A 56,602-nucleotide genomic window follows, 5' to 3' on the forward strand; every position below is an offset into this window, starting at 1 on the left:
TCACGCGCAACCGGCGCGGGTTTGTGTTTGGACATGCCAAGGCGTCAGTGGGCGGGCAGCCTGTTGCTGAAGCTGAAATCGGCATCTATATTGAAAAATGAAAAAAACCCTTCACTACGATTTGTGAGGGGTTCTATTATTTCGTATCGTAATCCCGTTCGCTTTGTGAGTCATCTCGTTGCTGCCGCTTCTGTTTTTCATCATTCATGTTTTCCTTCAGCTCTTCATTCGGTATCGGATCGGTCAAGTCATTATGTTCGGGGTTTTCATTAGGGCGGTTCTGCTGTTTTCTCTCTTTCATGTTTTTATCACCTCACCATTTGTTTTCCTCTAATGTCTCCACTTGAAACATGTGAAATGGCTGTTTTGTTCCGCTGGGTATAATGTATTAGAATAGAACCAGAACAACTAAAAGATAAAGAGAGGTACATATATGTCTGTTCAAAGAGAAGATGTGAATATCAAGCTGATTGCTATTGATATGGACGGAACACTGCTGAATGACGAGCAGCTGATTTCAGACGAAAACCGCAACGCGATTCGTGAGGCGGAGGATAAAGGCGTTTACGTGGTCATCAGTACGGGCCGGACGCTGATGACGTGCCGGGAGCTGGCTGAGTCGCTGAAGCTGTCGTCTTTTTTAATCACGGCTAACGGCAGCGAAATCTGGGACTCGAATTTTAATTTAGTGGAACGCAAGCTGCTCCACACGGATCACATCAAAATGATGTGGGATTTGCGGAATAAGCACAACACTAATTTCTGGGCTTCAACTGTTAATAAAGTGTGGAGAGGCGAGTTCCCGGAAAACATCACTGATCATGAATGGCTTAAATTCGGATTTGACATAGAAGATGACGACATCCGAAACGAAGTGCTGGCCGAGCTCAGAAAAAATAAAGAGCTCGAAATCACAAACTCAAGCCCGACAAACATCGAGGTCAACGCGCTCGGCATCAACAAAGCCGCAGCCCTTGCGAAGGTTTCTGAAAAACTCGGCTTTACGATGGAAAATGTCATGGCGATGGGCGACAGCCTGAATGATATCGCGATGATCAAAGAAGCCGGGCTGGGCGTAGCGATGGGCAATGCCCAAGACGTCGTGAAGGAAACGGCTGATTGGATCACTGATACAAATATAGAAGATGGCGTCGCTAAAGCGATACGTCATTGGGTACTATAAGAAAAGAGTCCTGAGATAAGGACTCTTTTCTTTTTTTTATCAGGGAGATTTTCTTCTAGGACCATGGTAGGTTTTCTAACAAAGTTATTTCACAAACTGATATGATTGAATATAATGAAATAAAGTTCAAAAATTCGGAATAGTCGTTCCGAATTTCGGAACAATAAAATACATAGAGCAATCGTTTGCTTGGCAGGAGGGATTCTGTGTTTCAAGTTGATTTAAATTGTGATTTAGGGGAAAGCTTCGGAGCCTATACGATAGGTCTTGATCAAGATATTTTAGCGTTTGTTACTTCAGCGAATGTCGCATGCGGATTTCATGCAGGGGATCCAAGTGTCATGCGGAAAACAGTTGCCCTTGCTGCTGAAAAAGGCGTAAAAATCGGCGCTCACCCGGGACTCCCGGATTTGCTCGGCTTCGGCCGCCGAAATATAGCGATTTCTCCAGAGGAAGCATATGATCTTGTGGTTTATCAAATTGGCGCCTTGTCAGGGTTTTTAAAAGCGGAAGGACTTCACATGCAGCACGTCAAGCCGCACGGCGCTTTGTACAATATGGCCGCAGTCGATCAGAAGCTATCGGACGCCATTGCAAAAGCTGTCTACAAGGTCGATTCAGGACTGATTCTTTTCGGCCTTGCTGAGAGCGAGCTTGTAAAAGCGGGAGAACGGATCGGGCTTCAAACAGCAAGTGAAGTGTTCGCCGACAGAACATACCAAGCGGACGGGACGCTCACGCCGCGCTCCCAGCCGGACGCACTCATTGAAAGCGATGATGCCGCCGTCACTCAGGTGATCAAAATGGTGAAAGAAGGGACGGTCAAATCTCAGCAAGGACATGATGTGTCATTAAAAGCAGATACAGTTTGCATTCACGGAGACGGTGCCCATGCACTGACGTTTGCGCAAAAAATCCGAAAAGAGCTTAAAGCGGCCGGAATCGAAGTGACTGCTATTTCAGCGCAGGAGTAATCAGAAGGAGGAAAATAGATGGAGCAGCAGAAAAAAACAGCAGGAAAAAAAACGGGCAGCTGGTCATTGCTGATGGGGGCCGCCTTCTTAATGGCGACATCAGCAATCGGCCCGGGATTCCTGACACAAACCGCAACATTCACAAACACACTCGCAGCAAGCTTCGGTTTTGTTATTTTAATTTCTATTATTTTGGATATCTTCGCTCAAACCAACGTATGGCGCATCATTGCGGTCTCAGGAAAAAGGGGCCAGGAGATTGCGAATATGGTGCTTCCCGGACTGGGATATTTTATTGCAATTCTCGTCGTGCTTGGCGGACTTGCCTTTAATATCGGGAATATCGGAGGGGCTGGGCTCGGACTTCAAGTCTTGTTCGGCATTACACCAGAAACAGGCGCCTTAATCAGCGCCGTCATCGCCATTCTGATTTTTGTCATCAAGGAAGCAGGAAAAGCGATGGACCGTTTTACGCAAATCGCGGGTTTTGTCATGATTATTTTAACTGTCTTTGTTGCGGTCACCACAGCGCCGCCGGTCGGACAGGCTGTGGCTAACACGTTTGTCCCTGAACATATCAGTATATTTGCAATTGTCACATTAGTCGGCGGAACCGTCGGGGGATATATCACATTTGCCGGCGGACATCGTTTGCTTGATGCAGGGATTAAAGGCAAGGAATCCATCCCCCAGGTGACAAAAAGCTCAGTTATCGGCATTTTAATTACATCCATCATGCGGATCGCCCTTTTCTTAGCTGTGCTCGGCGTTGTTTCAAAAGGCCTGCACATTGACGAAAGCAACCCGGCGGCTTCTGTGTTCCAGCTGGCAGCGGGAAATGTCGGTTATAAAATTTTCGGATTGATCATGTGGTCAGCGGCCATTACGTCTGTTATCGGAGCCGCTTATACATCTGTTTCGTTTTTTAAAACCTTTTCTCCAAAAATTGAAAAGAATTCACGCGGCATTATTATCGGATTTATTGTCGTTTCTACATTAGCCTTCGTTACCATCGGACAACCGGCAAAAATTCTCGTGCTTGTCGGATCTCTGAACGGTTTGATTCTGCCGATTGCGCTTGGAACGCTGCTTATTGCTGCATATAAGAAAAACATTGTCGGTGATTATAAGCATCCGCTTTGGCTGACAGGCTCAGGTGCCCTGGTTGTCATCGTCATGGCGATTATGGGCGTCTACACGTTATTTACACAACTTCCTCAATTGTGGAGCTGATAAGAGTGGATCATTTAAACAAGATGGCGCCAAGAGATGTGCGCGCGTTTATACGAGAGGGGAAAATAAACGGGCCGACTGCCGGAATGTCCGGCGGCTATGCTCAAGCGAACCTTGTGATTTTGAAAAAAGATCTGGCATTTGACTTTCTGCTGTTTTGCCAGCGGAATCCAAAACCCTGTCCGGTGCTGGATGTGACGGAATCCGGTTCGCCTGTGCCGTCGATTGCAGCGCCAGATGCGGATATCAGAACGGATTTTCCAAAATACCGTGTATACAGGCACGGTGTTTTGACAGATGAGGTATCTGATATTACGCCATACTGGGAGGACGATTTTGTCGGCTTTCTGATCGGATGCAGTTTCTCTTTTGAACAAGCGCTGATCAATCATGGAATACCCGTCAGACATATCGACGAGGGGACGAACGTTCCAATGTACAAAACGAATATAGATTGTGTTCCGGCGGGGCCGTTTCATGGACAGATGGTTGTCAGTATGAGACCGGTTCCTGAACGGCTCGCTGTACGCGCCGCACAGGTGACCTCGCGTTTTCCGGCTGTGCACGGAGGACCGATTCATATCGGCAATCCAAAAGCGATCGGCATACAGGATTTGAGCAATCCAGATTTCGGAGATGCCGTTTCTGTTCGTGAAGGCGAGGTTCCTCTATTTTGGGCATGCGGGGTAACTCCGCAAGCTGTGGCTATGAATGTAAAACCTGAAATGGTCATCACACATGCGCCGGGGCATATGCTCATCACAGATATTCGAGACGAGTCGCTTGCGGTGCTGTAACCTCTCGTCCTCCTGATGAACGAGAAATAAACGAGGTGAGAAAGATGACTGAACGATTACAAATCGAACAGCTCGGTGATTCTGCAATGATGATCCGATTTGGAGAAGAAATAAGCGAGCAAGTAAACGGTCTTGTCCATGCCGCTGCCGCTTATATAGAAGAACAGCCGTTTCCGGGATTCATTGAATGTATCCCGGCTTTTACGAGTCTTACCGTATTTTATGATATGTATGAAGTGTATAAGCATTTGCCTCAAGGCATCAGCTCGCCTTTTGAGAAGGTGAAACGCGATGTTCATGAGCGGCTCGGAGAATTAACGGCTGATTATGAAAGCAGCCGCCGCATCGTTGAAATTCCCGTCTGCTATGGCGGTGAATTCGGGCCTGATTTAGAAGAGGTGGCGAAGATCAATCATCTCACACCCGAAGAGGTCATTGAGATTCATACAGGCGGCGAATATGTGGTGTATATGCTGGGCTTTGCACCGGGGTTTCCTTTCTTAGGCGGGATGTCCAAACGCATTGCAGCTCCAAGGAAATCATCGCCAAGACCATCGATTCCCGCCGGTTCAGTCGGAATTGCGGGACTGCAAACAGGCGTTTATCCGATTTCGACACCGGGCGGCTGGCAGCTGATTGGCAAAACGCCGCTGGCTCTATTCCGGCCGCAGGAAAACCCGCCAACGTTATTAAGAGCAGGAGATATTGTTACATTTGTCCGCATCTCAGAGGATGACTATCACGCCTATAAGGAGGAGTCCAATTGAGCATGAAAGTGTTAAAGCCCGGACTGCTCACAACGGTTCAGGATATAGGCAGAACGGGGTATCAAAAATACGGCGTGCTGGCAAGCGGCGCCATGGACACGGTATCGCTTCGAATCGCAAATCTGCTGATCGGAAACAGCGAAAAAGAAGCCGGCCTTGAAATTACGCTGATGGGTCCCGGCCCGTCGCTTTATGTGTCAGAACCAATGCTGATTGCCGTAACAGGAGCGGACTTTACCCTGCGTGTGAATGATGAGGAAGCGCCTCTTTGGAAACCTGTGCTCGTTAAGGGAAACAGCACGGTCACCTTCGGCCCCTGCAAACTCGGCAGCCGCGCTTATTTGGCGACAGCCGGCGGCTTCAATGTACCTGCTGTGATGGAAAGCAAAAGCACGTATGTCAGAGCGGGCATCGGCGGATTTCACGGAAGAGCGCTTCAGAAGGAAGATGAACTGCCGATCGGAGAGATGTCATCTCTTTCGAAAACCATCGTCTCCCGCTTGAGCCAACACCTTGGCCAGCGAGGATTTGCGGCGCCGAACTGGTCAGTCAGCCGATACAGATTTCTGCCGTTAAAAAAGAATCCGGTGATCCGAGTGCTGGAAGGAAAACAATTCTCTTTTTTCACAGAAGAATCGAAAACGCGGTTTTATGAAGAAACGTTTCGTGTCACTCCGCAGTCCGATCGTATGGGCTACAGGCTCAAAGGGGAACCGCTTGAATTGAAGGCGCCGCTTGAGATGGTGTCAGAGGCGGTTACATTTGGGACAGTTCAGGTGCCGCCTGACGGCAATCCGATTATCCTGCTTGCAGACCGGCAGACGACGGGAGGTTATCCGAGGATCGCTCACATCATTTCAGCTGATCTTCCGATTGCCTCGCAAATCATGCCGGGTGAGCACGTCCAATTTGAGCCTGTATCCCTTCAGGAAGCGGAAGCGCTTTTCATTGAACGGGAAGCGCATCTAAAAGAACTGAAAACAAGAATGAAAATGGAATGGCTGACATAACAAAGGGGATGGAATGATGCAGAATAAAAACAAAACCGTAGTGAAATCTATGGCGCTGCTCAATTTGTTTTTGCATGAACCAAGCCTTACTTTAAGCGAACTCGTTTCCCTGTCAGGAATGCCGAAAACCTCTGTTCACCGTATGGTCAGCTCACTGGAAGAAATGGGGTTCCTCAATCGAGACCCATCCGGCGTTTATACGCTTGGACTGGTATTTTTGGAATTCGGACAGCTTGTCGCGGACAGACTCGATATCAGAAAAATAGCCAAGCCTGTGATGGAAGAGCTTTGCCGTGAAGTAGATGAAGCCGTTCATTTGATCATGAGGGACGGAAATGAAGCGATCTACGTGGAGAAGATTGAAGGGACACAAACCGTTCGCCTCTACACTGCAATCGGCCGGCGTTCTCCTCTGTACGCCGGGGCATGTGCCCGGAGCATTTTGTCCTTTCTGCCCCGTGAAGAAATTGAAGCGTACATCAAACAGACAGAGCTCATTCCGATCGGTTCAGGGACCATTACAGATCCGTCAAAGCTTCTTGAGGCCATTGAGGCCTCGGTGCAAAACGGCTATACCGTCAGCTATTCAGAACTCGAAAACTATACGGCCGCTATTGGCGCGCCGATTTTTAACCATCATCACCAGGTGGCGGCCGGCATCAGTATTGCAGGGTTTGAAGCGAGATTTACAGAAGACAGGCTGCCGTACTTAACGGAAAAGGTGAAACAAGCCGCTTTGCAGATTTCCAGAAAAATAGGGTATCCATAAGTAGCCGATCTTTTCTCTGCTGCGTACATTAACGTATCGACGTTCATGAGTGGAGGAAAGATCATGGTGCTTCAGTATACAGCGCTCGGAGATTCTTTAACGACGGGGAGAGGCTCTGGGCTGTTTTCTGCAGGATTTGTCCAGCGCTTCAGAGACATGATGGAAGCCGATCTGAAATCAAAAACAGCCGTATCGGTTTTCGCCAAATCCGGTCTTGATACAGAGGAAATCCTCGGGCTCCTGTCATATCCCTATGTGCAAAAACAAATTCAAGCCGCTGATATGATTACGATCACAGGGTGCGGAAATGATCTCATTGAATCTGTATTATCCTATCAATCTTCTCAGGATGAAACGATTTTCAGCCGTGCGTCCGCGCATTGTCATGAGAATTTTGAAAAGATGATTGCCCAAATCGCCAATATCAAAGGGTCAGATCCATCACCTTACGCCATCCGTGTTTTTAATTTATACAACCCGTTTCCCAGCATTGGCATTGCTGATCAATGGATTGCTTCATTTAATTCGCATTTGAAAACGCTGGCAACAGCACCTCATGTTAAAATCGCTGACGTTTACAGTGTCTTTAAAGGGAAAGAGCAGGAATACCTGTCTTTCGACGGTGTCCATCCGAATAGCAGCGGCTATCAGGCAATGGCCGAAGTGCTCCGAGGAATAGGTTATCGAGAATGATCAGTTTCATAGAAAACGCGCCTGATCACTGGCGCGTTTTTTTATATGAATTCAAATATTAAAAGAAACTTAAATTTCCCCGTCTCATGTTCTATATACAAAAAAAGTGCGCTAGAATAATGGAGGGCAAAGGCAAATATAGGCATAACGCTCAATATTTCGTATATAAGGAAGGATGGTCCTTTTGTTTCGCATTTTTAAAATGTCTTTTGCGGTTATCATTATCATACTGGCGCTTATCGCTTTTAACTATACGGAACACACCTCTGTTATCCAATCTGTCATGCTCGTTTTCCTGGGCGCTGTCATGTTTATTCAGGGGCTTGAAGAACGCAAAAAAGAAAACGACAGCTCAGGAGCATTTAACATCTATACTGCCGTTTTCGTTTGGTCTGTTTCTCTCATCGGTTTTACGCTTTATATGATATAAATCTATGATACATCCAGAAAATGCTCAACCGTCGGGAACGGCGTATAGAACCGATGCAGCAAGGCTTTCCACTCTTTGTACTCGGAAGACCCGCGAAAGCCTTCAGTGTGGTCCTCAAGCGTTTCCCACTCTACGAGCAGCAGGTACTTATGTGTTTCTTCCATACATTTTGATAAAGAATGTGTGATATAGCCCTTCATTCCGGCAATGATCGGCGCCGCCAGCCGGAACGCGTCCTCAAATTCTTGTTCAAGCCCCTCTTTAATATGAAGCATAGCTGCTTCTCTGACCATGTGATCCCTTCTTTCCTCTTTTCAAATAGTTTACAGGAAACGAAAGGAGATTTCTGCAAAAACGATGAACCTTTTCCTTCATTTTCAAAAAAATCTTGCACGTACTAATTCATTTAAGAGAAAATAACAAGTGGAAGGCAGGGGAAAGTCATGTGTAAAAAGTGTATTCTACTATTATTTCTATGTATCGGGCTGATCGGATTAATCGGATGCTCCAAAACAGATTCACCAGAGGACCGAATGGAAGCATTCGTAAAACAGTGGAACGATCAGCAATTCGATGACATGTATCAAAGCCTGACCAAAGATGTAAAAAAAGAAATCTCCAAAAAGGATTTCGTCAGCAGATATAAAACCATCTATGAGCAGGCAGGCGTAAAAAATCTGAAAGTCACTGCGGGAAAAGTGGACGAGGATGATAAAGACAATAAAACGATGAAGCACATCCCATACAAAGTCAGCATGGACACAAATGCGGGCAAAGTCAGCTTTAAAAATACCGCTGTGCTGAAAAAAGAAAAAACAGATGATGAGGAGTCATGGAATATAGATTGGGACCCATCGTTTATTTTCAAGCAGCTGGCTGATGACAAAACCGTTCAAATCGCCAGCATTGAACCGAAACGCGGCCAAATCTACGATAAAAACGGGAAAGGCTTAGCCGTCAACACAGATGTTCCGGAAATCGGAATTATTCCCGGAGAACTTGGCGATAAAAAAGAGAAAGTCATAAAAGAGCTCGCGAAAAAACTGGATGTAACTGAAGATGACATCAACCAGAAGCTGAAACAAAGCTGGGTCAAAGATGATTCATTCGTGCCGGTCAAAAAAGTAAAACCGGACGAAGAAAAGTTAGTGTCTGAAGTGACGTCATTAAAAGGCGTCACAAGAACAAATGTCAGCTCGCGCTATTATCCGTATGGCGAAAAAACAGCTCATCTGACAGGCTACGTTCGCGCGATTACGGCGGAAGAACTGAAGAAAAAGAAAGACGGAACATACAGCGATACGTCAAACATCGGAATCGCAGGTCTTGAAAATGTGTATGAAGATAAGCTCAGAGGCACAACAGGATGGAAAATCTACGTTCCGCAAACCGGCGAAGTCATCGCTGAAACGAAAGCGAAAGACGGTGAGGATTTACATCTCACAATTGATATCAAAACGCAAACAAAGCTTTATGACGAGCTGAAGGATGACAGCGGGGCGGCAGTCGCACTGCAGCCGCAGACAGGTGAAACACTGGCTCTTGTCAGCGCGCCTTCTTACGATCCAAACGGATTTATCTTCGGATGGAGCGATAAAGAATGGAAAAAACTAAACGAAGACAAAAACAATCCGTTTTCGGCGAAATTCAACAAAACATATGCACCAGGATCCACGATTAAACCGATCGCTGCTGCTATCGGCCTGAAAAACGGCACGCTTAAAGCCGCAGAGAAGAAAACTATCAAAGGGAAACAGTGGCAGAAAGATTCAAGCTGGGGCGGCTATTCTGTTACACGAGTGTCTGACAGCTTAGAGCAAGTGGATTTGGAACATGCCCTGATCACGTCAGACAATATTTACTTTGCGCAAAACGCGCTTGATATGGGAGCGGACACCTTTACAAAAGGCATGAAAACATTTGGGTTTGCAGAGGATATTCCATTTGAATTCCCAGTCCAGCAATCGTCAATCGCAAACGACAAGCTTGACTCAGACATTTTGCTTGCGGATACAGGCTACGGACAGGGACAAATGCAGATGTCTCCGCTTCACCTAGCGGCAGCTTACACGCCATTTGTCGATAATGGAGACCTCGTGAAACCGACGCTTATCAAGAAAGACTCACAAACCGCTGATGTCTGGCACAAACAAGTGCTCACAAAAGAAGGAGCCGCCGATATTACAAAAGGGTTGAAAGGCGTAGTCGAAGATGAGCGCGGGTCAGCGTATCAGCCTGTCGTAAAAGGAATCACTGTGGCTGGAAAAACGGGAACAGCCGAGCTGAAAAAATCAAAGGATGATAAAGACGGCACCGAAAATGGCTGGTTCGTCGGCTATGACTATAAAAACAAAGACCTGCTTGTCGCGATGATGATTCAAAATGTTCAAGATCACGGCGGCAGCCACTACGTAGTCGAAAAAGCAAAAAAGCAATTTCAATCGAAATAAAACCTTTTTAACGGGAGTGAAAGGAAAAAGGGCGTCTGAGGCCGAATGATCTAGTAAGGGGCAAAAACCCGGTTTATAAAGAAAAGAGGGATTTTGCATGCAGCGTATTCATTTGGCGGAGGATCTTCAATTTTCAAGAGTGATACACGGGCTTTGGCGTCTGAATGAATGGAACTATTCAGACGCTGAGCTGCTCAGTCTCATTGAGTGGTGTGTCGATCAAGGCATTACCACCTTTGATCATGCGGATATTTACGGGGGCTACACGTGCGAAAAAGGGTTTGGAAATGCTCTTGCTCTTTCACCCGGATTAAGGGAAAACATAGAGCTGGTCACAAAATGCGGCATCGTTCTTGAATCACCTGAACGCCCTGCTCACAGATCGCACCATTATAATACAAGCAAAACACACATTCTCGCGTCTGTTGAACAGTCGCTTTTGAATCTCAGAACGGATTATATCGATGTGCTGCTGATTCACAGACCGGACCCGCTCATGGACCCGGAAGGAGTGGCTGAGGCGTTTCATGCGCTGAAAAGCTCCGGGAAGGTCAGATATTTCGGTGTGTCGAACTTTAAAGGCCATCAATATCGGATGCTGGAATCGTATCTGCCTGAAAAGCTTGTCACCAATCAGATTGAGCTTTCCGCATATGAATTAGAAAATATTCAGGACGGCACATTGAACCTGTGTCAGGAAAAACGGATTTCTCCGATGGCCTGGTCGCCGCTTGCAGGCGGTAAAGTATTCGCCGGAAACACGGAAAAAGATCGGCGCATTCGCACGGCGCTTGAAACTGTTCAGGCTGAAATCGGTGCCGCCTCATTGGACGAGGTGATGTACGCATGGCTGTTCACGCATCCGGCCGGCATCATGCCGATTGTCGGAAGCGGAAAACGCGAGCGTATTTCCGCCGCGGTAAACGCCTTGGCGTATAAGCTTGATCAGGATCAGTGGTTCCGTATTTATACAGCCGTACAAGGCCACGATATACCATAAAGAAAAAGCATCAGCATAACGGCTGATGCTTTTTCAATATTGTCACACAGCTTAGTGCCAAATTCCCATTTATAAGTGATTGAATCCTGTTTGAAAGCGTTTTATATTAATATAGAAACCCTCTTTTTTTCCTCTTCCTATATCTCCATGCGACTTCATCCGCACATCACGAATGTCTGGAGGCCTTTTTATGTATATGACTGCAAGAGAACAAAAGCTTTTAAAGCATTTATTACTACTGAACCGATATGTAACCGTAACGGAGCTGGCTGAGCTGATGGAAGTGAGCACCAGAACCATTCACAGGGAGCTGAAATCAATCAAGCCGCTGATGGAGACTGTGGGGCTCAAGCTCGATAAACAGCCCGGCAAAGGCTTGAAGGCGGTAGGAAGTCCCGAAGATAAACAAAAGCTGCTCACCGAGCTGTCACATGAACAGCATGAATACAGCGCCGACGAACGAAAACTGCTGATTCTCTGTTCGCTATTAGAGTCCCAAGAACCGGTGAAGCTGTACACGCTCGCTCATGATCTGCAGGTCACCAATGCTACGGTCAGCTACGATTTAGATGAGCTGGAGAAATGGATTTCTCCGTTCGGGTTAACACTGATCCGAAAAAGAGGCTTTGGCATCCAGCTGATGGGGCCGGAGAACGCGAAACGAAAAATTGTCGGCAATCTGATTGTGAACCGCCTCGATATCCAAATGTTTTTGGAAGCGGTTGAATTAAACATTAAAGGAAAAGCTGATTCCACCGAGAAGATGTTCGGGGTTGTCAGCAAAGGCGAGCTGTTAAAAATGGAGCGGATTTTATTCCAGCTGAAAGAAAAAATCGCATTTTCTCTATCTGACAGCTCCTATATAGCGCTTGTCGTTCATCTGACGTTTGCGATCGAACGCATTAAACTGGGCGAGACGATCAGCATGGAAGAGAGCGAGCATGATGAACTCAAGAGTGCAAAAGAATACAGCTCCGCTCTGGAAATCGCGGGCGAGCTTGAACGTGCTTTCGGCGTAACGATCCCGGAAGCGGAGGTCGGCTATATTACGATCCATCTGCGAAGCGCCAACCGCAAATACAAAACAGAATACAGAGCGCAGGAAATAGAGCTTGAAACAGCCTTGCAAACAAAACGGCTGATCGCTTTTATTTCAGAAAAAATCAGAATGGATCTGACGAAAAACTACTCTTTATATGAAGGTTTGATTGCCCATTTGGAGCCGGCCATCAGCCGCATGAAAGAAAACATCGACATCTATAATCCAATGAAGGAACAGATCAAGCGCGATTATTTTCTGCTGTATATGGCGATAGAAGAGGGCGTGGAAAAATTTTTCCCGGACATGTCCTTTTCTGATGATGAAATCGCCTTTATCGTTCTTCACTTCGGTTCAGCGCTTGAAATCAAAAAAGAAGAAGCAAAAGTGAAAGCGCTTGTTGTCTGCTCAAGTGGAATCGGTTCTTCGAAAATGCTTGCTTCGAGATTGAAGAAAGAGCTGCCTGAAATTGAATCGTTTGATATGTCATCACTGATCGAACTGAAGGACCGCGACACTCATGCCTATGATATGATTGTGTCCACTGTGCCGATCCCTTATCAAAACATCGACTATATTATGGTCAGCCCGCTTTTAAATGAGGAAGACGCAAACCAGGTAAAGCAGTATATCAAGCGGAAAATCCCGCTCATTCTTGAGAAAAAAAGAAGCCCGAAGGAAGAGACGCGGCAAGCCCACATCCCTGACATGCTGGCAGCGGCGGAAAGCGTGGGACGATACATGGCGGTGATTCAAGACGTCTTGCGCCATTTTTCACTCACTGAAATGAAAACAAAGCCGGATCACGGCATGCTGCTGTTTGAGCTTTTTCAACAGCTGAAAAAGGATGGCCTCATCCGAGATCCGAAAAAAGCGGCGGATTGCCTTGCAGAACGCGAAAAACAAGGGGGATTGGGCATACCGGGTACAAACATGGCGCTTTATCATCTCAAAAATGATCATATCGTCCTGCCTTTTTTCAAAATGTATGACCTCAGCACATCTTTTGAAGTTAATGGCATGGACGGAAATACCCTCGATATGACAAGAATTCTCGTCATGATGGCGCCGGCCACATTATCAGCTGAAGGCTCAGAGATTTTGAGTGCGATCAGCTCTGCCATTATTGAAAGCGGAGAAAGCATGGCGGGCTTTCAGGAGGAAGGGGAACGAGAACTGTATCAGCGTTTAAACCGCATCTTTTTCACATGGATGAAAGAAAAAAACATCCCGTAATCACCTATTTCACACGCCAAAAAAAGGCGTGTGTTTTTGTATGGATGCAGCACAAAATAAAAAAATGCGGGACTATTTTATCATTCTGTAATGGAATAATTCCAAAATGAAATAGTTTTACAAGTTATCTTTTTTGGGTTAAAATGGGTGAGGTAAGGAAGGTAATCTAACAAATTATTGAAGATTCAAGAGAATATAGGAGATGACAATATGGAAACATTACAGCATCTGATTCTGCATGACATGCCGAATAGCGAAGAAATAGAAGCTGTAAAAAGCGGAGCCCACACACTGACATATGCAGCATATCACAAACGGATCAATCAGCTGGCGAATGCTCTGCTTCAAAAAGGAATTCAAAAAGGCGACCGTGTGGCATTGCTTTGCAAAAATGGCCACCCCGCATCAACCATTATGTTTGCCGCACTTGAAATCGGGGCCGTTGTAGTGCCCGTCAGCTGGCAGCTGAAACCATACGAGATGACAGGCATTTTAAAAGCAAGTGAACCGAAAGCATTGTTTTACGGAACGGAATTTAAAGAGATAATGGATGAAGTGCTGCCTGAGCTGTCTTCTGTGCGTTTGATCATGGAAACAGGAACAGCGTATGAGACGTCTCCAGTGTTTGAAGCGCTTTTTGCAGGACCTGATCATTTACCAAAAGCAGAAACGGTTTCTCCGGATGATACAGCGCTTCTGATGTTTACGTCAGGGACAACAGGAAACCCGAAAAGATGCATGATCACCCATGGCGGTATATATAATTACGTATCAAAGTCAAATAGCTCAAGCGCACGAATGAAAAATCTGCGTTTTCTTGCGTGCCACCCGATTTATCATACAAGCGCGCTTATTTGTATCATGCTTGGAACGTTTGCGGGAACCACGTTTATTTTTACAAAGGATCAAGATCCCGTTCGTATGCTGAAGGTCATTGAAGAAGAAAAAATTCAAACCATTATGGCCCTTCCTGTGTTTTACACATATTTGCTTGAGGCGTGGGAAGAACATCAAACCGATCTGTCCTCGCTCATCATTTTGATGACAGGCGGAACAAAAGTGCCTAGCAGCCTGATTCAGCGGTATCTTGATATCGGCATCCAGCTCGCTCACGGTTACGGAAGCACAGAAGCTTGGGGAATCAGCACATGGGTTCCTGAAATGGGAATGGATAAAGCGGCATCTGCCGGTAAACCCGTTGCTGATGTTCAAGTCAAGGTAGAAGATCCTGAGACGAGAGAAGAGCTGCCGCAAGGTGAAATCGGAGAAATCGTGGTGCACAGCCCATTCTTATTTAAAGGCTATGAGGAAAACCCTGAAGCGACAGCAAAAGTGCTGCAAAACGGCTGGTTCAGAACCGGAGATTCAGGCTACGTGGATGAGGACGGCTTTATCTTCATCACCGGACGCTACAAGGATGTCATTATTTACGGAGGCGACAATGTCTATCCTGATCAGGTTGAAGAAGTCATCCAGCAGATCCCGGGCATCCTTGAAACAGCAGTGGTCGGGATACCAGACCCGCTGTACGGAGAAAAACCAAAAGCCTTTATCGTCACTAACGGCACTCAGGAAATAACAGAAGCGGATGTCATTGCATTCTGTAAAGAACGCTTGTCCGCTTACAAAATTCCTGAAATCGAATTCGTAAAGGAACTTCCGAAAAATAATCTCGGCAAAGTGAAAAAAGATGTCTTGCGCAAGCAAGCCGTACATTCATAAAAGAAAAGCCCGTCATTTATGTGACGGGCTTTTTTGCGGTTGCGCAGACTGAAAGCTCAGGTTTAATGTCTTTATATTGGATATCAATGTCTTTGAAGCCTGCCGCTTTCAGGTCAGCAAGCATCTGTTTTCCGAACGATTCAGTTTTCTCGGGACCGGCATCTGCTTCCCGGGGCTGCATCGTAATAGCTGCTTTGCCGCCGGATTTTAATGCTTGAAAAATCTGTTTGATGCCTTCTTGCTGGTCTTTCCAAATCGTGTAGTTGTTAACGGAAATGACTTTATCGTAATACGCGGCGGGGAGGGGGAACGTTTCAATGCTGCCCTGTATCAGGCGAACACGGTCTGTTTTTAATCTGTGTGCAGCCAGCTTCAGCATAGCCTCTGATACATCAATCCCATGGATATGCACACTCTTTTCGCGTTTCAGCATCTGCTTCATGCAGTATCCCGGTCCAAAACCGACTTCTAGAATGCGGTCTCCGCGTGTTAAGCCAAGCTGATCTATTGTCCACTGATTCAGTGTTTTATTTTCAGCAGCCATGATGTATCCGGCAAGTATGCCGAACATCCCCTTCGGTCTGCTGAATTTTTTAGAAAGCATGTTAATCATTCAGCAACCTCCTTTTCACATCATTTTCCTCCTTGCGTTTCATGTGAAACATTTTTCTGATAAAGCATTCCGAAGGTGCTCATCCATGTTTACCCAGAGTATGCACGAGGTACACAACAAATAGACATGAAAAACAAAGGAGGAGAATCATCATGGCAAACTATCCGAAAGAACTGCCGGCACAAACCCAAAATCGCCAGCCGGGAATCGAAAGCGAAATGAATCCAAGTCCGGTATATGAATACGAGCATTATAAAGGTGCGGATAAATTAAAAGGAAAAGTCGCACTCATTACAGGCGGTGACAGCGGAATCGGACGTGCGGTATCTGTCGCTTACGCAAAGGAAGGCGCTGACATCGCCATTGTATATAAGGATGAGCAGGGAGATGCTGAAGATACAAAAAAACGCGTTGAACAAGAAGGCGTGAAATGTCTCTTAATCCCCGGAGATGTAGGCGAAGAGGAGTTCTGTAATGAAGCGGTTGAAAAAACAGTCAATGAGCTCGGCCGTCTGGATATCCTTGTGAACAATGCCGGTGAGCAGCATCCGAAGGAAAGTATCAAAGATATTTCAAGCGAACAGCTTCACCGCACATTCAAAACAAACTTTTATTCACAATTTTATTTGACTAAAAAAGCAATTGATTATATGAAACCAGGCAGCGCGATCATCAATACGACTTCCATCAACCCTTATCGCGGTAATCCGACGCTGATTGATTATACGGCAACGAAAGGCGCGATCAATGCCTTTACAAGAACAATGGCGCAGGCGCTTGTCAAAGACGGTATTCGTGTAAATGCGGTAGCGCCGGGACCAATCTGGACACCGTTAATTCCGTCTACATTCTCAGAAGATACAGTCGCTCAATTTGGGCAAAATACGCCGATGGGCCGTCCGGGTCAGCCTGTTGAGCATGTCGGCTGCTATGTGCTGCTGGCATCAGATGAATCATCCTATATGACAGGACAAACGCTGCATGTAAATGGCGGAGACTTTGTGACGACGTAAGAGGGAGTGAGGAAATGAGCATCACGAAAGAAGAAGTAAACAGCTACTATCAAAAAGCCGGTATTGTCTTAACGGATGATGAAGTAGAACAAATTCAGCTCATGGACTACGGCTTGGGAAAAGAACGAAAATCCGGGCTCCAGCTCTTTGTCTATGTGAATACAGACCGTTATTGTTCAAAGGAACTGGTGCTGTTTCCGGGACAGACTTGCCCGGAGCATCGCCATCCGCCGGTTGACGGGCAGGAAGGCAAGCAGGAGACCTTCCGCTGCCGCTACGGAAAAGTGTATCTTTATGTTGAAGGAGAAAAAACGCAGCTTCCAAAGGTTCTTCCTCCTCAAGAGGATAGAGAATACTATACAGTCTGGCATGAGATCGAGCTTGAACCCGGCGGGCAATATACAATTCCGCCGAACACGAAGCATTGGTTCCAGGCCGGGGAGGAAGGCGCAGTCGTAACGGAAATGTCTTCGACTAGCACAGACAAACACGATATCTTTACCGACCCTAGAATTTAAGGATGAGGCTTAAAAAGCCCATCCTTTTTTATATTGAAAAAAACGGAAACACCGTTATAATGGGTAAAAAAGGAAAGAGGGCGAGGGAGATGTTCACCTGCAGTGTAAACGGGCACATTACCATCCGGTTATTAGAGCCAAAGGATGCGGATCGGCTGGCAGCGATTATTCATGAGAACCAACAGCGAATCAGTGAATGGCTATTCTGGGCTGAAAATCCAAGTGATGCCGAAACGTACAGGGAAACCCTCATTCCCGATTGGCGGCGTCAGTATGCTGACCTGAACGGAATCGAAGCGGGGATTCTGTATGACGGCAGCTTGTGCGGCATGATTGGCCTGCATAACCTTGACCAAGTGAATAAAAAAGCGGAAATTGGCTATTGGATTGACGGGGAATACGAAGGAAAAGGCATTATCACTGCCGCCTGCCGGGCACTCATCACATATGCTTTTCAGGACCTGGAATTGAATCGGGTTGCCATCTGCGCGGCTGTCGGAAATCACAAAAGCAGAGCGATCCCGGAGCGCCTCGGCTTTCAAGAGGAAAGAACAGCAAGGGAAGGCATATTCATTAAAGGCAAGTTCCACGACCTCGTCTATTACAGTTTGTTAAAGCGTGAATGGGAAGCAGAAAAATAAAGAGCGCATTTTCTTGTTTAAATCGTTCCCGGATGTGGAAAAGTAACAGCGGAGACGTTAAAAAGGAGTGATTCGAGATGAATCAGCAAGATATTAAACAAAAAGTGCTTGATGTTCTAGATCACCATAAAGTAGGTTCGCTCGCAACGGTTCAAAAGGGCAAACCCCATTCCCGCTACATGACTTTCTTCCATGACGGGCTGACGATTTATACACCGACAAGCAAAGAAACTCATAAAGCTGAAGAAATTGAGAATAACCCTAATGTGCACATTTTATTAGGTTATGATTGTGAAGGCTTTGGTGATGCGTATGTCGAAGTCACAGGAAAAGCAAAAATAAACAATTCATCAGAATTGAAAGACAAAATCTGGAGCTCTAAATTGGAGCGCTGGTTCGACGGCAAGGATGACCCGAATCTGGTGATTCTTGAAATCGAACCGGAAGATATCAGGCTAATGAATGCGGGAGAGAAAACACCAGTCTCACTCGAATTATAATAAAAGTTTGTATTTGCAGGGGCGATATGTTATCATGAATAGCTAAGCAAGAAAAATAAGCAAATAAAAAAGAAAGTAAACTTCTTTTTTCTGTTTTGAGAGAGAAGCTTTTACCGCTTCACAAGCAGCAAACCAGCTGCCCTTATTCTTTTCCTTCATAACAAATCGCCCCTAACGATGAGATGGAAAAAAGACTTTTTTGTTTTACAATTCACACCGGCGCGGCTTCGGAGCCGCAGTGACGATTGAGAGGTAGGGCTTTCGTTGTCTTGTGTTCAAGAAATTTCCATGGTGTTTACTTTCCAGAATGATTCTTCGGAACAATGCTACATGAATCGAACCCGCCCGAATCGGCGGATAATATAATCTTTATTTGCGTATAGAAAAGAATAAGACAAACCGCTCGGCGTAAGCCGGCGGTTTTTTATTGTGAAAAAAACAAATCACACATGAAACTTCTCGTTGTTTCCTTCAGTCTTATCACTAGGATGAAACTGGAGGAAAGAATACTGTGCATGTCATTACAACACAAGTCGTTTTTATTTTCTGTTTTTTGTTATTGATTCACTCAATAGAGACCCTTGCCTATGCCACAAGGCTTTCAGGGGCCCGGGTAGGATTTATCGCATCCGCGCTTTCCTTGTTTAATGTCATGGTAATCGTGTCAAGAATGTCGAACATGGTGCAGCAGCCCTTCACGGGGCGCTTAATTGACGATGCCGGAAAAAACGCGCTGGCGCTCGTAGGCGAGCAATTCCGGTTCCTGATCTTTGGCTCGACGGTTGGGACTATTGTGGGCATTATCCTGCTCCCGTCGTTTGTCGCCCTGTTTTCACGTGCGATCATCCACTTGGCGGGCGGGGGCGGCTCCGTTTTACAAGTTTTTCGGAAAGGATTTTCTAAGAATGGATTTAAAAATGCCTGCTCCTATTTGCGTCTGCCGTCTGCTTCGTATTTGAAGGGATTTCACATGCGCTTGATTCCAAAACGGCTGTTTGTCATCAACATGCTGATTACGTCCATTTATACAATTGGCGTGCTCTCCGCATTGTACGCAGGGCTGTTAGCACCCGAGCGAAGCACGACGGCGGTTATGGCATCAGGCTTAATCAACGGAATTGCGACGATGCTGCTGGCCATTTTTGTTGACCCGAAAGTGTCAGTTCTTGCCGATGATGTGGCAAAAGGAAAACGAAGCTACGTTTATTTGAAATGGACCTCTGTGACAATGGTGACGTCAAGGGTGGCGGGCACGCTTCTTGCCCAGCTTATGTTTATCCCTGGCGCATATTATATCGCGTGGCTGACAAAATGGTTTTGATAGCGAAAAGCTGACCTGGTAAAAGGTCAGCTTTTTATTTATTCGGCGATGTTGCCCATAGAGATGGCGATTCGGTTCCAGCTGTTAATCTGATTAATGATGAGGATGAGATCAACATATTCTTTTTCATTATAAAATTTACGCACCTCTTGATAAACATCATCAGGCATACGCTTGTTAGAAATAAAAGTGACATGCTCCGTCAGCAATAATGCTGCTTTTTCTTCAGGTGTATAAAAACTGCACTCTTCCCAAGCGTTTAATCCGTAAATGCGCTGTTCGGTTTCTCCCATTTTTCGGGCATCTTTCGTATGAATGTTAATGCAGTAGGCGCAGCCGTTCAATTGTGATGCTCTTATTTTCATTAGCTCTCTTGTTGTCCGGTTAATGCCTGATGTTTTCGTGTATGCCTCCATATTCATCATGATATGTAACCCATCAGGTGCTATTTGGTCGTAGGGAATCCTCTTCGTCATCATTCCATCTCCTTTCACTGCTGTATCATTATTACATGATGATTGGGTTAAAAAAGAAAACAGCCTGAAGCAGATCCAAGCTGTTTTTCTTAACAGTGCGGCGCACAACATGCCGCTTTATCATTTATTTAAAGTTTCTTAATCCGCGGTCGTACAAAAAGTTTCCAAATGGGACGAATGCGGCGACGAAACCGGCGGCTGACCATTTCAGCGACCATTTCACAGAGAACGTCACATAGGCCAACACAAGCAAATACAAAATAAACAATCCGCCGTGAACAGAACCGACAATTGTTACCGCAAGCGAAAGGCCTGCCCAATATTTGAGCGGCATGGCGACGAAAAGCAGGATTAAGAGTGACATTCCTTCAATAAAACCCATCGTGCGAAGTCTTCCGATCGGCGTTTGCAGCATAAATCGCCCTCCTTGTGGACACGTTTTCATCTATACTATAAACAATCCGGCGGGCATATATGACAAGTTTGAGAAAATGTTCGGAAAACATTCATATTTAAAAAATCTATCTTGGGCCTCAGTCTTGTCATTTACACAAATTCCCGAGATAATGTGAACAAAAATAAAAGAAGGATTTTGATATGAAACTTGACCAAATTGATTTGAATATCATTGCGGAACTGAAAAAAGACAGCCGTTTGTCCATGAGGGAGTTAGGAAGGAAAATTAAGCTGTCCCCGCCATCGGTCACCGAACGGGTGAGACAGCTGGAATCGTTTGGCATCATTAAGCAATATACGCTGGAGGTTGATCAGAAAAAACTTGGCCTTCCGGTTTCCTGTATTGTCGAGGCAACCGTCAAAAACGGGGATTACGATCGATTCAAAAGCTACATTCAAACGCTGCCGAATATTGAATTTTGCTACCGGATTGCGGGAGCGGCCTGCTATATACTGAAAATCAACGCGGAGAGCCTTGAAGCAGTAGAAGCTTTCATCAACAAAACAACGCCTTACGCCCAAACCGTCACTCACGTCATTTTCTCAGAAATTGACACGGAAAACGGGCGCGGTTAGAGAGTGCTTGTTCAAGTCTGTTATAATAAAAGGATGAGCGTGAAAGAAAGAGAAGTGATCAAGCATGTCAAAAACAGTTGTATTAGCTGAAAAACCTTCAGTCGGCCGCGATTTGGCCCGGGTGCTGAAGTGCCATAAAAAAGGGAACGGTTATCTCGAAGGAGATCAATATATTGTCACATGGGCTTTAGGCCATTTGGTGACACTTGCTGATCCGGAAGGCTACGGAAAAGAATTTCAATCATGGCGGCTTGAGGATCTGCCGATTATCCCCGAACCGCTAAAGCTTGTTGTTATCAAAAAAACCGGAAAGCAGTTCAATGCGGTGAAAGCGCAGCTTACCCGCAAAGATGTCAATCAGATCGTCATCGCCACTGATGCCGGCCGGGAAGGTGAGCTCGTCGCACGCTGGATCATTGAAAAAGCGAACGTCCGCAAACCGATCAAACGGCTGTGGATTTCATCTGTAACGGACAAAGCGATCAAGGAAGGTTTTCAAAAGCTGCGCAGCGGCAAAGAGTATGAAAATCTGTACCACTCAGCCGTTGCCAGAGCAGAAGCGGATTGGATTGTCGGCATTAACGCGACCCGTGCGCTCACCACAAAATTCAATGCCCAGCTTTCATGCGGACGTGTGCAGACGCCGACGCTAGCCATGATTGCCAAGCGCGAAGCGGACATCCAAGCCTTTAAGCCTGTACCGTATTACGGCATTCGCGCAGCAGTCGATGGAATGACGCTGACGTGGCAGGACAAAAAATCGAAGCAGACGAGAACATTCGATCAAGGCGTGACAAGCCGTTTGCTAAAAGAACTTGATGGAAAACAGGCGGTGGTCGCTGAACTGAAAAAAACAGCGAAAAAAAGCTTTGCTCCTGCGCTTTACGACTTGACGGAACTCCAGCGGGACGCCCACAAACGCTTCGGATTTTCCGCCAAAGAAACGCTCTCAGTTCTGCAGAAGCTGTATGAGCAGCACAAGCTTGTCACATATCCGCGGACAGACTCACGGTTTTTATCCAGTGACATTGTCCCAACCTTAAAAGACCGGCTGGAGGGCATGGAAGTGAAACCGTATGCCCAATATGTCACTCAAATTAAAAAGCGCGGCATCAAATCGCACAAAGGCTACGTCAATGATGCTAAGGTGTCAGACCACCATGCGATTATCCCGACTGAAGAGCCGCTTGTTCTCAGCAGTCTCAGCGATAAAGAACGCAAGCTGTATGACCTGATTGCCAAACGTTTCTTGGCTGTGCTGATGCCGGCTTTCGAATATGAAGAAACAAAGGTCATGGCAGAAATCGGCGGAGAAACCTTTACGGCGAAGGGAAAAACCGTACAGTTACAAGGCTGGAAAGCTGTTTATGATATGGCTGACGAGGATGACGAGCAGGAGGACGACAGAGATCAGACGCTGCCGGCTCTGCAAAAAGGCGCCTCGCTCACTGTTCGCACATTAACTGAAACAAGCGGCCAAACCAAACCGCCGGCCCGTTTTAATGAAGGGACGCTGCTGTCAGCTATGGAGAACCCAAGCGCCTTTATGCAGGGAGAAGAAAAAGGCCTTGTCAAAACGCTTGGCGAAACAGGCGGTCTCGGCACGGTTGCAACGCGTGCCGATATTATCGAAAAACTGTTCAACAGCTTTTTAATTGAGAAAAAAGACAAAGACATTTTTATCACCTCAAAAGGAAAACAGCTCCTGCAGCTCGTTCCTGAGGATTTGAAATCACCTGCCTTAACGGCAGAGTGGGAACAAAAGCTGTCCTCCATTGCGGCCGGAAAATTAAAATCCGCTGTCTTTATTAAAGACATGAAGGCTTATGCTAAGCAAACGGTAACAGAAATCAAAAACAGCAGCCAAACCTTCAGACATGATAACATCACGGGAACGGCATGTCCGGAGTGCGGCAAAATGATGCTGAAGGTAAACGGCAAGCGCGGCACCATGCTCGTGTGCCAAGACCGGGAATGCGGAAGCAGAAAAACGATCGCCAGAAAAACAAACGCGCGCTGCCCGAACTGCCATAAAAGAATGGAGCTTCGCGGCCAAGGAGAAGGCCAGACCTTCGCGTGTGTTTGCGGGCACCGTGAGAAGCTTTCTGTATTTGAAAAACGGAAAAACAAAGACAAAGGGCGCGCTACAAAGCGGGACGTCTCTTCTTATATGAAAAAACAAAATAAAGACGAATCGATTAACAATGCGCTGGCGGAACAGCTGAAGAAACTCGGTTTGGATCAATAAAAAGAAACCTGTGCGATTCGCACAGGTTTTTTATTGGACTTAGGTCCTGTTTTTTGAAAGTTCAAAAAGGGCAAAAAAAGCTAGTAATCTTCGTTTTTTTCTTTTATAGTTAATATAATTTGTAACATGGCAGTAATAATTTCGTCATATATTGGTGCGTCTGATTCGCTTCGGACGACAAAGGGGGACTTGCCTGTGCGGCATGTGTTGGTCGCTGCTATCTTATTTTGCTTATCTATCGGACTTTCCGCAGGGTGTGCTGAAGCTGGGAATAAAACCCTATATCAGTCTGAGGCAGATATGAATACCCGCCCGCTTCAGCCGGCGGAGTATTTCATCTATCACAATCTTATGAATGACCAAGGGCTTATCAAAACGGATTTCTCAGATCAGCCCTCCTATTTATCAGAATCGATTGGCCTGTGGATGGAGTTTTTGGTCAGCAGACAAGACGCCTCGCATTTTCAGGAGCAATATCAGCATCTGACGGATTCTTTTCTTCTGAATCATCAGTTGGTGACATGGAAGATACAAAACGGTCAAGCGAGCGGGACAAACGCGCTGATTGATGATATGAGAATCATGGTGTCTCTCGATCAGGCAGCTGCTCTTTGGGGGAGCAGCCAATATGAAAAAACGGCCCGTGATATTGGCACGGCTTTAAAGACATACAACATGTACAACGGGATGTTTACAGACTTTTACGATTTAGCCTCTCATGCCGCTTCAAAGGACGTGACGCTTTCGTATGTCATGCCCGATGCACTAGCTGTTTTGAAAAAGTATGGAATCATAGACGAAGAAACAGAACAGCGAAATGCCGATGTTCTCTATCTAGCCCCTTTAAAGAATGGTTTCCTGCCAAAGACGTACAGTGCAGAGTCGAAGCAGTACAAATATGACAGTGAAGTAAACGTCATTGACCAGCTGTACGCCGCGTGGCATTTGCCGGAAGGGGATGAAAAAGCCGCTGTGATAGCAGAGTGGGTCAAAAAGGAATTTCAGGCAAACGGAAAGCTGTACGGACGATATTCGGCAGATACGAAGGAGCCTGCCGTCCAATATGAGTCGCCGTCCGTATACGCGTTAGCTGTTTTATTTTTAACAAAACAGCATGAAGACAGCTCGGTCATCAAAGCGATTTATGATAGAATGAATGACTTTGAAATTCTTGATCCGGCGAAACCGTATTATGGGGGTTACATGAGCGGCTCCGACACGCACTCGTTCGACAATCTGCTGCCGCTGTTAGCCGAAAGGAAGCTTTTTAATGAAACGATCATTCAATGAATCACAAAAATTATATGCTTATCTTTCAGGGCTCATCGCAGCCCTGTCTCTGTTTATTTTTTATGTGTCCAACGAGCAGTCGGAGGGCTTTCTGATCATTTGCATTACATTTGTCGTGATCGGGGCCGGCATTTGGTTCGGTCCGATTTACGCGCTGGCGGTCACCTTAATCGTTCTCTTTGTTCTCGGCACGCTCATGATGTTTTTTCAGACTGGACAGGCTGTGATGTTTTCGGCTGAAGACGGGCTGCGCATGCTTATCGTGTGGGGAATTGCGCTTTTGCTGTTTTCCTTTATATCAGGAAGAATTCATGATATCGCAGCAGAGCTGCGCCATTCAGTCAAACGTCTTCAATCTGAAATCAAAAGCTTCGTGGCTGTCGATAGAGTGACGGGCTTTGATAATAAGCAAAGAATGAAACTGGAACTGTCAGAGGAAATCAAACGGGCGGAGCGCTACGGCAATTCCTTTGTCTTTTTGCTGCTTCATATGCATTATTTCAAGGAATTTAAGTCTTTGTACGGGGAGAAAGAGACCGACCTTCTCTTTCAATTCGTCAGCCGGCAAATCAGGTCAAGCGTCCGGGAAACGGATAAAAAATTCCGCCCCTCTGATGAGCGCTTCGGCATTGTGCTGACACACACGCCGGCTGAACATATGCCGGCCGTCCTGACAAAGCTGAAAAAACAGCTGGACACGTATCAGCTGACAAACGGAAAGTATGTGTCGCTTACGTTCCATGTCTGTTATTTACCTTATCGAAGAGATATAAGGACAGCTGATCAATTTTTAGAAGAACTGGAAAACGAGATGATGATGAATGAACTTTAAAAGAATAATGCTACTCTGCGTGTCCGTTCTGATGCTGACAGCTATTGCTTCTTTTCCTATTTCTGCCCAAGCGAAGGAGAAGGATGACGGCATTCTCATCATCTATTCAACCTTGGACGGCAAAGAGTCGCCTCAAGTCAAAATGCTCGATTTATTGGCCGGCCATTTTGCAACTCATGTCACGGTCAGAAAAGATTCGGATGTTACAGCATCTGATGTGAAAGGCAAAGAACATGTCATCTATTACGGGCAAACGAAAAGAAAGCTCAGCAAAAAACTGGTGTCTCTTATCAGCGGCGTAAAAAAACCCGTCGTCGCCATCGGCTATAACGCCGGACAAATCAGCCAATTTTCCGGTCTTTCCTTAACCCGAAAAGAACATGTCTATCAGATTCACAGCAGCACGGAAAAAAACGATGTCTCCTTAGAGAGCGGGCTTAACGTGCTGAGCGTATCAGGCCTGAAAGGAAAGGGGCTGTATACCTTTACAACTAGTGACGGCAAAACGAGTCCGTTTATATGGAAAACGGATAAATCAAATGTGTACATCGGCTTAACCAATCTGTTAAATGACAATCTGATCGTTGCGAAAGAGCTTCGTGAAGCATTTGGAGAGAAGGCCGGAACCGCGCTTTTATATTTGCGGCTGGAGGATATCAGCCCGATGTCTGATGAAACATTGCTGCTTCAAGCCGGTACATATCTGTACAAGAGACATGTGCCTTTTATCCTGTCAGTCATTCCTGTGTATCTGAATCCGGAAACAGGCGATAAAGTGTATTTGTCTGATAAACCGAAGATGGTCAAGGTATTGAAAAAACTGCAAAGCATGGGCGGCAGTATCATTGTTCACGGCTACACACACGCCTATCGCCACAGTGAAACAGGAGAGGGTTTCGAATTTTGGGATGCCAAGGCGGACCAGCCGATCACTTCGGAAAATGCTGATGACACCCCGTCCATTTTGGAAAAGGAACATGCTTTTCCGAACGAACAGGCCTATAAGAGCTATTTGAAGCCGTTTCAGGAAAAGGAAGAAACATATACAAGGCAAAAGCTGACGCACGCCATTGAGGATTTAACCTCGGCAGGGCTTTATCCGCTGGCATTTGAAGCCCCGCACTATACGATGTCTGAGTACGGCTATCAAATGGCTTCACAGTATTTCTCAAGCATTTTCGGGCAGGTGCAGCTCAGCGATACAACATGGAAAACCTCCGGTGCATCCCCGTTTTTGACCAAACCAGCTATGCTGCATGGGATGACGCTGTATCCGGAAACAATCGGTTTTGTCGATACATCAAAACAAAACCCGCTCGGCGATATGCAGGAGAACATATCACAGATGATTGATTTTGAAGGCGGAGTGGCCGGAGGGTTTTACCACCCTTATCTTGGGATGAAATATTTGCCGGAGCTTGTTGACCAGATGGAACGCATTCCGGACAGTGAATGGCTTGATTTGAAAAAAACGAAACAAACCGTCAAAACAGACAAAGTGGAAATCCATACAAGCGGTGACGGAACGATTCAGGTGAAAAACGGCGTAAGTGCCGTCGGCGAGTTTTTCGACCACCATCGGCAAACCCCGCTGGAAAAGGCGTTATGGATTCTCTCCGCCGTTGTGCTCTTGTATGTCGTGATGTTTGTCAGCTATACGTTTTACTTGAGAGCCACATTGAAAAAACGAATGTTTAAGGAGAGAAGAAGCCATGGGTAATACGCTGTTCTTTATCTCGCTAAGTTTAATATGGGTGATGCTTCTCTATCACATGTTTCTCATGCAAGGCGGGTTCCGCCACTACATGACCTTCGAGCGGAACATTCCGAAGTGGAGAGAAAACATGAAGGAGCTGCCGAAGGTCAGTGTGCTCATCCCGGCCCATAATGAAGAAGTTGTCATTCGGCAGACGCTGAAGGCAATGGTGAATCTTTATTATCCGAAGGACCGGCTGGAGATTATTGTGGTAAACGATAATTCTTCAGACCGGACGGGTGATATCGTCAATGAATTTTCCGAGAAATACGATTTTATCAAAATGGTGATCACAAAACCGCCTAACGCCGGAAAAGGCAAATCCTCGGCGCTCAACTCCGGTTTTGCTGAATCGAACGGCGATGTCATTTGTGTATATGACGCCGACAACACGCCTGAAAAAATGGCCGTGTATTATCTTGTTCTCGGTCTGATGAATGACGAGAAGGCAGGCGCAGTGGTGGGGAAATTCCGCGTCATCAATGCGGCAAAAACGCTGCTGACGAAGTTTATCAATATTGAAACGATCTGTTTTCAGTGGATGGCGCAGGGAGGCAGATGGAAGTGGTTCAAAATCGCTACCATTCCCGGAACCAACTTCGCGATCCGCAGAAGTATTATTGAAAAGCTCGGGGGCTGGGATGATAAAGCGCTGGCTGAAGATACCGAGCTGACCATCCGGGTGTATAACCTCGGCTATCACATCCGCTTTTTCCCGGCAGCTATTACTTGGGAGCAGGAGCCGGAAACGTGGAAGGTGTGGTGGCGCCAGCGGACGAGATGGGCGCGCGGCAACCAATATGTCGTCCTGAAGTTTTTGGCGCAGTTTTTCAAACTGAAACGAAAACGGATTATCTTTGACTTGTTTTACTTTTTCTTTACGTATTTCCTGTTTTTCTTTGGCGTGATCATGTCAAACACGATATTTGTGGTCAATCTGTTTTATGATTTGCATTTGTCGGTCGGGTTTTTGGCAATGATCCTTTGGATTTTGGCGTTTTTCTTATTTATGACGGAGGTCATGATTACGTTAAGCATCGAAAAAACAGAAATGAACAGGCAAAACTTCTTTATCGTATTTCTTATGTACTTTACGTACTCGCAGGCATGGATTGTGCTCGTGATCTATTCTTTATTCGTAGAAATCAAGCACCGTTTATTCAAGCAAGAGGTCAAATGGTACAAAACAGAACGATACAATCAACATAAAAGCGGGTGACCTTTTTGAAACAACTACTTATTTTTCTTACAAGCTTTCTGCTGCTGGCAATGACCGGACAATCGGCCTTTGCCCAAGAGATGCAGGTTGATGGCTCGCTTCTGGGCAAAAGCAGCCGTGAACAAGCCAAACAGCAGGTGCTGACAAACGATCTTATGACATTGTACGGATCAAAAGACAGCGCGGAACTGACGTATCAGATTCCGGCAGGCGCCTCTTCCGGCAGCCAGCAATTGGTGATTGAATATGAGGCATCAGATCTTTTAATTTCTCCTTCATCGTTAACGGCTGTAATTGACAATGAACCGGTAAAAACGTTAAAGCTAAACGGCGATTCAAAACGGAAAACACTGAAGCTGAACTTGAACAAAAGCCAGTCCGCTCCAGGCTATCACAGCGTATCACTGAAATTTTACGGCGTCATGAAAGAGGGCGTCTGCGTCAGACAGGATACGTCCGGCAACTGGATCAAAATTTATCCGGACAGCCGCCTGACACTGGCGGACAGCAGCGAAGCGAAGGGAACGTCACTTGAACATTACCCATACCCATTTGCCCAATCGGGAAATACAGCGGAAGAGACTGCTATTGTCATTCCGGATAACCCGAGTTCGGCAGAAATTGAAGCGGCTGTCAAAACAGAAGGCTACCTGAAAACTGCGGACAGCAGTGTCAGCATTTCGTTTGTGAAGGAATCTGAAGTGAAGCAAATCGACAAGCCGACCATTTTCATCGGAGTGGATAAGCATTGGAACGGCAAGGTGAAGAAGCTGATCAAACAAGCCGGCTTACAGGCAAAAGGAGAAAAACTTCTGCTTGCGGAGCGCGTGCTGAAAGCACAGGGCAAGCAGCAGCCGGTTCTGTTTGCACAAGCGGCATCTGATGATGTGCTCTCAGAAAAAATCAGCGTCATCGCCGATCAGACATACACCGGCCAGCTAAGCGGGGAAACACTTTCAATTGGCAAGCTTCAGAAGGCTGAAAAGCAGGTAAGCAATAAGCTGACCCTTGAGAAATTCGGGGCAGAAGATATGACAATCGGAGCTGACAAAACATCTTCAGCACATTATTTTTATCCGGCTTCTGCGATGATAGACCAAAATCAATCAGCCAAGCTGTCGCTTAAACTAAAGAAATCGGAAACGATTCAAGCAGCCGCGGCAGAAAGCGGTTCAGCCTCTCAAGCAGCAGAGCTGAAGGTCCTCATCAACGGTCAGCCGCATTCAGTTCGCCTTGATGAATTAGGGAAAGAAGATAAAAACGGATACTATCATGTCACGCTGAAAGTAGACCCGGAGCTGCTGCAGAAAAACCGCTACTTTGATATACAGTTTATCACCACGGGCTTAAAGGAAAACAACCCTTGCAACACAACGGACGAAGAGAAATGGGTCTTTATTGATAAAAGCAGCACATTGTCTTACACAATCAAAGGCACATCTCCGTCAGCCGATTTTCAAGAATGGCCGCTTCCATACGCCGGAAATCAGGAACAGGCAACACTGATTGTGCTTCCTGACAGCGTGAGCAAATCCAAGCTTAAGGAGCTTTCTCTCGTTACTGATTCCTTTGGAAGCGAAGCCCAGCAATCTTTCACAGTAAGGAAAGCATCTGAAGTTAAAGCGGAGGACGCGAAAGGCCGGAACTTAATTTTCATCGGCGGCATCAGCCAGTTCTCTCTTTTGAAAGAGAAATCTTCTGATCTGCTCGTGCCTCAAGCGAAAAACGGCTCGTTTGACGTGTCGGGCTTTGAAATGCTGAACGAGACGACGAAACAAGTGGCATTTACCCAAGCGTCTTTATGGGATTCAAATTATACGATGGCTGTTTTTGCGCCGCTGAAAGGAAATGGCGCGGCCGTCACAAAAGAAATCATCAGCTTTTTGAACAGCAATGATGACACGGCGACCGTCATCAATGAAACAAACAGCCAGCAGGTGTTTACAAACCACCAGCAGCTCAAATCGGAAACAAACAGTTCTGAAACAGAAAAAACAGCACAAGATCATGGGCAACAACTGCTGTATATCGGCGTGCTGGCTCTCATGATGGTAATTGCGGCAACCCTCATTTGGGTAACCGTTAGACGAAGAAAGAGAAAGACAGACAGAGAATAAGGCAGAGGCTGTTATCAGCCTCTGTTTTTTTATTTTTGGTTTAAATTTTCCATTTGTGGAACCTGTCATTTTATTTTTTTCTCCCGGCCGATAAGCCTCTTTACAACATACGTAAACGGGAGTATGATCTCTTTTAGAAAACAAATCGCTTAATCTGTAAACAGAGCGGGGGACCCATTTTGGCGGCATTTTGCCGCTCGGGGTGAATCCTTTTTAGGTAGGGCAAACTCTCATATGCCCGAATCCGTCAGCTAACCTCGTAAGCGTTCATGAGAGGAGATGAATGAAACCTGTGTTCGATGTTAAGGCACAGGGGCATCCGTTTGCCTCTGTGTTTTTTGCTGTTCAATTTTCAGGATGTAAATCGCATACAGAGACATCATAGCAGAAAGGACTATTACAAAATGTGAGAGCAGATGCGGATGTTTTATTGTTTTAATGAAAAATGAAATTAAAAGGGGAAGACATCGATGTATCATTCAATCAAACGTTTTTTGATTGGGAAACCGTTAAAATCACAAGCAGCGGGAGAACAAAAACTGACGAAATTAAAGGCGCTTGCCATGCTCTCCTCAGATGCTTTATCATCTGTCGCTTACGGAACGGAACAAATTCTTATCATATTGGCGGCGGTAAGCGCTGCTGCATTTTGGTATTCCGTTCCGATAGCGGTCGGCGTACTCATTTTGCTGCTCGCGCTGATTCTCTCATACAGGCAAATTATTTACGCTTATCCGCAGGGCGGCGGGGCGTATGTTGTATCAAAAGAAAACCTCGGCGAAAAGCCCGGGCTGATTGCAGGCGGTTCATTGCTTGTCGATTATATATTAACTGTAGCAGTAAGTATTTCCGCAGGGACGGACGCCATCACGTCGGCGTTCCCGGCACTGCATGATTACCATATACCGATTGCTGTTTTACTTGTTTTAGTGATTATGATTTTAAATCTGCGGGGGCTGTCAGAATCAGCATCGATTCTTGCTTACCCGGTCTATCTGTTTGTGGCGGCGCTTTTCATCCTGATTGCCGTCGGTCTTTTTAAGCTTATGACAGGACAAATTGATCAGCCAGTCCATCATACACCGATCGGCACACCGGTAGCCGGCATTACGCTGTTTTTGCTGCTTAAGGCTTTTTCATCCGGCTGTTCCGCGCTCACCGGAGTTGAAGCGATCTCCAACGCGATTCCAGCCTTCAAAAACCCGCCTGCGCGAAACGCGGCGAGAACGTTGGCTATGATGGGGATCTTGCTTGCGGTTCTGTTTGCCGGCATTACGGTACTTGCATACGGTTACGGGACGGCTCCGAAACCGAATGAAACGGTCATTTCACAAATCGCGTCGGATACCTTCGGCAGAAATGTGTTTTACTATGTCATTCAGGGTGTGACATCGTTAATTTTGGTCCTTGCGGCGAATACGGGCTTTTCAGCCTTCCCGCAGCTTGCCTTCAACTTGGCGAGAGACCAATACATGCCGCGCATGTTTACAGTAAGAGGCGACCGCTTAGGCTTCTCAAACGGGATTATCTTTTTAGGTGTTGCCTCAATTGTGCTGATTCTGTTATTTGGAGGGCAGACGGAGCACTTAATCCCGCTATACGCGGTCGGTGTGTTTATTCCATTTACCCTTTCACAAACAGGGATGTGCATCAAATGGATCAAACAAAAACCAAAAGGCTGGATTGGAAAAATGCTGATCAACGCCTGCGGCGCATTGATATCGTTTATGGTTCTGTCCATCCTGTTTGTCACGAAGTTTAATGTCGTATGGCCTGTTTTAATCTTTATGCCGATCGTCGTTTTTTTGTTTTTTGCGATTAAAAATCACTATACGGCTGTCGGTGAACAGCTTCGTATCGTAAACAAACAGCCGGAAGAAATCAAAGGTACGGTCGTGATTGTGCCTGTAGCCGGCGTCACAACCGTCGTGCAAAAATCCATTCAATATGCGAAATCACTGTCAGATCAGGTCATTGCCGTTCACGTGTCGTTTGACAGAGAACAGGAAAAGAAAGTGGAAAAACGCTGGGAAGAGCTGAATAATGGAGTGCGTCTCGTCACGCTTCACTCTTCGTACAGAAGCCTGGTCCATCCGTTTGATAAGTTTTTGGAAACTGTTGAAGCAAAAGCGAAGAAGAAACAGTTTTCTGTCATGGTGCTGTTCCCGCAATTTATCACAAAAAAACGCTGGCACACCATTCTGCACAACCAGTCAGCCTTCCTGCTCAGAGTCCGGCTGTTCTGGAAGAAGGACATAATCGTTGCCACATTGCCGTATCATTTTAAAAAGTAAGCAGCTCAGACCAAGGGACATCTCCTTGGTCTTTTTTAAATAAAGGGGAGATGGCGATGCATACGGAAGGGGCATTTGTCATAGTGATAAACACAAAACGGCAGATTCTGCTGGTCAAACGAAAAGACGTTCCTTTATGGGATTTGCCGGGCGGACGGGTTGAATCAGGAGAAACCCCGGAGGCAGCGGCGGTCCGGGAGGTAATGGAAGAAACGGGATATCTGATAGAGCTTTCCGGGAAATTGGGTGTCTATCAAAGACCTAAGTTTCAAGACGAACAGCATGTGTTTGCAGGGAACATAACAGGCGGACAAGCGATAGAAAACGGCATGGAAACGGCCGGGCTGAAGTGGTTTTCGCCGGAGCGATTGCCGCTTTTGATGGTGCCAAACCGGAAAATGCAAATCAGAGATTTTCTAAACGGCGCTGCGGGCATCCGGATTACCGTCAAGGACAACAGCTTTTTGGCGGCCCTAGACCTGTTCAGAAGGAAATACAGCAAGCGATAGTTGCCTCCGGGTTTTAAACGCCTCCCCCTGTGGTATTGAAAAAGGAAAAAGGAGGATACGGCATGGCACACAAAACAGCAGGACAAACAATGACAGAACTGCTTGAACATTGGGGAGTTGATCATGTTTACGGCATCCCCGGAGACAGCATTAACGAATTTATTGAGGAACTGAGACACGAAAGAAATCAATTGGAATTCATCCAAACCCGCCATGAAGAGGTGGCAGCGCTGGCAGCCGCGGCTGAGGCAAAACTCACCGGCAAGATCGGTGTCTGCCTGTCAATTGCAGGGCCGGGTGCGGTGCACTTATTGAACGGTTTATACGATGCAAAAGCGGACGGCGCCCCTGTGCTTGCGATTGCAGGTCAGGTTTCCTCAGGCGAAGTCGGGCGGGACTACTTTCAGGAGATTAAGCTTGAGCAAATGTTTGAAGACGTGGCAGTGTTTAACAGGGAGGTACATAGCGCGGAGTCACTGCCGGATCTGTTGAATCAGGCGATCCGCACTGCCTACAGCAAAAAAGGCGTTGCGGTATTAAGTGTGTCAGATGATTTGTTTGCGGAGAAAATCAAACGGGAACCCGTTTATACATCACCGTTGTATATTGAAGGGAATCTTGAACCGAAAAAAGAACAGCTTGTGACATGCGCGCAATATATTAACAATGCGAAAAAGCCGATCATTTTGGCGGGACAGGGAATGAAGAAGGCGAAGCGGGAGCTGCTGGAATTTGCGGATAAAGCAGCGGCGCCGATCGTCGTCACGCTCCCCGCAAAAGGCGTTGTTCCCGATAAGCACCCGCACTTTCTCGGCAACCTTGGACAGATTGGGACAAAGCCGGCCTATGAGGCAATGGAAGAATGCGATTTGTTAATTATGCTTGGCACCTCGTTCCCGTATCGTGATTACTTGCCGGAAGACACACCGGCCATCCAGCTTGATTCAGACCCGGCGAAAATCGGCAAACGCTATCCGGTAACAGCGGGGCTTGTCTGTGACTCGGCTCTCGGTCTGCGCGAATTGACGGAGTATATTGAACGGAAGGAAGACAGAAGATTCCTAAATGCCTGCACTGAACATATGCAGCATTGGTGGAATGAAATCGAAAAAGATGAAACTGAGGCGACAACACCGCTTAAACCTCAGCAGGTCATCGCACGTCTTCAGGAGGCAGCAGCGGAAGACGCGGTGCTGTCTGTAGATGTCGGCACTGTCACCGTCTGGATGGCACGGCATTTCAAAATGAACGTCAACCAGGATTTCATCGTTTCCAGCTGGCTTGCGACAATGGGATGCGGCCTGCCGGGAGCTATAGCGGCGAGCTTGTCTGAACCGGAGCGCCAAGCCATCGCAGTCTGCGGTGACGGGGGCTTTTCCATGGTCATGCAGGATCTCCCAACCGCAGTCAAATACAAGCTCCCGATTACTGTTGTCATTTTAAACAATGAAAATCTCGGCATGATTGAATATGAACAGCAGGTCAAAGGGAACATCGACTATGTCACAAAACTTCAGAATGTCGACTATGCCGCATTTGCAGAAAGCTGCGGAGCAAAAGGCATCAAAGTGACGAGAGCGGAAGAACTTGCACCGGCTTTCCATGAGGCGCTTCACTCCGATCAGCCGGTCGTTGTCGACGTCATGATCGGAAACGAACCGCCGCTGCCCGGCAAAATCACCTACGGACAGGCAAAAGGCTTCAGCAAATATATGCTGAAAAACTTCTTCGAAAACCAAAAAATTGAAATGCCGTCATTGAAACAAAGCTTAAAACGGTTATTCTAAAAAAACAGGGGCCCGTGAAGGCTCCTGTTTTTTGATTTTACGGAGGGTGAGTCATAAAATCGGTTGTTTGAACCTTTAAGATACTCGTATATTTATTGGGATCAGCAGGAATGATCTATGCAGCCTGTCATGATTTCGCCGTGCCCAAAACAGACACAAGGACAAATGCATCTTCTTTCAAAGCAGAAAGATCAGCGCATTTGTCCTTGTCTGTTTCATCTGTTTATTCTTATCAAATCTTACAAAATGAATGTCTTTATAAGCTTATTTCCCTTTTTTCGAAAGTCCGAAAAAGAAAGGAAAAGCAGAACCAACTAATAAAGTGCCAAATAAAAACATTCCGCCGATAAACACGTGAAAATTAGCGCCTCCGGCCGTAAAAGCCGTAATCAAGGAAATGATACTGAGCACCACCATGGCGATGCCGGGCGCGATTCGCATTTTTTTACCTGTTGATTTATAAGCGATAACAGAACATAAAATTCCGATAACAATTGGGACAATCCATAAATAAAACAGAATAAATACTGACATTATCAAAACTCCGATTTTTTCTTCTATCATAACAAATTTCTGTAAAAAATGATATCAATGAGCTTTTACCCTAAAACAAAAAACCGGCTCTTTCAGCCGGTTTTTTTCTAACGGAACGTATCGACGATCAAAAACACATTCAAAGCAACAATCAGCACAGCGATCAGCCAAGAAACCACTGTTACCCATTTGGCATTGATCAGTGAACCCATAATCCGCTTGTTGCTTGTGAACATAATAAGCGGGATTAAGGCAAAGGCAATGCCGAAGGAAAGAACCACCTGGCTCAGCACAAGAGCCGACGTCGGATTGACGCCTGATGCGATGATCAAGATCGGCGGAATGATTGTGATGAACCGCCGTACATACAGCGGGATGCGGTAGTTGATAAATCCCTGCATAATCACATCGCCTGAAAGTGTTCCGACAGACGAGCTGGACAGGCCTGCAACCAGCAGGCCGATCCCGAATAACGCGGCTGAAACAGGACTGACAAGATGACCGAACTGCTGAAACGCGACATCAAGGTCCTCGACAAACAGCCCGTTTTTGAAGAATAATGCGGCAGCCACAATCAGCATACTTGCATTAATAGCCCCTGCAATCAGCATCGCTATTAAAATATCAATAAATTCGAATCTGAAAATTTTCTTCCGTTCAGCATCTGTTTTGCCGACTACCCGCCGCTGTGTGAGGGCAGAGTGTAAATAAATGGCGTGCGGCATAACGGTTGCGCCGAGAATACCTGCTGCAAGAAGCACGCTGTCGGTGCCATGAAATGTCGGCACGAAAAGTCCTTTCATCACTGAGACGGCATCAGGCTTTGCAAAAAAGGTCTGCAGCGCAAAGGCGATGACCACTACAAACAGCATGCCGGCAATACCGGCTTCAAGTGAGCGATAACCGCGGCGCTGAAGCTCCAAAATCGCGAAAGAGCCGATCGCCGCAATAATAGACGCTTCGAGCATCGGGATGCCGAACAGCAAATACAGTCCCAATGCCGCTCCGATAAATTCCGCCAGATCAGTCGCGATAATGACGAGCTCGCCTTGAATCCATAAGCCGATAGAGACAGGCTTAGGAAATTCCTCACGAGCGACCTCAGGCAGGTTTTTGCCTGTCGCGATACCGAGTTTGGCGGAGAGTGATTGGATCAAGAGCGCCATGATATTAGAAAATAAAATCACCCATAGCAGCATATATCCATATTTAGAACCTGCTGATATATTTGTTGCGAAGTTACCGGGATCGATATAGGCAATGGCTGCAATAAACGCCGGGCCTAAAAAAGGCAGCAGTCCTCTGAATCCTCTGCTTTTCCCGTCAAGCGCATCTTGGACTGCTTTGGAACGGGGAGATTGCGCTGTGATGTCCTTATTCATCATGTACTCACCTGAATTCTAATTGTTTTTGCCATACAACAAAGAGTTTCCTTAAACCAAATTATTTTATCTACATCATATGACCATCACGATTTCTTGTCAACCAATGATGTTCAAAAATGATACTCAAATTTTTCCCTGTTATGTAACATGATATGTAGGGCATCTGATAAGGTCCATACATAAAAAGACATCGTTTCAGTATGAAACGATGCCTCCTGAATCATCTAATATCTAGGCTTCCTTGCGCAGTCCGCGGAATACGAGGCTCAGTAAGAATACGAAGATCGCTGCCCCGATAATTGCCGGAATAATGGCAAATCCTGCAAGGCTTGGTCCCCAAGTTCCGAGTAAGCCATGCCCGATCCATGCGCCGATCAGCCCTGCAATCATCGAACCGAAGATTCCTCCAGGCATGCGATTGCCGACGATGGCGCTTCCGATTAGTCCAATTAAGATAGCAATAACTAATGAAACCAAAAAGCTAAGCATCATATTCACCTCTCCTTAATGATTTATATATCAATTACCGTTCTAGACAGATCCGAAACGTACAAAAGCATATTTGGTTATGATCCTGTTTTTATCTTTCTCTGCACACTGCCGTCAGCCAAATGAACAATTACTTCTGTGCCTTTATGTTCCGCAATTTCCTTCGCCCGTTCAATCGCTTCCTTTTTCGTATCCTTGATTTCAGATACACGTTTGGCATCCTCAGCTTTGACGGCCCAGCCACTTTTATGTTTGATGACATGCTCCGCTTTATTCATTAGCTCAGGTCTGGCGTCATCGTTTGCCTCCTCATCGCGTTCTGTTTCATCATCATGTTTGAGGAAGTCGTCAATTTCCTTTTTTGAGGCGTTTTCCGCCCATTCCTTTGCTTTGCTCGTCGCAATCGGAATGGCGCGTCCGTCCTCATAGCCTTCATCAATCATGGCATTCGCAATTTCAATCGCCTTTTTCTTCACAGGCTTCTCGAGATTTTTCAGTGAAGCGGGGTAATCCTTCATAGACCAAGGCATATCCATCACTCCTTCTGCTTTTATAAAAATGGTACCCGCAGGTAGAAAATAAAAACGTTTTAGAGAAAAATGAAGGTATACTATATAGTAGAAAAACGGAAGGGAAGTGCGAGTTGGGTGACAACAGAACGAAAAGAAGACTTACATCAGCAATTAAAAGAAATAGAGAAATGGGAAAAGGAGCAGCAAAAAGTCTGGTTTTGGGAAAAACTCAGCCGTCTCCCGTTTCAGCTGCTGGACAAGCTGACGCCGGAATTCATCCAGAAAAAGATCGGCAAGCTTTTGGATGAGGTGGGCAGCTTTGTTCAAACTGGAGGACAGTACCTGACATCGGAAAAACAGATTATCAAAACGTTTCAAAAGAAACTCCCCGAGCAAACCTTTGAATCACTGGAGGACGTACAGAAAGCGCCTCTGGCTATTATGGATGATGTTGCTGAAGCGATGGGCAAAAACCGAATCAACGCTGCAACCGTTCAGGGAGCAACCACGGGTGTGGGCGGCGTATTTACTCTGGCGGCAGACATTCCGGCTGTGCTCGGTTTATCATTAAAAACACTGCAGGATATCGCAGTGACCTATGGCTATGATCCAAAGGAGAAAAAAGAGCGGGTCTTCATCGTAAAATGTTTGCAGCTTACTTCAGCAGATGTTGTCGGTAAAAAATCCATTCTGAGAGAATTAAAAGATTATGATCAGGACCGTACATATAAGAATGTCGCTTCCCAAATCCAAGGCTGGAGGGAAGTGGTTTTAGGCTACCGTGACACCTTTGGCTGGAAAAAGCTTTTTCAAATGGTGCCGGTCGCGGGGATGGTCTTTGGCGCGGCAGCCAATCGCTCGACCTTAAATGACATTACCGAAACAGGCATGATGCTCTATAAAAAGCGGCGCATCCTCGAGCGGCTCATAGAAACAGAACAGAATCATGAATAGAAGAAAAGCAGACGGGCACCGCATTCCGTCTGCTTTTTCAGTTAAAACACACTCAATGTGTTTTGTTTGTTTAAAAGAAATGACAGCGGGAATACAACAACCAACACCAATTAAAGGAGGAATTCAAAATGGCACAAGATAACAAAATGAGCAGAGAAGAAGCAGGTAGAAAAGGCGGAGAAACGACTAGCAAAAACCATGATAAAGAATTCTATCAAGAGATTGGTCAAAAAGGCGGAGAAGCCACTAGCAAAAACCATGACAAAGAATTCTATCAGGAAATCGGCGAAAAAGGCGGAGAAGCCACTAGCAAGAACCATGACAAAGAGTTCTATCAAGAAATCGGTGAAAAAGGCGGAGAAGCCACTAGCGAAAATCATGATAAAGAATTCTATCAAGAAATCGGCCGTAAAGGCGGAGAAGCGACAAGCAAAAATCATGATAAGGAATTCTATCAAGAAATTGGCTCAAAAGGCGGAAACGCCCGCGACAACGACTAACTAAGTAAAGCATAAAAGGCAGACAACCTGTAGATAAAAAGCGATCCGGCGCAGCAGCTGGATCGCTTTTTATGATGAAATGGAAAAAAATATACCTTCCCAATGACGCTTCTGCGGTAAAATAGGTGAAAAAGGAGTTTTCACTTATGCCTGAGATGCAAAACCTGCTGGCCATTGCAAATGAAGTCAAAGAAAAACACGCTAATTTCTCCATTTCAGAGGTCAATGACCATTGTGTACGGCTCGCTGTGTTTACAGGAGAATACGACTGGCACCATCACCCTGACTCAGATGAATTATTTATCGTTCTTGAAGGGGAGCTGCTTATTGATTTTAAGGATCAAGAAACCGCGGTGTTAAAAGCGAATGACAGCCTGCTTGTCCCAAAAGGCACCATACACCGCACACGCTCTTACGTCAGGACCGTGAATCTCTGCGTCGAGCACATTCATGCGGAAACGGTCATAACAGAGGAATCAAAATGCTGATCAAAAAGATTGTATGTGGGGTGGACGCGGCAAACGCTGAAGCATTTTCAAACGCGCAGTCACAGTGGGGAGCATTATCACATGTAAATGGCTTCATCAAACAGACCGGCGGATGGCGGAAAACAGCGGATGGGCTGTTCACCGCAGAAATCACCAGCGTTTGGGAGAACAGAGAAGCTTATGATGCTTTTATGGAGAACGAACACGACATCATCTATAAAGAAATCGAGCAAAAGGGCACGATTCTCTCTATTGAAGTGACGCTGTCTCAGGTGGATGCAGAGGAGGCCGTTTGTTTATTTGACAGCAGGGACATTGAATACGAGCCTGGATGGACTGTGGCAAAAGCTTAGTGAAGAGAAGTCGTCCTAAAAAAGATGATTAGCTGATTTTATCACTCATAATAACAATAAAGATATTCTCCTGTTATTGATTGAATTAGAATGAAGAAAATGGCATTCAATTGTGAAATCAGGGGGATTGATTGAGATGACTTTTCATTTTAATGAAATTGATCATATTCAGCTTGCGGCTCCTAAAGGCTGTGAAACTATTGCAAGACAATTTTACGGCGGCATATTAGGCTTTCGGGAAATTGAAAAACCTGATGATTTAAAAGCTAGGGGCGGAGTCTGGTTCACTTTTGGGAATAGACAATTGCATATCGGGATAGAAGAACCTTTTGTCCCCGCTAAAAAAGCACACCCTGCCTTTGAGGTTATGAATATAGAAGGTTTAAAAGAACATTTGAAATGCAATGGAATTGGAATAGTTGAGGACAATAAACTTCCGGGAGCGGACAGATTCTATATTTCAGATCCATTTGGCAATCGTCTGGAGATGCTTGAGCGGCAGAAAACGCACAAAAAAAGATAGATCACCGCTGGAGTGATCTATCCTTTTTATGATAGCCTCTTACTCACGCCCAGGAAGCGTATTATGAACAAAAGGAGGAGCAGGCTTCAATTCCGGCTTTTCTCCAAAAGCTTTTGCTTCGTTCACATATTCAAACGCTTCTCCGTCCGGGGCTTTCTCCTTCAGCCAGTTTTGCTCGGCGCTTTCTTCACCTTCAGAGAAATTGATAAGCTGATGAGAGAATTCCTGTTTCTCGAGCGCTTTCGGGAATGTACCCGGGACAACCGGACCTTCCTGTGCTTCTAATTCTTTAATAGCGGCCAGCCATTGGTTTTGGTGCATTGTGTCACGCGCTAGCAGGAAGCTGAGCATGTCCTTGACGCCTTTGTCATCCGTCATTTCAAACAGGCGTGCAACCTGCAGACGGCCTTGTGATTCCGCATTCAGATTGGCGCGGAAGTCTGCCAGCAGGTTTCCGCTCGCTACGATGTAGCCTCCGCTCCATGGTACGCCTGTACTGCTTTCCGGCATGGCGCCTAGTCCTGATACAATGGCATGGTGAGGGTTCATGCCTCCCATGATGGAACCGATGACTGGATCATCAGCCGCTTTTTCCTGTTCATCAAGCGGGGCATCCTCAAGAAGTCTGGCGATCATGGTAGCGATCATTTCAACGTGCCCGATTTCTTCAGTTGCCGTATCCATCAGCAAATCCTTGTATTTTTCATTTCCTCTTGTATTCCAGCCTTGAAATAAGTACTGCATGGCAACTGAAATTTCTCCGAATTGCCCGCCTAAAATTTCTTGCATTTTTTTAGCGAATAATGGATCTGGACGATCTGGCTTAGCAGGATGCTGCAGCTTTTTCGTATGCTTAAACATGTTCCCATCTCCTTTTTCGTTTATCTCTTTTTATATTTCCGATCGTTTGAAAGATAAACGAAAAGCAGCGTATCGAGATGGGGATTACGAATCCTTTCGCAGCTCCAAAAGCTCCTGAATCAGCTTCCGGCCGAAGATAGGCTCGTACTGCCGGTAAACAGGATCAAGGCGCTTCATCCAATCTTTTTTCTCTTTATCTGACAGCTCGTAGATTTTAATAGAAGAATGTTTTTTGATTTCTTCCAGCTGCTCCTTGTTCATTTTTTCGGCATACGTTTCATTCCACTCCGTTGTTTCCTTCATCGCTTCAGTCAAAATACGTCTTGTTTCCGGTGTTTGCGCGTTCCAGAAATGCTCATCAGTCATGACAGCATAGCCGAGATAACCGTGGCTGCTTATTGTCAAATAGTCTTGAACATTATAAAATTTTTTAGAATAGATGTTTGAGATTGTGTTTTCCTCGCCGTCTACTATATTGTTTTCTAACAGCTGAAAAGTAGAATTGAAAGATTCCTGGTGGGGTGCTGCACCAAGCAGCTTGAACTGGTCCTCTATTACATTACTTTGCATAATGCGCAGGTCTTGTCCCTTTAAATCATCCGGGGTTTTGACCGGGCCTTGATTCGTGGTGATTTGCTTAAAGCCGTTTGTCCAGTACGCCAGGCCCTTTAATTGGTTTTTCTTTAAAGAATCAAACAGCTGTGTTCCAATTGTTCCGTGCAGCCCTTTTTTAACGGCATCATAGTCTGTAAACGCATACGGAAGATCAAGAACTCCCCATTCAGGAGAGAGCATACCGAGCTTCGATGTGGAGGGGGCGATAAATTGTACGTCGCCATTTTGCAATGCTTCGATTTCTTCAATGTCCGAATACAGGCTTCCATTCGGGAACACTTCAATTTTCATTTTCCCGCCTGATTTCTCGTTTACGAGCTCGGCGAATTTGTTGGCGGCCAGCCCTTTTGGCGTGTTTTCAGCAACAACGTGGCTGAATTTGAATACGATTTGCTCCTGTAAGCCTTCCTGATCGTCATCATACACAATCTCCTCGCCGTTTGAACGGTCATGGAATCCGATAAATAAAGCGGTTGCAATTCCGGCGATCATCAGACCGAGACATGCAAACAAACTCTTCATGAAAAGCCCCCTCCCTTATGTTAAGAATAATGGGGCAGATGTGATTCGTAAAGACCTGAAAGGAGAAGCTGATGAACAAAAAAAAGCTCTCAATCCGCTGGAAAATCACGATCCTTTCCTACATACTCGTCATTTTCTCCTTTTTGATCGGCGGCATTGTGCTCATAGGCAATATTCAGCATACTGAGGAAAGGGAGCTGAAAAAACGGCTGATGAATACGGCTCGGACGGTGTCGGAGATGACCGAAGTGAAAGAGGCGTTATCGCGAAAAGAACAAACAGAAGCCGTCCGTCATGCGGTTGAAGAGATCCGGATGATCAATGAAGCAGACTATATTGTCGTCATGGATATGGATCACATTCGCTATACTCATCCTGTCACCACAAACATCGGAAAAAAGTCAAAGGGTGCAGATGAAGAAGCAGCGTTTGCGGAGCACATTTATTTCTCAGAAGCAACAGGTGAGATCGGGACGGCTGTCCGGGCCTTTTATCCGGTAAAGGATCAGGATTTGAACCAGGTCGGCGTAGTACTCGTTGGAAAAACACTGCCGGGGATGGCTGATATATTGTTTCATTTAAGAAGGGATATCGCCTTCATCGTAGTGCTGACACTCGGGTTCGGCCTGGCGGGTTCGTTCCTGCTGGCCCGTCATATCAAAAAACAAATGTTTCAGCTCGAGCCCCATGAAATTGTCAGAATGTATGAAGAGCGAACCGCTACCTTTCACTCTATGAACGAAGGCGTCATCGCCATTGACAACCGGCATATCATCACAATATTTAATGAAAAAGCCAAACAGATTTTTGAGGTGCAGGGCGATCTGGTCGGAAAGGTGATTTGGGATGTACTCAAGGATTCGCGTTTGCCCGAAATCGTGGAACGGAACAAGGCGGTTTATAATGAAGAAATTCGTGTCAGCGGAAAGGTCATCATGAGCAGCAGGATTCCGATCGTCATGAAGAAAAAAGTCATCGGTGCCGTCGCGATTTTTCAGGACAGAACGGAAGCGGCCAAGATGGCTGAGGAATTGACGGGAGTCAAAAACTTTGTCGAAGCGCTCCGCGTCCAAAATCATGAGCATATGAACAAGCTCCATACCATCGCAGGCCTGATCCAGCTCGGGAAATCTGAAAAAGCGTTGCAGCTGGCGTTTCAGACTTCAACCGAGCAGGAAAACGTCACAGAATTTCTGCATCGCTCCATTCAAAATGACGCCGCGGCGGGGCTTTTGTTAAGTAAAATCAGAAGGGGAAAAGAGCTCGGCATTGCTGTGCATATTGATGAAAACAGCAGCCTGCAGCAATTTCCCGAGCATGTTGACCAGCATGATATCGTCGTGCTTCTCGGCAACCTGATTGAAAATGCCTTCGGCTCGTTTGAAACCGTTCAGTCTGATGACAAACGAATTGACATCAGCATTGAACAAACGGAGGATATCCTTGCGATTTTAATAGAAGACAACGGATGCGGGATTCAACACACACATATGCCGTACCTTTATGAAAAAGGATTTACAGTGAATAAAACAGGCGGCACAGGCTATGGCCTCTATTTAGTCAAGCAAATAACAGACAAAGGATCGGGTGCGATAGAGGTCGATTCACACCCGGGACAGGGAACGTCTTTTTCAATCGTTTTTCCGATGAAGGGGGAGGAAGCGCAGCATGGCTCGTAAGGAAATCAAGGTTCTGCTCATTGAAGACGATCCGATGGTTCAGGAAGTCAATAAGGATTTCATAACAAAAGTTAAAGGCTTTACCGTCTGTGCACAAGCGGGAAACGGGGACGAAGGCATCAAGCTGATCAAAGAACAGCAGCCTGAACTCGTGATTCTGGATGTATACATGCCGAAAAAAGACGGGATCAAAACCTTGCAGGAGATCAGAAAGCAAAAGCTTGAGGTAGATGTCATCGTCGTATCCGCTGCAAAAGACAAGGAAACAATTGCTCTTATGCTGCAAAATGGAGCAGTTGACTATATCTTAAAACCGTTTAAGCTCGAACGCATGAGACAGGCGCTTGAAAAATATAAGCGGTATAAACAAAAAATAGAGGAAAACGACACGCTGTCCCAGGATCAGCTTGATGCCATCCTCAATATCCCGCAGCAGGCCGTACAGGATCTGCCGAAGGGGTTGAATCATTTTACGATGAATGAGCTCATTGCTTTTTTGAAGCAGCAAACGTCGCCTCTTTCTGCTGAAGAGGTTGCCAAGGCTCTCGGCATCGCCAGAGTGACAGCGAGGCGATATCTTGATTATCTCGAAAAGAACGGAACGATTCAGCTTGATGTTCAGTACGGAGGAGTCGGACGCCCCGTCAACCGCTACATATTTAAAGTGTAAACCTGAGACCAAAAAGACCAAAATGTCCGTTATGAACATAAACTTCCCCGCTCCTAATGAAAACGCTATCATTCTAGTAAGAAAGACACAAAGGCGACTAGGACAGGGGAGGGAGAATATGAAACTGTTTAAAAATTTAACAGTTCAAGTCATAACCGCGGTCATCATCGGGGTCATTGTCGGATTGGTTTGGCCGGATGTCGGGAAAGAAATGAAACCGCTTGGCGATACCTTTATCAACGCTGTGAAAATGGTGATCGCTCCAATCATTTTCTTCACAATCGTTCTCGGGATTGCAAAAATGGGCGATATGAAGAAGGTTGGAAAAGTAGGGGGAAAAGCATTTATCTATTTCGAGGTTGTTACGACCCTTGCACTCATTATCGGTTTATTTGTCGTCAATATTATGAAGCCGGGTGCGGGCCTCGATTACAGCAAGCTTGAAAAGGGAGATGTCTCACAATACACCCAAAATGGCGGTCAGGGGATCGACTGGGTTGAATTTGTCACACACATCGTACCGTCCAACATGGTTGATGCCTTCGCAAAAGGGGATATTTTGCAGGTCTTATTCTTTTCCATTCTTTTCGGAGTCGGTCTAGCGGCGTTAGGTGAAAAAGGGAAAAGCGTCATTGATTTCTTTGATAAAATTTCACATGTCTTTTTCAAAATTATCGGCTATGTTATGCGTGCCGCTCCAATCGGTGCATTCGGAGCGATGGCGTATACGATCGGGCACTTCGGACTCGATTCCATCAAGCCGCTTGCCAGCTTAATGCTGTCCGTGTATATCACAATGTTCCTGTTCGTGTTTGTTGTTTTAAATATCATCTGCAAGCTATACGGATTCAGCCTGTGGAATTACCTGCGCTTCATCAAAGATGAGCTTCTCATCGTGCTCGGCACAAGCTCTTCAGAATCGGTTCTTCCGAGAATGATGGATAAAATGGAACGCTACGGCTGTTCAAAATCAGTCGTCGGGCTCGTTATTCCGACCGGGTATTCGTTTAACCTTGACGGAACATCCATTTATTTATCAATGGCGACTGTCTTTCTGGCTCAAGTGTTTGGAGTGGATCTCAGCATCGGCCAGCAAATTACGATTATCCTCGTTCTGATGCTGACTTCGAAGGGGGCAGCCGGTGTGACAGGAAGCGGATTTATCGTTCTTGCGTCAACGCTGTCAGCACTTCAGGTCATTCCGCTTGAGGGTCTTGCGCTTCTGCTTGGTGTCGACCGTTTCATGAGTGAAGGAAGAGCGATTGTGAACCTGATCGGAAACGGAATCGCCACAATCATCGTTGCAAAAAGTGAAAAAGAATTCGATGAAGCAAAAAGCGTGGAGGCTGTTGAAGGCATGAAAAAAATGAAAGCAGCAGTCTGAAAAAAAACGGCCCATTATGGGGCCGTTTTTTTAATTGTTTAAGAATAATTAAGGTGAGGACAGAGACCTCAGCATTTTTTTGTTATATAATTTACAAATGGATACTATATTGAATGAAGGACGTTTGTCCTAACAGGAGTGTATAAATGGCCGCTTTAGTAAAATTTTTTCAGCACCCGGGAGTAAGGCGTTTTTCCATCTTTGTCGTGTTAACTGGTGTGTTATATCTATTTAAGAGCATGATCAACTTAATATTGCTGACCTTCATTTTCACATTTCTTATGGATCGTTTGGAGCTTGTCGTCCGGCAGTTTTTAAGCCGGTTCTTCCGCGTGAGCCAGCGGGTTGTCATTACGTTTCTCTACATTTTGCTGGCCGTGCTGCTTACAGTCGGAGGGTTTGTGTTTTATCCGGTCGTTGCCGCACAGATTCAGCAGCTGATCAAGCAGATTAAACATATTGCGTATCATCCAAGCAGCATTCCTTTCTTTGATGAGATCACAAGTGTTTTCGGAGATATTAATATCAGTTCGTATGTCAAAGAGGGTTTCAATGTACTATATACGTATCTGGCCGATATCAGCACATTCGGCTTGCAGATCGTGATGGCGCTCATTCTCAGCATGTTCTTCTTATTTGAGAAAAAACGGCTGTCTGAATTTATGGAGCAGTTTAAAACGAGCAAGCTTGCTGTTTTTTATAATGAGATTGCTTTTTTCGGAGGTAAATTCGCGAGAACGTTCGGCAAGGTGCTTGAGGCACAATTTATCATTGCGCTCGTGAACTGCATACTGACTTTTATTGCGCTCTGGATTATGCACTTCCCTCAGCTGTTGGGGCTGTCCATCATGGTTTTCTTTCTCGGATTGATCCCAGTAGCAGGCGTTGTCATCTCCCTGATTCCGCTTAGTATTATTGCATACAGCACAGGCGGCGGAATGTATGTGCTCTACATTGTGCTCGTCATTTTCGCCATTCATGCGATTGAGACATATTTCCTCAATCCGAAGCTGATGTCAGCGAAAACAGAGCTGCCGATCTTTTTCACATTTACAGTCCTGATTTTTTCTGAACACTTTCTCGGCATTTGGGGCTTAATTATCGGGATTCCGATCTTTGTATTTCTCCTTGATATTCTTGATGTAACCAACAAGGAAAATAGGCCTAAAAGACCTCGAGAGAAAAGTAACAAAAAATAGTTTACAAAATTGGATATTTTCTGTATAAATAAAACTACATCATACAAAAGTAAGCCACACGCTTAATCCTTTTTAAAAGGAGTGGGGGACCCGATCTTTTGGGGTTCATTTTTCATCTGAAAAACGGACATCTCTTCGTCCGAACCCGGCAGCTAACCTCATCAGCGTGAAGAGAGAATCCTGTGGTTTTATGATACAGCCAAAGTCCGCGGGAGTCTCTTGCGGGCTTTTTTTCAAAAAAGGAGGAATGCGGATGAAACTGGCAAGAAAGATCATCATTGCATTGGTTCTGGGTGCCGTCACGGGGATTATTCTTAACGTAACATCACCTGAATTATTTGAAAATTTGAATAAGTTTGTATTCGGGCCTCTTGGCACCATCTTTTTAAATCTCATTAAAATGCTTGTCGTACCGATTGTTTTTTTCTCTCTTACATTAGGAGTTGCCGGGCTTGGCGATCCTAAAAAGCTTGGCAGAATCGGTGTGAAGGCCATTTCTTATTTTCTCATCACGACAGCGGTGGCGATTACGATCGGGCTTATACTGGCGCTTGTCATTAAGCCGGGTGAGTTCGGCACTTATGATGTCTCATCCGCTAAATTCGAGGCAGAAGAAGCGCCGAGTGTTGCTGACACACTTCTGAACATGATTCCGGCCAATCCCGTTCAAGCGATGACCGAAGGGAATATGCTCCAGATTATCGTGTTTTCCATTTTTGTCGGACTCGGGATTACGATGCTAGGCAAAAAAGCGGATATGCTTTTGAAAGTCGTGGAGCAGGGCAATGAACTGATGATGTATCTGGTCAACCTGGTCATGAAGTTTGCGCCATACGGCACGTTTGGTCTCATTGCGACAGCTATCGGCAGCCAGGGATTCAGTGCAATAAAAGCGATGGGGCTGTACATGATTGTTGTTACACTGTCTCTTGTCATACATGCAATCGTCACATACGGTTCAACAGTGGCTCTTTTAGCAAAAAGAAATCCGATTACATTCTTTAAAGATTTCTCAGAAGTTATGGTCGTTGCGTTCAGTACCTCAAGCAGCAATGCAACGCTTCCGGTATCAATGGATGTAGCCCAGAAAAAACTAAAAGTGCCTGAGCCGATCAGCAGCTTCGTTCAGCCGCTCGGGGCGACGATTAACATGGACGGGACAGCTATTATGCAAGGGGTGGCCACCATCTTCATTGCACAGGTATTCGGACATGATCTTACATTTACGCAATTGCTGATGGTGATATTGACGGCTGTATTAGCAAGTGTGGGAACTGCGGGTGTTCCGGGAGTGGGTTTGATTATGCTCGCTATGGTGCTTCAATCAGTCGGCTTGCCTGTTGAGGGTATCGGATTGATCCTCGGAATAGACCGCTTGCTCGATATGCTTCGCACAGTGGTCAACACAACAGGAGACGCGGCCTGTGCCGTCATCATTACAGAAACAGAAAAGAACAAACAGCCGGAGCAAGCACCGACTCTATCGGTTTAACCAAACATTTGGAAGCAACAAATGCTATAATACAAACAGTGCCTATTTTTAGGCACTGTTTATTTTTGTCGAAAAAAGGAGGAAGGCTTTATGGCTGAGCCGATTTTACATATTGAAGGCCTTGATAAAAAAATAGGGTCTAAACAGATTTTAAAACAGATCAGCATGGACGTCAGGCAGGGAGAGATTATCGGTCTTCTCGGTCCGAACGGTTCCGGAAAAACGACACTCATCCGCATCATCGTCGGACTGTTAAAACAAAACAGCGGAAGCGTGGCCATCAACGGATTCAAGCATGATACTGAGTTCGAACAAGCGATGGAAGCTGTCGGCGCGATCGTTGAAAACCCTGAGTTTTACCCGTACCTGTCAGGCTGGGAAAACCTCAAACACTTTGCAAATATGCACAAAAAGATAACTGATGAAAGACTGGACGAAGTGGTGGAACGAGTCGGGCTGACGTCAGCAATTGATGATAAGGTGAAAACCTACTCCCTCGGCATGCGCCAGCGTCTCGGCATTGCCCAGGCAATTCTTCACCGGCCGAAGCTTCTCATTTTAGATGAGCCGACAAACGGTCTTGATCCTGCCGGTATGAAGGATTTTCGCGACCATATTAAGGAGCTCGCCGAAGAGGAAGGAACAGCGGTTTTATTCGCCACTCATTTATTGCGTGAAGTTGAAGACCTGTGTGACCGTGTGATCATCATACAAAAAGGCGAGATCAAAGCAGAAGTGAGCCTGAATGGAGCCGGTCAGAAAACGGAAAAAGCCGTTATTGAAGTGCAACCGGCGCAAAAAGCGCTCGATTGGCTGACGGGCAATGGATACACAGCTGAACGTAAAGACGGCTCCATCGTGGTGGATATAGCGAAAGAAAATATACCAGAGCTGAACCGCTCGCTAGTCGGACAAGGACTGAACGTATTTTCAATTATGCCTTATACGCAGTCACTGGAAGACGAATTTATAAAAGCGACAACCGCTCATCAAGAGGAGGGAGAAGAGCTTGTCTAAATTAATATGGAATGAACATATGAAACTCTTTAATCGGAAAGTCACATTTGTTTCGCTTATATTGATGGCCGTATTTCAATTTTTCATGGCGCTGATCATTAAACGGATCGTTATCAGTGCCGGAACTGACGAAAACTTCATCGGCTACTTTTCCTATACACCGACCCTGAATATCTTGCTGCAGGCGTTAACCATTGTCATTGCAGCGACGATTATTTCTAATGAATTTGATAAAAAGACAATCAAATTTCTGCTTATTCGCCCGGTCAAGCGGCAAAAGGTCTTTTGGTCGAAACTTATGGCAGTTGTAATGGTCAGCTTCTATCTTTATCTGGCATACTACATTCTGGCTTTATTATTCGGTCTTGTCTTTTTTGGCACGTCCGTGACATCTGAATCAAAAACATTGTTCATCAACACATTGGAGCTAATCGGCACAAACTGGCTAGAAGCGGTGCTGATGGGATTATTCGGTTTGCTTTGTTCATCACTGTTCCGCAACAGTGCCATTTCAGTTGTTGTTTCTTTTGTCGTTTTATATGGAGCAAGTTCACTTGTGCAAATCATGAAGCTGTTTGAAAACAAATGGGGAAGCTTTTTGCTTTTTGCAAACACGGACTTCACTCAGTACAAAAGCGGACAAACGGCTCTGTTTTCAGGCATGACGCCATTGTTCTCTGTAGGGATTATTGTGATTCATGCTGTTTTCTTCATTGCCGTTGCCTGGTGGAGTTTCTGCAAACGGGATGTTCGAATCTAAAGGCAAGGAATGACATTTTTGTGAAAAAGCTCACGTAAATCAATATCATTCGATGTTTTGGTTTATAATAAAGGTACTGACGGAGGTGTCTCGAATTGAGGAACTTTATTACCGCTTTACCGATTGTATTGCTGCTTGGATTCTCATTTGTGTCATTCATGTTTCAGTTTGAACATCTTGTATATTTCAGGCTCGCGCTGGGGTTGTTTTCTCTCGTGGGGCTGTACATGATATATAAAATGAAGACGGGTATCCGTTATTTTATCATATATCTGTATGCAAGCTGGATTGTGCTTGCGGCAGTTACTGCCTTTGAAGAGCCGATTTTCTCAAGCTTTTTCTTCGGCGGATTGGTCATGACAATGGGTTACCTGACTTATATGCTCATTTATCTCGGTATGAAACAAGACCGGGATGCAAATCCGGTTTAAACACGCTGTTCCCTCGGGAACGGCGTGTTTTTCTATCGTGGACAAATTGTTAACAGTTGCGGAATCATGGCTGGAAATCTATAATACATATTAAATTTATCGGAATTGAAAAAATGGGGGGCTGCCGGATGTCATTATTTGTACGGAACGAAAAACAGCGGCAATGGATAGAGAAAATAGGACAGCTAGCGGATGAATTTCAGCAAACAGCCGCTGAGGATGATGAACAGGGACGATTTCCTGCCGAAAAAATACAAAAACTGCGTGATTCGGGATATACGGCGATAACCGTGCCAAAATCCCATGGAGGAGCAGGAATGTCTGTTTACGACATGCTGCTTTTTCAAGAGCGGCTTGCACGGGGAGATGCTCCTGCAGCTCTGAGCATCGGCTGGCATTTAAGCGTGATGGGAGAGCTCGGAGAAGGAAACAGCTGGGATGAAGATGTGTTTGCGTTTATCGCAAAGGAAGTCCAAAACGGCGCCGTGATCAATAGAGCAGCGACAGAAGCGAAAACCGGGAGCCCGACCAGGGGAGGACGCCCCGGGACTGCCGCCGTCAAAAAGGACGGCAAATGGGTGGTGAATGGAAGAAAAACGTTTACGACAATGTCGCAAGCGCTTGATTATTTTTTAGTGACGGCATGGATTGAAGAAAAACAAACAACAGGTGTCGTGTTGGTTCATAAAAATGATCCTGGTGTATCAATTGAAGAAACATGGGATATGATGGCGATGCGGGCTACCGGCAGCCATGATCTTGTATTAAACGAGGTAACGCTGGAGGACGATAAACTGGTAGAGTTGCTTCAAGGGCCGCGGGGAGCAAAGCCAAATGGCTGGCTGCTCCATATTCCGGCGGTTTATCTTGGCGTGGCTCAAGCTGCTAGAGACTATGCGGTGCGCTTTGCCTCCGAGTATTCTCCAAATAGTTTGAAGGGGCCGATCAAGGATGTTCCGGCCGTTCAGCAAAGAACAGGCGAAATGGAGCTTGAATTGCTGAATGCCAGACACTTTCTTTTTCATGCGGCTGAATTGTATGACGATCCGGAGCGCCGCCCTTACTTGAAGAGTGAGCTCGGTGCGGCAAAACATATCGTCACAAACGCCGCGCTTTCTGTTGTAGACAAAGCGATGAGAATTGCAGGGGCCAAAAGCCTCGAACGCACCAATCCGCTTCAGCGCTATTACCGGGATGTGCGCGCCGGTCTCCATAACCCGCCGATGGACGACGCGGTCATTCAAAAGCTGGCCGCAGAAGCTTTCAATACATAAAAAAGAGCCTTTGCCGGCTCTTTTTTATGTATTGTTTTGTTCCTGGAGATTCTTCTGATGCTTGCGGTCAATTCTGTCGTAAATGACGTTCATCAGCTTTGGATTGCCCATGATCGCCTCTTTGTTTTCCTGGATCAGCTGTTGGTAGGTTTTTATTTTACGCTTTGGCATGCCCTGGCGCCTCCTGACAATGTTTTGTATTCACTTTCCAGCTCCATCAGCGACAATTCATACAAATGACGCTTTGACTTTTTGTATATACCATTCTGTATTAACAGATGAATGAGATGCTTTTTTCTGATTTCTGCAGACTGAGGTGTCATTGTGTCACCAACCTCCAATCAAACGATATTGATAATCATTATCAATTAACCTCAGTATACAATGTCCGCCACAGCCTGTAAAGGTGAAAACAGTCCTATTCTTTCGTAAGTAAGCAAACCTTCAACATATCGACAAAAAGTTTCCCGGGCAATAATTTGCTGTCGAAATTTCCCTCCCCGTTGAGAATCGCTGCTGCTATTTTTCATGTTTTTAACCATACTATGTAATAGAATGGAGGCTGGTATTCAATGGGGAGGACAGATAATCTTAAAAAGGGAGAAAAAGGAGCACTCCTCAATATTTTGGCATATATCATTCTTGCTGCTGTGAAGCTGACAATCGGAATACTGTATCATTCTGAAGCGCTGAGAGCAGACGGGTTAAACAATGGGACAGATATTGTGGCGTCAATAGCGGTGCTGATCGGACTGCGTATTTCGCAAAGGCCGGCTGACAGTGACCACCCATATGGCCATTATCGGGCTGAAACAATTTCGTCCCTTATTGCGTCTTTTATTATGATGGCTGTTGGAATTGAAGTGTTAATCGGCGGAGGAAAAGCGATTGCGGGCGGCACATCAGAAACGCCAAGCCTTATCGCGGCGTGGACGGCTTTAGGCAGTGCAGTGTTTATGTACGGCATCTATTTATATAACAAAAGACTCGCAGCATCCATTAAAAGCTCTGCACTTATGGCGGCGGCGAAGGACAGCAGGTCAGACGCATTTGTCAGTGCCGGAGCGTTTATCGGTGTTTTTTCTTCCCAGCTGCAGCTGGCCTGGATAGATCCGGTTACGGCTTTTATTATCGGAATCATCATTTGCAAGACAGCCTGGGATATCTTCAAAGACGCTTCGCATTCATTAACGGACGGGTTTCATTTGAAAGATCTTGAACCTTATAAACAGACTGTCGGCCGGATAGAAAATGTGCATCATCTTAAGGACGTGAAAGCGCGATACTTGGGCAGCACAGTACATATAGAGATGGTCATTACAGTGGATCCGAAGCTGACAGTAGAGGAAGGCCATGGAGTCGCAGATGAGGTAGAAAACAAAATAAAACATGAACACGATGTCACTCATGTTCATGTTCACGTAGAGCCCGACGACATAAAATAGGGCTGCTTATCGAATTAGCTTATATGTTCTGATAAGAATTCAGTCACTTCTTCAGGCGTTTTGGCATTGGCGCTGTGAAGATGGCCTGTTTTTTCTCCATTTTTGAAAATGAGCAGGCTTGGAATACCCATTACCTGATATGTTTCAGCCAGTTCAGGAAGCTCGTCCTTATTCAGCTCGTACCAATCGTTTTGATTGTACGTTTCCAAAATATCGCCGATGAACATATTCATGCGTGTGCAGTCAGGGCACCAATCAGCATAAAACTTTACAATGATTTCTTTATCAGATTGAATCAATTCATTAAATTGTTCTTTTGTTGTGATTTTTTTCATATGTCACATCTCCTTTTCAATGCCATTTTAATATAAAATAAAAAGGAATTACATACAAATGCATTCAGCTTCAGCATGCCCAAAAATAATTAGATCATTTTCTTGTGAAAGTGATAAGATAGTAAAGATGAATTGTAGTGGGGGGAGTATCCATTGAAAACAAGTCTAGGATTAGTGTACGGCGGTAAGTCAGCCGAACATAATGTTTCGCTTCAGACAGCTCTGGCTGTAACAAAAGCGCTAAATACTGAGAAGTTTGATATACATCCAATTTATATAACTGAAAAAGGCGAATGGATAAGAGGCGCACGTTTAACAGAGCCTGTTTCCAACGTAAAAATGCTTCAGCTTGAGCAGGGCGGAACTGCTTTTTCTCCATCTGCTCTCAACCAGGAGATGTTTCCGCAGGAAGTGTCACAACAAAATGAAGCAATTGATGTCGTCTTCCCGCTCCTGCACGGCCCGAACGGAGAGGACGGAACGATCCAGGGAATGCTTGAACTTTTAAATATTCCTTATGTCGGCAACGGTGTGCTCGCTTCCTCAGCTGGTATGGATAAAGTTGTCATGAAGCATTTGTTTGCGCAAGCCGGCCTTGCACAGGCGAAATACACAGCCTTCCTTAAAAAAGACTGGACTCGTTCTCCAGAAGAAAGCTGCGAGCAAGTAGAACAAGAATTGGGCTACCCTTGCTTCGTGAAGCCGGCCAACCTTGGCTCAAGCGTCGGAATCAGCAAATGCCGAAACCGTGAAGAACTGCAAAAAGCGTTTGAGCTGGCGTTCCAATATGACCGGAAAGTCGTAGTCGAAGAAGGCATCAACGGCCGCGAAATTGAAATCGGCGTTCTCGGAAATGATGATCCTAAATGCTCTGCAGTTGGAGAAATCGCACCTAAGACAGATTTCTACGATTACAAAGCGAAATACGAGGATGGAGACACCGACCTGATTATTCCTGCGGCTGTAACAGATGAGGAATACGCGAAAATCAGTGACATGGCGATCAGAGCGTTTAAATCAATTGACGGTTCAGGACTTGTCAGAGCGGACTTTTTCCTGACAGCTGACGGCGAAGTGCTGATCAATGAAGTAAACACGATGCCTGGTTTTACACCGTTCAGCATGTTCCCGCTTCTCTGGAAAGAAGCCGGAGTTGAATACGCTGACCTCATTGAACAGCTTGTAGAGCTGGCTAAAGAACGCCACGCTGAAAAGCAATTGATTAAACATACATTCTAAATGAAGACGGACACTGCCGGTAAAAGGGCAGTGTCTTTTCCCGTATATCACCAAAAGAAAGAGAGGGACCTTACTTGATTAAGCGAACCGTAAAAAAAATTGCCGAAATGGTCAAAGGCACACTGACAAACCCGCAATATGAAAATACAGTCATTCATGGAGTTGCTACAGATACAAGAAAGCTGGAAAGCAATCAGCTTTTCATCCCGCTGAAAGGGGAACATTTTAACGGCCACACTTTTGTGCCGCAGGCTTTTGAAGCTGGTGTGTCTGCCGTTCTGTGGAACCGCTCGGAACCAAATCCGCCCGAGAATCAAGCTGTGATTCTGGTGGAAGATACATTGTCTGCGCTCCAGCAGCTTGCAAAAGCTTATTTACAGGAGCTGGGCACACGTGTCATCGGGGTAACAGGAAGCAACGGCAAAACGACGACCAAAGACATGATTCACACTGTCCTGCAAACGCGGTACCG

59 protein-coding genes, 1 pseudogene and 2 riboswitches (2 of these 62 only partly in view) are annotated in these 56,602 nt (G+C 45.7%); of the genes and pseudogenes, 46 read left to right on the forward strand and 14 right to left on the reverse strand.

Annotation, left to right across the window (positions count from 1 at the left end; genetic code table 11):
• Nucleotides 1-101, forward strand: the end of a protein-coding gene (locus CJU60_RS14165; RefSeq protein ID WP_024120239.1) for a 3-hydroxyacyl-ACP dehydratase FabZ family protein. It extends 292 nt beyond the left edge of the window; only the last 101 of its 393 coding nucleotides appear in the window; its start codon lies off the left edge, out of view; it ends in the stop codon at nt 99-101.
• 35 nt (nt 102-136) lie between these two features.
• Here the strand turns inward: CJU60_RS14165 and CJU60_RS14170 are convergent, their stop codons facing one another.
• Nucleotides 137-301 carry a hypothetical protein gene (locus CJU60_RS14170; RefSeq protein ID WP_024120240.1) on the reverse strand — a complete coding sequence of 55 codons (165 nt, stop codon included), beginning with the start codon at nt 299-301 and terminating at the stop codon, nt 137-139.
• 132 nt (nt 302-433) lie between these two features.
• Here CJU60_RS14170 and CJU60_RS14175 point away from each other — a divergent pair, with 132 nt between their 5' ends.
• The 9 genes from CJU60_RS14175 to CJU60_RS14215 all read left to right on the forward strand — a co-directional run bounded on the left by CJU60_RS14175 (nt 434) and on the right by CJU60_RS14215 (nt 7,856).
• Nucleotides 434-1,183, forward strand: coding sequence for a Cof-type HAD-IIB family hydrolase (locus tag CJU60_RS14175; protein ID WP_024120241.1), 750 nt, complete (start codon nt 434-436; stop codon nt 1,181-1,183).
• Between the two features lie 206 nt (nt 1,184-1,389).
• Complete coding sequence (gene pxpA / locus CJU60_RS14180) at nt 1,390-2,157, forward strand: 5-oxoprolinase subunit PpxA (RefSeq protein ID WP_095714097.1); 768 nt, start codon at nt 1,390-1,392, stop codon at nt 2,155-2,157.
• An 18-nt stretch (nt 2,158-2,175) separates the two neighbouring features.
• On the forward strand, nt 2,176-3,390 hold the full coding sequence (locus CJU60_RS14185) for an NRAMP family divalent metal transporter (protein ID WP_095714098.1): 1,215 nt from the start codon (nt 2,176-2,178) through the stop codon (nt 3,388-3,390).
• A 5-nt stretch (nt 3,391-3,395) separates the two neighbouring features.
• Nucleotides 3,396-4,187, forward strand: a complete 792-nt coding sequence (locus CJU60_RS14190) for a putative hydro-lyase (protein WP_255238344.1) — start codon at nt 3,396-3,398, stop codon at nt 4,185-4,187.
• Nucleotides 4,188-4,231: 44 nt separating this feature from the next.
• Nucleotides 4,232-4,954 carry a 5-oxoprolinase subunit PxpB gene (gene pxpB / locus CJU60_RS14195; protein WP_024120245.1) on the forward strand — a complete coding sequence of 241 codons (723 nt, stop codon included), beginning with the start codon at nt 4,232-4,234 and terminating at the stop codon, nt 4,952-4,954.
• A 2-nt stretch (nt 4,955-4,956) separates the two neighbouring features.
• Nucleotides 4,957-5,964 carry a 5-oxoprolinase subunit C family protein gene (locus CJU60_RS14200; RefSeq protein ID WP_081638239.1) on the forward strand — a complete coding sequence of 336 codons (1,008 nt, stop codon included), beginning with the start codon at nt 4,957-4,959 and terminating at the stop codon, nt 5,962-5,964.
• 16 nt (nt 5,965-5,980) lie between these two features.
• On the forward strand, nt 5,981-6,733 hold the full coding sequence (locus tag CJU60_RS14205; RefSeq protein WP_024120247.1) for an IclR family transcriptional regulator: 753 nt from the start codon (nt 5,981-5,983) through the stop codon (nt 6,731-6,733).
• A gap of 63 nt (nt 6,734-6,796) precedes the next feature.
• Complete coding sequence (lipC, locus tag CJU60_RS14210) at nt 6,797-7,426, forward strand: spore germination lipase LipC (RefSeq protein ID WP_095714099.1); 630 nt, start codon at nt 6,797-6,799, stop codon at nt 7,424-7,426.
• Nucleotides 7,427-7,610: 184 nt separating this feature from the next.
• Complete coding sequence (locus CJU60_RS14215) at nt 7,611-7,856, forward strand: YczI family protein (RefSeq protein WP_010333057.1); 246 nt, start codon at nt 7,611-7,613, stop codon at nt 7,854-7,856.
• Between the two features lie 2 nt (nt 7,857-7,858).
• Here the strand turns inward: CJU60_RS14215 and CJU60_RS14220 are convergent, their stop codons facing one another.
• Entirely contained in the window at nt 7,859-8,149 is a 291-nt protein-coding gene (locus tag CJU60_RS14220; protein WP_024120249.1) for an antibiotic biosynthesis monooxygenase family protein, read from the reverse strand.
• A gap of 150 nt (nt 8,150-8,299) precedes the next feature.
• On the opposite strand from CJU60_RS14220, the gene CJU60_RS14225 reads away from it, so the two are divergent.
• From CJU60_RS14225 to CJU60_RS14240, 4 genes are all read left to right on the forward strand, one after another.
• A complete protein-coding gene (locus CJU60_RS14225) occupies nt 8,300-10,306 on the forward strand; it encodes a penicillin-binding transpeptidase domain-containing protein (RefSeq protein WP_024120250.1) in 2,007 nt (668 codons plus the stop codon).
• A 97-nt stretch (nt 10,307-10,403) separates the two neighbouring features.
• Nucleotides 10,404-11,306 carry an aldo/keto reductase gene (locus CJU60_RS14230; protein ID WP_095714100.1) on the forward strand — a complete coding sequence of 301 codons (903 nt, stop codon included), beginning with the start codon at nt 10,404-10,406 and terminating at the stop codon, nt 11,304-11,306.
• Nucleotides 11,307-11,496: 190 nt separating this feature from the next.
• Nucleotides 11,497-13,581: a BglG family transcription antiterminator gene (locus CJU60_RS14235; RefSeq protein WP_095714101.1), complete on the forward strand. Its 2,085-nt coding sequence runs from the start codon at nt 11,497-11,499 to the stop codon at nt 13,579-13,581.
• A gap of 210 nt (nt 13,582-13,791) precedes the next feature.
• Complete coding sequence (locus CJU60_RS14240; RefSeq protein ID WP_024120253.1) at nt 13,792-15,303, forward strand: class I adenylate-forming enzyme family protein; 1,512 nt, start codon at nt 13,792-13,794, stop codon at nt 15,301-15,303.
• A gap of 16 nt (nt 15,304-15,319) precedes the next feature.
• Here the strand turns inward: CJU60_RS14240 and CJU60_RS14245 are convergent, their stop codons facing one another.
• Complete coding sequence (locus CJU60_RS14245) at nt 15,320-15,916, reverse strand: class I SAM-dependent methyltransferase (protein ID WP_176471082.1); 597 nt, start codon at nt 15,914-15,916, stop codon at nt 15,320-15,322.
• Between the two features lie 152 nt (nt 15,917-16,068).
• On the opposite strand from CJU60_RS14245, the gene CJU60_RS14250 reads away from it, so the two are divergent.
• The 5 genes from CJU60_RS14250 to amj all read left to right on the forward strand — a co-directional run bounded on the left by CJU60_RS14250 (nt 16,069) and on the right by amj (nt 19,909).
• On the forward strand, nt 16,069-16,929 hold the full coding sequence (locus CJU60_RS14250; protein WP_095714102.1) for an SDR family oxidoreductase: 861 nt from the start codon (nt 16,069-16,071) through the stop codon (nt 16,927-16,929).
• Nucleotides 16,930-16,943: 14 nt separating this feature from the next.
• Nucleotides 16,944-17,447, forward strand: coding sequence for a D-lyxose ketol-isomerase (lyxE, locus tag CJU60_RS14255; protein WP_024120256.1), 504 nt, complete (start codon nt 16,944-16,946; stop codon nt 17,445-17,447).
• A gap of 89 nt (nt 17,448-17,536) precedes the next feature.
• Nucleotides 17,537-18,088, forward strand: a complete 552-nt coding sequence (locus CJU60_RS14260; RefSeq protein WP_095714135.1) for a GNAT family N-acetyltransferase — start codon at nt 17,537-17,539, stop codon at nt 18,086-18,088.
• Between the two features lie 77 nt (nt 18,089-18,165).
• Nucleotides 18,166-18,588: a pyridoxamine 5'-phosphate oxidase family protein gene (locus CJU60_RS14265; RefSeq protein ID WP_024120258.1), complete on the forward strand. Its 423-nt coding sequence runs from the start codon at nt 18,166-18,168 to the stop codon at nt 18,586-18,588.
• A 511-nt stretch (nt 18,589-19,099) separates the two neighbouring features.
• Nucleotides 19,100-19,909, forward strand: a complete 810-nt coding sequence (gene amj / locus CJU60_RS14270) for a lipid II flippase Amj (protein ID WP_024120260.1) — start codon at nt 19,100-19,102, stop codon at nt 19,907-19,909.
• Between the two features lie 38 nt (nt 19,910-19,947).
• Here amj and CJU60_RS14275 read toward each other — a convergent pair whose 3' ends face one another.
• Both CJU60_RS14275 and CJU60_RS14280 read right to left on the reverse strand, forming a co-directional pair.
• Complete coding sequence (locus CJU60_RS14275; RefSeq protein WP_024120261.1) at nt 19,948-20,385, reverse strand: carboxymuconolactone decarboxylase family protein; 438 nt, start codon at nt 20,383-20,385, stop codon at nt 19,948-19,950.
• 124 nt (nt 20,386-20,509) lie between these two features.
• Nucleotides 20,510-20,800, reverse strand: a complete 291-nt coding sequence (locus CJU60_RS14280) for a DUF3817 domain-containing protein (protein ID WP_010333070.1) — start codon at nt 20,798-20,800, stop codon at nt 20,510-20,512.
• A gap of 182 nt (nt 20,801-20,982) precedes the next feature.
• Between CJU60_RS14280 and lrpC the strand changes: the two genes are divergently transcribed.
• The 10 genes from lrpC (at nt 20,983) to CJU60_RS14330 (ending at nt 35,469) form a co-directional block, all read left to right on the forward strand.
• Nucleotides 20,983-21,417: a transcriptional regulator LrpC gene (gene lrpC, locus CJU60_RS14285; protein ID WP_095714103.1), complete on the forward strand. Its 435-nt coding sequence runs from the start codon at nt 20,983-20,985 to the stop codon at nt 21,415-21,417.
• 64 nt (nt 21,418-21,481) lie between these two features.
• On the forward strand, nt 21,482-23,665 hold the full coding sequence (locus CJU60_RS14290) for a DNA topoisomerase III (protein ID WP_095714104.1): 2,184 nt from the start codon (nt 21,482-21,484) through the stop codon (nt 23,663-23,665).
• A 195-nt stretch (nt 23,666-23,860) separates the two neighbouring features.
• Nucleotides 23,861-24,955: a lipoprotein YdaJ gene (locus tag CJU60_RS14295; RefSeq protein WP_095714105.1), complete on the forward strand. Its 1,095-nt coding sequence runs from the start codon at nt 23,861-23,863 to the stop codon at nt 24,953-24,955.
• Nucleotides 24,936-25,787 carry a diguanylate cyclase domain-containing protein gene (locus CJU60_RS14300; RefSeq protein WP_095714106.1) on the forward strand — a complete coding sequence of 284 codons (852 nt, stop codon included), beginning with the start codon at nt 24,936-24,938 and terminating at the stop codon, nt 25,785-25,787. The genes CJU60_RS14295 and CJU60_RS14300 overlap by 20 nt, the downstream gene beginning before the upstream one ends.
• Nucleotides 25,777-27,507, forward strand: coding sequence for a DUF2334 domain-containing protein (locus tag CJU60_RS14305; protein ID WP_095714107.1), 1,731 nt, complete (start codon nt 25,777-25,779; stop codon nt 27,505-27,507). The genes CJU60_RS14300 and CJU60_RS14305 overlap by 11 nt, the downstream gene beginning before the upstream one ends.
• A complete protein-coding gene (locus CJU60_RS14310) occupies nt 27,500-28,762 on the forward strand; it encodes a glycosyltransferase family 2 protein (RefSeq protein WP_003240289.1) in 1,263 nt (420 codons plus the stop codon). The genes CJU60_RS14305 and CJU60_RS14310 overlap by 8 nt, the downstream gene beginning before the upstream one ends.
• Before the next feature lie 5 nt (nt 28,763-28,767).
• Complete coding sequence (locus CJU60_RS14315) at nt 28,768-30,879, forward strand: cellulose biosynthesis cyclic di-GMP-binding regulatory protein BcsB (RefSeq protein WP_095714108.1); 2,112 nt, start codon at nt 28,768-28,770, stop codon at nt 30,877-30,879.
• A gap of 136 nt (nt 30,880-31,015) precedes the next feature.
• Nucleotides 31,016-31,160: riboswitch (cyclic di-AMP (ydaO/yuaA leader) on the forward strand.
• 189 nt (nt 31,161-31,349) lie between these two features.
• Nucleotides 31,350-33,173 (forward strand): potassium transporter KimA, encoded by a 1,824-nt coding sequence (kimA, locus tag CJU60_RS14320; protein ID WP_095714109.1) that lies wholly within the window; start codon nt 31,350-31,352, stop codon nt 33,171-33,173.
• Nucleotides 33,174-33,229: 56 nt separating this feature from the next.
• Nucleotides 33,230-33,682, forward strand: a complete 453-nt coding sequence (locus CJU60_RS14325; protein WP_095714110.1) for an NUDIX hydrolase — start codon at nt 33,230-33,232, stop codon at nt 33,680-33,682.
• Nucleotides 33,683-33,744: 62 nt separating this feature from the next.
• On the forward strand, nt 33,745-35,469 hold the full coding sequence (locus CJU60_RS14330; RefSeq protein WP_095714111.1) for a pyruvate oxidase: 1,725 nt from the start codon (nt 33,745-33,747) through the stop codon (nt 35,467-35,469).
• A gap of 264 nt (nt 35,470-35,733) precedes the next feature.
• Here CJU60_RS14330 and CJU60_RS14335 read toward each other — a convergent pair whose 3' ends face one another.
• The 4 genes from CJU60_RS14335 to CJU60_RS14350 form a co-directional block, all read right to left on the reverse strand.
• The gene (locus CJU60_RS14335) at nt 35,734-36,003 is read right to left on the reverse strand and encodes a hypothetical protein (RefSeq protein ID WP_010333081.1); all 270 of its coding nucleotides are present in this window, start codon (nt 36,001-36,003) and stop codon (nt 35,734-35,736) included.
• A 107-nt stretch (nt 36,004-36,110) separates the two neighbouring features.
• Nucleotides 36,111-37,388, reverse strand: coding sequence for an Nramp family divalent metal transporter (locus tag CJU60_RS14340; protein ID WP_049809886.1), 1,278 nt, complete (start codon nt 37,386-37,388; stop codon nt 36,111-36,113).
• Nucleotides 37,389-37,619: 231 nt separating this feature from the next.
• The gene (locus tag CJU60_RS14345; RefSeq protein WP_010333083.1) at nt 37,620-37,877 is read right to left on the reverse strand and encodes a GlsB/YeaQ/YmgE family stress response membrane protein; all 258 of its coding nucleotides are present in this window, start codon (nt 37,875-37,877) and stop codon (nt 37,620-37,622) included.
• A 77-nt stretch (nt 37,878-37,954) separates the two neighbouring features.
• Nucleotides 37,955-38,407: a DUF2188 domain-containing protein gene (locus CJU60_RS14350; RefSeq protein ID WP_024120271.1), complete on the reverse strand. Its 453-nt coding sequence runs from the start codon at nt 38,405-38,407 to the stop codon at nt 37,955-37,957.
• A gap of 117 nt (nt 38,408-38,524) precedes the next feature.
• Between CJU60_RS14350 and CJU60_RS14355 the strand changes: the two genes are divergently transcribed.
• The 5 genes from CJU60_RS14355 to CJU60_RS14375 all read left to right on the forward strand — a co-directional run bounded on the left by CJU60_RS14355 (nt 38,525) and on the right by CJU60_RS14375 (nt 41,207).
• The gene (locus CJU60_RS14355) at nt 38,525-39,343 is read left to right on the forward strand and encodes an EcsC family protein (RefSeq protein ID WP_095714112.1); all 819 of its coding nucleotides are present in this window, start codon (nt 38,525-38,527) and stop codon (nt 39,341-39,343) included.
• A gap of 128 nt (nt 39,344-39,471) precedes the next feature.
• Nucleotides 39,472-39,843, forward strand: a complete 372-nt coding sequence (gsiB, locus tag CJU60_RS14360) for a glucose starvation-inducible protein GsiB (protein ID WP_010333086.1) — start codon at nt 39,472-39,474, stop codon at nt 39,841-39,843.
• Nucleotides 39,844-39,989: 146 nt separating this feature from the next.
• On the forward strand, nt 39,990-40,331 hold the full coding sequence (locus CJU60_RS14365) for a cupin domain-containing protein (protein WP_095714113.1): 342 nt from the start codon (nt 39,990-39,992) through the stop codon (nt 40,329-40,331).
• Nucleotides 40,325-40,684 (forward strand): YdbC family protein, encoded by a 360-nt coding sequence (locus CJU60_RS14370; RefSeq protein ID WP_095714114.1) that lies wholly within the window; start codon nt 40,325-40,327, stop codon nt 40,682-40,684. The genes CJU60_RS14365 and CJU60_RS14370 overlap by 7 nt, the downstream gene beginning before the upstream one ends.
• A gap of 136 nt (nt 40,685-40,820) precedes the next feature.
• Nucleotides 40,821-41,207 (forward strand): VOC family protein, encoded by a 387-nt coding sequence (locus CJU60_RS14375; RefSeq protein WP_024120275.1) that lies wholly within the window; start codon nt 40,821-40,823, stop codon nt 41,205-41,207.
• Nucleotides 41,208-41,246: 39 nt separating this feature from the next.
• On the opposite strand, the gene CJU60_RS14380 is transcribed toward CJU60_RS14375, so the two are convergent.
• Nucleotides 41,247-42,068, reverse strand: a complete 822-nt coding sequence (locus CJU60_RS14380; RefSeq protein ID WP_024120276.1) for a manganese catalase — start codon at nt 42,066-42,068, stop codon at nt 41,247-41,249.
• An 84-nt stretch (nt 42,069-42,152) separates the two neighbouring features.
• Nucleotides 42,153-43,205, reverse strand: coding sequence for a TRAP transporter substrate-binding protein (locus tag CJU60_RS14385; protein ID WP_095714115.1), 1,053 nt, complete (start codon nt 43,203-43,205; stop codon nt 42,153-42,155).
• A gap of 71 nt (nt 43,206-43,276) precedes the next feature.
• Here CJU60_RS14385 and dctS point away from each other — a divergent pair, with 71 nt between their 5' ends.
• From dctS to CJU60_RS14430, 9 genes are all read left to right on the forward strand, one after another.
• Complete coding sequence (gene dctS, locus CJU60_RS14390) at nt 43,277-44,884, forward strand: two-component system sensor histidine kinase DctS (protein WP_044161761.1); 1,608 nt, start codon at nt 43,277-43,279, stop codon at nt 44,882-44,884.
• The gene (locus CJU60_RS14395; protein ID WP_095714116.1) at nt 44,874-45,554 is read left to right on the forward strand and encodes a two-component system response regulator DctR; all 681 of its coding nucleotides are present in this window, start codon (nt 44,874-44,876) and stop codon (nt 45,552-45,554) included. The genes dctS and CJU60_RS14395 overlap by 11 nt, the downstream gene beginning before the upstream one ends.
• 118 nt (nt 45,555-45,672) lie before the next feature.
• Nucleotides 45,673-46,938 (forward strand): C4-dicarboxylate transporter DctP, encoded by a 1,266-nt coding sequence (dctP, locus tag CJU60_RS14400; RefSeq protein WP_095714117.1) that lies wholly within the window; start codon nt 45,673-45,675, stop codon nt 46,936-46,938.
• A 146-nt stretch (nt 46,939-47,084) separates the two neighbouring features.
• On the forward strand, nt 47,085-48,137 hold the full coding sequence (locus CJU60_RS14405; protein WP_024120281.1) for an AI-2E family transporter: 1,053 nt from the start codon (nt 47,085-47,087) through the stop codon (nt 48,135-48,137).
• Nucleotides 48,138-48,186: 49 nt separating this feature from the next.
• Nucleotides 48,187-48,318, forward strand: a riboswitch (cyclic di-AMP (ydaO/yuaA leader).
• Between the two features lie 72 nt (nt 48,319-48,390).
• Nucleotides 48,391-49,629, forward strand: coding sequence for a dicarboxylate/amino acid:cation symporter (locus tag CJU60_RS14410; protein ID WP_024120282.1), 1,239 nt, complete (start codon nt 48,391-48,393; stop codon nt 49,627-49,629).
• 90 nt (nt 49,630-49,719) lie between these two features.
• On the forward strand, nt 49,720-50,646 hold the full coding sequence (locus CJU60_RS14415) for an ABC transporter ATP-binding protein (protein ID WP_095714118.1): 927 nt from the start codon (nt 49,720-49,722) through the stop codon (nt 50,644-50,646).
• Nucleotides 50,639-51,406, forward strand: a complete 768-nt coding sequence (locus CJU60_RS14420; protein WP_095714119.1) for an ABC transporter permease — start codon at nt 50,639-50,641, stop codon at nt 51,404-51,406. Before CJU60_RS14415 ends, CJU60_RS14420 begins: the two co-directional genes overlap by 8 nt.
• Before the next feature lie 95 nt (nt 51,407-51,501).
• Entirely contained in the window at nt 51,502-51,837 is a 336-nt protein-coding gene (locus tag CJU60_RS14425; RefSeq protein WP_003225151.1) for a hypothetical protein, read from the forward strand.
• A gap of 128 nt (nt 51,838-51,965) precedes the next feature.
• Nucleotides 51,966-53,111, forward strand: a complete 1,146-nt coding sequence (locus tag CJU60_RS14430; protein ID WP_095714120.1) for an acyl-CoA dehydrogenase family protein — start codon at nt 51,966-51,968, stop codon at nt 53,109-53,111.
• 24 nt (nt 53,112-53,135) lie between these two features.
• On the opposite strand, the gene fbpB is transcribed toward CJU60_RS14430, so the two are convergent.
• Together fbpB and CJU60_RS14440 are read right to left on the reverse strand one after the other, a co-directional pair.
• Entirely contained in the window at nt 53,136-53,282 is a 147-nt protein-coding gene (fbpB, locus tag CJU60_RS14435) for a Fur-regulated basic protein FbpB (RefSeq protein WP_010333101.1), read from the reverse strand.
• Nucleotides 53,269-53,434 (reverse strand): annotated as a pseudogene (locus tag CJU60_RS14440) (Fur-regulated basic protein FbpA). Before CJU60_RS14440 ends, fbpB begins: the two are co-directional and overlap by 14 nt.
• 249 nt (nt 53,435-53,683) lie before the next feature.
• Here CJU60_RS14440 and CJU60_RS14445 point away from each other — a divergent pair.
• Nucleotides 53,684-54,556: a cation diffusion facilitator family transporter gene (locus CJU60_RS14445; RefSeq protein ID WP_095714121.1), complete on the forward strand. Its 873-nt coding sequence runs from the start codon at nt 53,684-53,686 to the stop codon at nt 54,554-54,556.
• A 14-nt stretch (nt 54,557-54,570) separates the two neighbouring features.
• Here CJU60_RS14445 and CJU60_RS14450 read toward each other — a convergent pair whose 3' ends face one another.
• Nucleotides 54,571-54,891, reverse strand: a complete 321-nt coding sequence (locus CJU60_RS14450) for a thioredoxin family protein (protein WP_010333104.1) — start codon at nt 54,889-54,891, stop codon at nt 54,571-54,573.
• A gap of 153 nt (nt 54,892-55,044) precedes the next feature.
• Between CJU60_RS14450 and CJU60_RS14455 the strand changes: the two genes are divergently transcribed.
• Together CJU60_RS14455 and CJU60_RS14460 are read left to right on the forward strand one after the other, a co-directional pair.
• The gene (locus CJU60_RS14455) at nt 55,045-56,130 is read left to right on the forward strand and encodes a D-alanine--D-alanine ligase (protein WP_095714122.1); all 1,086 of its coding nucleotides are present in this window, start codon (nt 55,045-55,047) and stop codon (nt 56,128-56,130) included.
• Between the two features lie 74 nt (nt 56,131-56,204).
• Nucleotides 56,205-56,602: the 5' end (the start) of a UDP-N-acetylmuramoyl-tripeptide--D-alanyl-D-alanine ligase gene (locus CJU60_RS14460; RefSeq protein ID WP_095714123.1), read on the forward strand. 976 nt of this gene lie beyond the right edge of the window; the window shows 398 of its 1,374 coding nt (coding positions 1-398); its start codon is at nt 56,205-56,207; its stop codon lies beyond the right edge, outside the window.

Source organism: Bacillus sp. 7705b (genome assembly GCF_002289525.1).
Lineage (GTDB): Bacteria > Bacillota > Bacilli > Bacillales > Bacillaceae > Bacillus > Bacillus halotolerans.

What these genes read in the sequence shown, in the direction of transcription:
- CJU60_RS14340 (WP_049809886.1), bottom strand. Translation starts at nt 37,388, where the DNA reads ATGATGAATAAGGACATCACAGCGCAATCTCCCCGTTCCAAAGCAGTC.
- CJU60_RS14265 (WP_024120258.1), top strand. Translation starts at nt 18,166, where the DNA reads ATGAATCAGCAAGATATTAAACAAAAAGTGCTTGATGTTCTAGATCAC.
- CJU60_RS14200 (WP_081638239.1), top strand. Translation starts at nt 4,957, where the DNA reads ATGAAAGTGTTAAAGCCCGGACTGCTCACAACGGTTCAGGATATAGGC.
- pxpB (WP_024120245.1), top strand. Translation starts at nt 4,232, where the DNA reads ATGACTGAACGATTACAAATCGAACAGCTCGGTGATTCTGCAATGATG.
- CJU60_RS14310 (WP_003240289.1), top strand. Translation starts at nt 27,500, where the DNA reads ATGGGTAATACGCTGTTCTTTATCTCGCTAAGTTTAATATGGGTGATG.
- CJU60_RS14405 (WP_024120281.1), top strand. Translation starts at nt 47,085, where the DNA reads ATGGCCGCTTTAGTAAAATTTTTTCAGCACCCGGGAGTAAGGCGTTTT.
- lipC (WP_095714099.1), top strand. Translation starts at nt 6,797, where the DNA reads ATGGTGCTTCAGTATACAGCGCTCGGAGATTCTTTAACGACGGGGAGA.
- CJU60_RS14245 (WP_176471082.1), bottom strand. Translation starts at nt 15,916, where the DNA reads ATGATTAACATGCTTTCTAAAAAATTCAGCAGACCGAAGGGGATGTTC.
- CJU60_RS14395 (WP_095714116.1), top strand. Translation starts at nt 44,874, where the DNA reads ATGGCTCGTAAGGAAATCAAGGTTCTGCTCATTGAAGACGATCCGATG.
- CJU60_RS14375 (WP_024120275.1), top strand. Translation starts at nt 40,821, where the DNA reads ATGACTTTTCATTTTAATGAAATTGATCATATTCAGCTTGCGGCTCCT.
- dctP (WP_095714117.1), top strand. Translation starts at nt 45,673, where the DNA reads ATGAAACTGTTTAAAAATTTAACAGTTCAAGTCATAACCGCGGTCATC.
- CJU60_RS14250 (WP_095714102.1), top strand. Translation starts at nt 16,069, where the DNA reads ATGGCAAACTATCCGAAAGAACTGCCGGCACAAACCCAAAATCGCCAG.
- CJU60_RS14415 (WP_095714118.1), top strand. Translation starts at nt 49,720, where the DNA reads ATGGCTGAGCCGATTTTACATATTGAAGGCCTTGATAAAAAAATAGGG.
- CJU60_RS14430 (WP_095714120.1), top strand. Translation starts at nt 51,966, where the DNA reads ATGTCATTATTTGTACGGAACGAAAAACAGCGGCAATGGATAGAGAAA.
- CJU60_RS14170 (WP_024120240.1), bottom strand. Translation starts at nt 301, where the DNA reads ATGAAAGAGAGAAAACAGCAGAACCGCCCTAATGAAAACCCCGAACAT.
- CJU60_RS14410 (WP_024120282.1), top strand. Translation starts at nt 48,391, where the DNA reads ATGAAACTGGCAAGAAAGATCATCATTGCATTGGTTCTGGGTGCCGTC.
- CJU60_RS14235 (WP_095714101.1), top strand. Translation starts at nt 11,497, where the DNA reads ATGTATATGACTGCAAGAGAACAAAAGCTTTTAAAGCATTTATTACTA.
- CJU60_RS14275 (WP_024120261.1), bottom strand. Translation starts at nt 20,385, where the DNA reads ATGACGAAGAGGATTCCCTACGACCAAATAGCACCTGATGGGTTACAT.
- CJU60_RS14240 (WP_024120253.1), top strand. Translation starts at nt 13,792, where the DNA reads ATGGAAACATTACAGCATCTGATTCTGCATGACATGCCGAATAGCGAA.
- CJU60_RS14205 (WP_024120247.1), top strand. Translation starts at nt 5,981, where the DNA reads ATGCAGAATAAAAACAAAACCGTAGTGAAATCTATGGCGCTGCTCAAT.
- CJU60_RS14300 (WP_095714106.1), top strand. Translation starts at nt 24,936, where the DNA reads ATGAAACGATCATTCAATGAATCACAAAAATTATATGCTTATCTTTCA.
- CJU60_RS14225 (WP_024120250.1), top strand. Translation starts at nt 8,300, where the DNA reads ATGTGTAAAAAGTGTATTCTACTATTATTTCTATGTATCGGGCTGATC.
- fbpB (WP_010333101.1), bottom strand. Translation starts at nt 53,282, where the DNA reads ATGCCAAAGCGTAAAATAAAAACCTACCAACAGCTGATCCAGGAAAAC.
- CJU60_RS14175 (WP_024120241.1), top strand. Translation starts at nt 434, where the DNA reads ATGTCTGTTCAAAGAGAAGATGTGAATATCAAGCTGATTGCTATTGAT.
- CJU60_RS14325 (WP_095714110.1), top strand. Translation starts at nt 33,230, where the DNA reads ATGCATACGGAAGGGGCATTTGTCATAGTGATAAACACAAAACGGCAG.
- CJU60_RS14330 (WP_095714111.1), top strand. Translation starts at nt 33,745, where the DNA reads ATGGCACACAAAACAGCAGGACAAACAATGACAGAACTGCTTGAACAT.
- dctS (WP_044161761.1), top strand. Translation starts at nt 43,277, where the DNA reads ATGAACAAAAAAAAGCTCTCAATCCGCTGGAAAATCACGATCCTTTCC.
- CJU60_RS14445 (WP_095714121.1), top strand. Translation starts at nt 53,684, where the DNA reads ATGGGGAGGACAGATAATCTTAAAAAGGGAGAAAAAGGAGCACTCCTC.
- lrpC (WP_095714103.1), top strand. Translation starts at nt 20,983, where the DNA reads ATGAAACTTGACCAAATTGATTTGAATATCATTGCGGAACTGAAAAAA.
- CJU60_RS14350 (WP_024120271.1), bottom strand. Translation starts at nt 38,407, where the DNA reads ATGCCTTGGTCTATGAAGGATTACCCCGCTTCACTGAAAAATCTCGAG.
- CJU60_RS14335 (WP_010333081.1), bottom strand. Translation starts at nt 36,003, where the DNA reads ATGTCAGTATTTATTCTGTTTTATTTATGGATTGTCCCAATTGTTATC.
- CJU60_RS14280 (WP_010333070.1), bottom strand. Translation starts at nt 20,800, where the DNA reads ATGCTGCAAACGCCGATCGGAAGACTTCGCACGATGGGTTTTATTGAA.
- CJU60_RS14450 (WP_010333104.1), bottom strand. Translation starts at nt 54,891, where the DNA reads ATGAAAAAAATCACAACAAAAGAACAATTTAATGAATTGATTCAATCT.
- kimA (WP_095714109.1), top strand. Translation starts at nt 31,350, where the DNA reads ATGTATCATTCAATCAAACGTTTTTTGATTGGGAAACCGTTAAAATCA.
- CJU60_RS14370 (WP_095714114.1), top strand. Translation starts at nt 40,325, where the DNA reads ATGCTGATCAAAAAGATTGTATGTGGGGTGGACGCGGCAAACGCTGAA.
- CJU60_RS14260 (WP_095714135.1), top strand. Translation starts at nt 17,537, where the DNA reads ATGTTCACCTGCAGTGTAAACGGGCACATTACCATCCGGTTATTAGAG.
- lyxE (WP_024120256.1), top strand. Translation starts at nt 16,944, where the DNA reads ATGAGCATCACGAAAGAAGAAGTAAACAGCTACTATCAAAAAGCCGGT.
- CJU60_RS14305 (WP_095714107.1), top strand. Translation starts at nt 25,777, where the DNA reads ATGAACTTTAAAAGAATAATGCTACTCTGCGTGTCCGTTCTGATGCTG.
- CJU60_RS14185 (WP_095714098.1), top strand. Translation starts at nt 2,176, where the DNA reads ATGGAGCAGCAGAAAAAAACAGCAGGAAAAAAAACGGGCAGCTGGTCA.
- CJU60_RS14365 (WP_095714113.1), top strand. Translation starts at nt 39,990, where the DNA reads ATGCCTGAGATGCAAAACCTGCTGGCCATTGCAAATGAAGTCAAAGAA.
- CJU60_RS14345 (WP_010333083.1), bottom strand. Translation starts at nt 37,877, where the DNA reads ATGCTTAGCTTTTTGGTTTCATTAGTTATTGCTATCTTAATTGGACTA.
- CJU60_RS14290 (WP_095714104.1), top strand. Translation starts at nt 21,482, where the DNA reads ATGTCAAAAACAGTTGTATTAGCTGAAAAACCTTCAGTCGGCCGCGAT.
- CJU60_RS14385 (WP_095714115.1), bottom strand. Translation starts at nt 43,205, where the DNA reads ATGAAGAGTTTGTTTGCATGTCTCGGTCTGATGATCGCCGGAATTGCA.
- CJU60_RS14220 (WP_024120249.1), bottom strand. Translation starts at nt 8,149, where the DNA reads ATGGTCAGAGAAGCAGCTATGCTTCATATTAAAGAGGGGCTTGAACAA.
- CJU60_RS14230 (WP_095714100.1), top strand. Translation starts at nt 10,404, where the DNA reads ATGCAGCGTATTCATTTGGCGGAGGATCTTCAATTTTCAAGAGTGATA.
- gsiB (WP_010333086.1), top strand. Translation starts at nt 39,472, where the DNA reads ATGGCACAAGATAACAAAATGAGCAGAGAAGAAGCAGGTAGAAAAGGC.
- CJU60_RS14380 (WP_024120276.1), bottom strand. Translation starts at nt 42,068, where the DNA reads ATGTTTAAGCATACGAAAAAGCTGCAGCATCCTGCTAAGCCAGATCGT.